Below are 57,671 nucleotides of genomic sequence, written 5' to 3' on the forward strand. Positions count from 1 at the left end.
GTGTTTGTTGTCTCTGAATTTGAATCAATATTTGAGGCCAAGTTCCTATCAAAAACAGAAAAAAATAACCTTCTAAATACTATTGGTTTAACTAGCCATGAAGATGTTGTTTACTCCATTGTGCACAGTTTACGCATCTTGGTTCATGATGCTGTGAAGTGGGAGTCGGATTTAACTGACGTCATGGTTGAGCCAGGTTTACCTCCCTATAATGAGCTAGTTGCCACAGAGCTTCTAAAAACAGCTATCGATACCGCGAATTTAGAAGCGGAAACCTACTATCCAATGTTTGTTGCACTCCATCAAATTCCTGAAATTCTTAGTGCTGAAGTCAATGATCATACAGAGAGAGCGATACTGTATGTAAGATCTGAAGAGCTCTCGTTGGCTCAAGAGCAGCTATCAATGAGTGTCAAATTGATGGAGCCTCTCGTTAAAGCACAAACCGTTATGGTTGATTGCTTAGCAACGGGTGAATATCACTATTTACGAGAAAACTTAGGACCGGCTAGTGGAATGCACTCACTGGCTATTCGGCAACATATGTTCAGGGATCTATTTTGTAGCTTTTGGAAAGAGCTTGAGCTGTGGATCACAAAAGGCGGAGGTTCTTTAGAGAGTAAGTTGAATGAGATATGTCTAGCTCGCCACAGTGACAGTAGCAATGGTGAAAGTTATGCACTAATCAATACCGCTATTCAATTACATCAATCATTTCAAAAATGGCGACATGAGCACTTGAATATGCCAAGAAATTGCCTGGGTAGCGGGGGAACCAAATCTATGATTGGTATCCCTGACGGGCTTGATATGGTGAAGAAAATGCGAGATGCATCGAATACATTCCCTTCATTGAAGCTGTTTTATGAAGCGATGAATTTAAAGCTTACCAGTCAGGAGCAAGATGCTCTATTAACGGCACATCACCTTGCTGATATGTCACTTGATAGTCAGTTAATTGAACTAACTGGACATGTTACTCGTGAAGTGTTTCCTGAAGTTCAGAAAAAAGATGTCTGTCCATTCAGGTCTAGCCACCCTGTGAGAAAACCATGAATAAAACAATTCCCAAATTAGAAGCTATGGATGATTTTTGTACTCTAGATTACAAACTTCAGTTATGTCGTTCAGCCGCTAAAGGTGCTTGGACTGGTGCTCGATATATCGAAAGCCTCAAAGATGGCAGACAAGTTTGGTATGACGGAGAGGTCATAGATGTGACTCGCCACCCTTCGTTTCAGGGGCTGCTTATGGCTCTAGCTGAGCTTTATGATAAGCAGAGGCTTGAGAACAATAGTGCTGATATGTTGACTGAACTAGATGATGGAAGTTTGCAGGTAAGTGCCTCTTACATAGTACCTTCTACTCGTGAAGAGCTTGATAAAAAGTGGCGTAATAGCCATAAGTGGATGCAATTAAGTTATGGACAGCTGCCACGAGTTCCCGACTTTATGGCCAATGTAGTGGTGGGGTTGTATGACTTTCGTCATGAGTTAGGAAAGGTTGATCCTCAGTTTGAGAAAAATGCAGAGGATTATTACCACTATTGTAGAGAACATGACATCTGTTTGACCCATGCGTTGGGAGATCCACAAATTGACCGTTCAGCTAGTCCTGTTGAAAATCCAGATCATGCTTTGAGAGTGGTTAAAAGGACGAAAGAGGGAATTGTCGTTCATGGAGCTAAGCAACTCGCAACTTTGGCACCTTACTGTCATGAAGCTTTGATCTATCTCTCTCCTGCTTTTTATATGCGCGAGTCGCCTGAATTCGTTGCTTGGTTTAGTGTTCCAATGAATGCTCCAGGTTTGAAGTTTTTATGTCGAGAATCACACGTTGGCACAAGTAATGGGTTTAGACACGCTTTCTCGCAATCATATGATGAACAAGATTCGATGCTGTTCTTTGACCATGTCTTTATTCCGATGAATAGAGTCTTTTTACTGGAAAATACCGAAGTGGCAGCCAAAGGCTTTCATGAATTAAATAAGTGGTCTTTATATGTTGGTCAAATCCGTTTCTATCACAGGCTACGAACATTTCTTGGTGTGACATCTTTGGTTGCTAAATCCATCGGTGTAGATGGATTTCGTGAAATTATGAATCGGGTCGGTGAGCTCACCTCCTATGTGGAGTTAGTACGTAGTTGTCTGGTTGGAATCGACTCTGAAACAAGAATCTCCAGCGCTGGAAATATAGCACCAGGCTCAACGCTAGCGTTAGACTCCTTCGCCTCTCAAATCGCTCCTAGAATCAATGAAATACTAAGGGATATAGGAGGCTCGGGCATCATTATGCAGCCAAGTGCCAAGGATTTAGCTAATCCTGAACTACGTCCCTATCTTGAAAAGTACATGAAAGGTAAGGGGGTTGATGTGGACTTTAAGACAGATCTATTTAGGTTGGCATTTGAGCTTATCGGTGATCGATTCGGTGCTCGTCAAGAGCTTTATGAAATATGGAATCGTGGCGATATCGTGAGAACGAGAATGGCTCTGTGTAAAAGTTATCCTGATTTGAATAACTGTGAAGAGGAGATAAAAGATCTTATTAAGGAGCTGAAATAAATATGCCCTGCAAGGTGTAGAGATATTTCGGGTCAGTTTAATGTACCAAATATTGGGTCGGGATAGGACTACGGGAATTTTAAATGGCTAGTAGAGAAGACTTGATTAAACAACTTGATGCAAGTGATGACGTTGATACTACATCAAATAAGTTTATCACATTAAAGTCGTTATCTATTACTGCCTTAATCGTTGTAAGTATTATCTTTTCGATAAGTAAGCTGGCTGTCGAGGGGGATAAAAGTGAAGAGTATCCCATTACGCCTCAGGGAGCTGTTGAGGGGGAGAGTATCATTGATGCTCAGGTTTCATCACCAGTTACAGAGACCGTTGTGCTGCAGGCTTCCGGCTATATTATGGCCAAAAAAATGATGACGGTCTCTTCAAATGTATCAGGACGATTAAATAGCATCATGATTGAGGAGGGGATGCGAGTTAAACAGGGAGAACTATTGGCCACCTTTGATGATTCTATCCCTCAGACAGAGCTTAAAATGCTTGAATCTCAATACAGTTATGGGCTTGCTAGATTGAAAGAGAGTGAAGCTGAATATACGGGACATCAAGTCAGCTTACGCAGAATACAGCGTCTATTTGATAGCGGTAATGGCAGTGTTGCTGAGCTTGATGAGATGAAGACCAAAGCAAACATATTAGAAGCCAGAGTTGCTGTTGCAAGTCGTGAGTTGGAAATTGCTAAAGAAAACATTAACACCCAGTTGAGAAGGCTTTTGGAATATAAGGTGTATTCACCAATGCAGGGCGTTGTTGTGGATGTGATGGCTCAAGCTGGTGAAGTTATTTCATCATTAACAACGTTTGGCACCGATGAGCAATCAGGAATTTGTACCATTGTTGACATGAACTCCTTGCATGTAGAAGTCGAAGTGAGTGAGCAATATATCAGCCGCGTAGCAGTGGGGCAGAGAGCGTTGGCGAAATTAAATGCTTATCCAGATTTGCCTGTAGATATAGAGGTAGCGTTAATCGTTCCAACTGCGAATAAAGATAAATCCACGGTAAAGGTTTGGTTAAATATCATTAAAAATGACCCTCGAATATTGCCTGAGATGGGGGTGGAAGTCTCTTTTTTCCCTCCGGATGAAGAGGAAGAACAAGGTCACCTTACCAGTAAGTTGAGTGATGTTGCGGCATAAATGGTATCGCAATGAAATCGTCATCTAGGGGTGAGTATTATCTAGAGAGGTAAGCAATATAATGAGTGCAATTACAATCAATGGTTTGAGTAAATCCTATAAACTCAAAAAGCAAGAGATCCCAGTACTGCACGATATTGAACTCAATATTGAGCAAGGGGAGTTTGTTGCTTTGATGGGCCCCTCTGGTTCTGGTAAGTCAACATTACTAAATGTGATTGGTGGTATTGATAAATCTGATTCGGGGGAGGTATTAGTCGCGGGAAAACGGCTTGATGAGTGCTCTGATAGTGAACTGACAAAGTGGCGTGGTGATAATGTCGGGATCGTTTTTCAATCATATAATCTCATTCCTGTTCTCTCTGCAGAAGAGAATGTTCGGTTACCCCTTTATAAGACTAAGCTGAGTCGAAAAGAGCAAAAAAAACGTGTTGCAGCTGCTTTGGAGTTAGTTGGTCTCGCCGATCGCGCCAAGCATAAACCAACGCAGTTATCTGGAGGGCAGCAACAACGAATAGCGATAGCTCGAGCACTTGTCTCTAATGCCAGTATATTGATCTGTGATGAGCCCACGGGTGACTTAGACCGTGAGATGGCCGACAAGGTTTTAGGGCTTTTAAAAACACTCAATACGAGTATTGGTAAATCAATCATCATGGTCACTCATGATCCAAAAGCTGCGAGTTATGCTGACAGAATATTGTATATGGATAAGGGATACATTGAGGATACAGTATGATGATTATCAGACTCGTTATTGCTCAGTTACTCAATACTAAGATAAGGACTTTACTCACTTTTTTCTCTATCCTAGTCACCTTTTTACTGTTTGGGCTGCTATTTTCTATCAGTTCATATTTCAATGGAACGGTAAATATAGCGGGTGCGCAAAGAGTCATCAGTACCCATAAAACATCTCTAATTCAAATGTTACCTGTCGACTACGGAAATAAGATTGCGGCTCTTGATGGAGTAAGGTCTGTTACTCACGCCACTTGGTTTGGAGGGCAATATATCTCTCCAAAGAACTTCTTTCCTAAATTCGCGGTTGTGCCGCAGGATTTTCTTACTATTTATCCAGAGATGTTACTTGAACCTGATGCCCTCAATCTTTGGCTTTCAACTCGGATTGGAGTGGTTGCTGGACGCACTATTGCTGATAAATATGGTTGGAAGATTGGCCAGAAAATCAATATAGAGGCCGATATTTGGCCCAAAAAAAATGGCGGCAGTACATGGGAATTTGAGCTGGTGGGTATCTATGATGGGAAAGATGCGTCTGTCGATACGAGTCGTTTTTTACTCCGCTATGACTATTTTGATGCCGCTCGGTCCCACAGTAAAGGTCAAGTTGGTTACTATATTATTGAGTCGGAGGATGCTAGCCAGAATGATAAAGTTTCAAGTAGTGTTGATCGCTTATTCAGTAACTCAGTGGCAGAAACTAAAACCTCTAGTGAGGCGGAATATACTAAAGCCACAATGAAACAGATTGGGGATATCGGGGGAGCAATAAAAGTTGTCCTTTTTGCGGTGATTTTTACCATTATACTCGTCACAAATAATGCTATTACACAATCTGTTCGAGAGCGAACTCAAGTTATTGCCGTGCTCAAAACCTTAGGCTATACGGATTTTAATATATTTTGTCTTGTGTTAGTCGAGACGTTGATTTTGGTATTTTTAGGAGCTTTGGCAGGCCTACTCTTAGCACAAGGAGTGCTGAGCTCAATAGAGAAACCGTTGGAATCTCTTTTCAACAGTACAATCGTACTGCCTAGTGAGGTATGGCTCTATTCAATTGTGACTGCACTCATTATCGTTGTGGTATCGGGGTTGCCTCCAGCACGAATCGCGCTTAAGCAGAAAATAGCAAAGGCCATTATAGGAGATACGGTTTAATGAGCTCACAAACAATCAAGGTTATTTGGATAAATATAATCAGTTTGCCGACTCGCTTGCGCTCTTCAATCGTTGCAATTGTTGGCTCGGCTGGAGTTGTGGCTGTTCTTGTGACGGTACTTGCTATGGCTCAAGGATTTGAAGATGCGCTAAAAGCACCTAATCAATCAAATCTATTTGTTATTTTAAAAGGAGGTGCGACGACGGAACTGGTGAGCAACATCACTAGCCGAAGTGCACTAAAACTTCGGCAGCATTCAGGTATAGAAAAGGCAAATACTGTTTCACAATTTAGCTCTCAACTGCTCGTTGCCATTAGTGTTCCTATGATAGGGAGAGATGCTGATGCAAATGTCTCCTTACGTGGTGTGGATCAGTCAGCCTATAAGTTACATCACATACATTTACTTAAAGGTACGCTTCCAACAACAGGTAAACGAGAAGTTATCGTTGGTCAGCGAGCTGCTGAGCAGTTTGAAGGTCTACAAGTGGGTAGTCTTATTGGCTCAGGTACAAACTCCTGGAAGGTGGTTGGTATTTTTGATAGCCAAGGAAGTATCCATGAGACTGAGATAATTGCCGATGTTACTATGGTGCAAAACGCATTTCAAAGAGGTAACACATACTCCTCTGTACATGGGAAGCTTTCAGTAAGTGCAGGTGCATCTATAGAGCAGATCCAAACACTGGTTGAAAATGACCCTGAATTAGATTTAGTCCTGTTTAAGGCTGATGATTATTATGCTAATCAATCAGAGAGTTTGTCAGTGTTTATCAAGTCAATTGGCTATTCAACAGCGTTCATTATGGCTATTGGAGCCATATTTGCCTCTTTGAATACTATGTATGGCTCAGTTTCATCAAGAAAGCGGGAGTTCGGGATCTTGCGTGCTCTTGGGTACAGTAAATTGTCCATCGCTATATCTGTGTTTTTTGAATCTGCCTTGCTGTCACTGTTGGGTGGGCTATTAGGTTGTGTGGTGGTGTATCTGATACTCAATAATTATGCTGTCTCGACATTCAATATGCTCAGCTTCTCTCAAGTTGCTTTTAGTTTTTCGGTGACAAAGGAGACGATGTTTGAAGGTCTTAAGTGGGCATTAATTATTGGAAGTTTGGGGGGATGCTTACCCGCATTACAGGTCTCCAAGTTGACGGTTGCAGAAACAATGCGAAAGCATCATTGATAAATATGGATATATGCATGGATAGTTACAGAGATTTTCATCAGTATTTAAAACAGGAGTTGCAAGCCGTCAGTTCGGAAGAGAAAGCGGCTTCTATGCGCCGCTATTTCCCCAATGGATTAGTGTGTATAGGGGCTATTTCTGAAGATATTAACCAGATATCTGCTGAGTTTATTAGGGAGCATGATGCCATGCTACCAGAAGGGTACTTATCCCTTGCTGAGTATATTTTGGAAAGGGCAGAGTTTCATGAAGAGATCCTTATTTCATATAGGCTTATAGAGAAACTAGTTAAAAGGCATTTTGATGATAACTTGTTAGTTCGCTTTCAATATTGGTTAGAAAACTATGCAAATAATTGGGCGTTAGTAGACGATTTATGTATTAAAGCCATTTATAACTATCTCTATGCTAGACCCCATTTGATTGAGAAAACTCAACTCTGGGCGAGATCAGAGGTTTCGTGGTGTCGGCGTGCGAGTAACGTGGTTTGGGTTAAATTTATTTATCGAAAAATGGGGAAACAAGTGTACAGGCTTAACCCTGAACTTGTATTTTCAAATTGCGATCTTCATATCCATGACCCTGATGAATTTGTTCAAAAAAGTGTAGGGTGGCTGTTAAAAGTGACTACACCACATCATCATGATGCTGTTGTAAATTATATAAAAACGAATATTGCTAGCATGCAAAAGTCAACAGTTAGATATGCGTTAGAGAAAGTTCCTAAAGAGACTAGAGACGAGATAATGAGGCTGTAATAGCGATGCTTTTAGAGCCGTTTTACACCTAGATAGGACGCGATTATGTCAGATACTGTCAGCTTGCTAACAAAGTTTAATTTTTTACAAAATTTTGCATCTTTGATTAGTGCCTGGATCAACCCTGCTATTATTCATAACTTAGAAAAGTATCATATTCTTAAAAAGGTGCACTATTTAACGGCAATAGAAAATATTGAAGGGGATTATTTGGAGTTTGGCGTTTTTACTGGTAGCTCTTTTTGCCACTCGATTCGTGTTCATCAGATGCAAAAAAAGTATTGTGGTGAGCACACCGCAATGAAGTTTTATGGGTTTGATTCATTTTCTGGATTTGGAAGTATGGAAAGTGATGAAAACCACCCCTTTTATAGTCAAGTTGATTTCAACTCAAATATTGAATATGTAGAAAAGCGGATACGACGCGTAGCTAAAAATACAGAATATAAACTTGTTGAGGGTTACTTTCAAGATTCACTTACATCAGGTCCTAAGAGTTATGGTATTGATAAGTCTAAAATTATATTTATTGATAGTGATACTTTCAGCAGTGCTGCTCAAGCATTTGAATTTTGCTCTACAACCATTCAACAGGGAACTTACATTATTTTAGATGACCATTTTTCCTACTGTGGAGATATAAATAGGGGAGTTGCTGGGGCATTCAAAGAGTTTATTGAGAAGAGAGAAATTGAAGTTCGACTTGTCTTTCATTATGGAATGGGGGGGAGTGTTTATGTTGTATCAAATATGTGAGTGAAGGAGGTGTGTTAGGAAGCTCTTTTAGCACAACTTTTATTTTTGAGCACTGTACCTTTTTATATTTTCCTCTTTTTGAACTTAAAAACCTAACCATTAGGTTAGTGTTTTTTTAAATCTTTGCACGCTAAAATCCAAATTATATTCTGCAAATTTATAACTTGGCAGATAAAGTATCTGTATTTTCAGGATGCTAATCGTGTTTTATATATTTCGTCACAATTAGAGTCGTTATATTTACTTGAAGAACGGGAAGTGATGCCTGCATTGTAATTCAGTGAGTGTTAGGCGCTATTGACTCTACTCGTGTGCCAATCAAATTGTCAACATTTGGACGTTATCAATGATGAGTACCGCAATTACGATGCAAGGGGTAAATACCCATAACCTCAAAGATATCGATATCTCAATTCCTAAGAATAAAATGGTCGTGGTAACGGGGGTTTCTGGTTCTGGAAAATCCTCATTAATAATAGATACCTTATTTGAATACTCTAAGTCACTATATATTGGTGCTCTTTCCAGTAAGAGCTTTGATATGGGGGAGGGAAGCTATCAAGTAGAGAGAGTGAGTGGAACACAACCTCCTGTAGCGTTGAAACAATCGGTAAAGAGACTTGCAAATCCTCGCTCTACAATAGGAACTGTGACAGGTATAGATGGCTTGATTCGATTGTTGTTTGCTCATGCTGGTAAGCCCTCGTGTCCTGCTTGTTTTCAAGAACTAAACAGTGAGCTATTTTGTGATGACTGCGGGCTGTATGGAGAGACATTATCTGCAAAACAATTTAGCCCAAATAGAAAAGAGGGAAAGTGTTTACAGTGTAATGGGTTAGGTAAATTAGCTTCTTTTAGTGTTGATCTTATCATTCCTGATAAAACGAAATCACTCAACTGGATTTGGGATAATGCAGAGCCCAACACGTTTAGTCTCCCTAATTTACGTAAAGCCTTTGAAGCCATGTGTGCGGATGAAGGGATAGATATCGATTGCCCTTACTCTAGTTTGAGTGATGAGGCTAAACAAAGAGCTTTATACGGTACTGATAAGGGGTACACAATAAAAGTTGGAAAGGTAACTAATGATATTGTATTTACTGGGATTATTGGTTATCAAGAATACTCTTATAAAAAAACAACGTCGGTAACACGGCAAAAAGCTTTTGAACGATATATTGGTGAGCAGCATTGCCCTGGTTGTGACGGTGCGAGGTTAAGGCCTGAGTCACTTGCGGTGAAAGTTGTGGGCAAGAACTTCAATGACTGCCAATGTATGGCCATCGGTGATATGACCTATTGGCTATCTAGTATGATTCAAGATGGTACTTTACCAGTTGGGGTGCATGAACTGGCGAATGCCATTATCAATCAAGGCCATAATATCGTAAATGTGGGGCTTGGGTATCTGTGCTTAAATCGTGAGTCAGCTTCTCTTTCTGGAGGAGAGTTGCAACGAATTTTACTGGCTCAACATGTTGCGAGTGATTTAAGTGGGGTTATGTACGTACTTGATGAACCAACCATTGGATTGCATGAGGAGGATACGCTCAAGTTACTCGACTCTATGCGGCAACTACGAGACCTTGGTAATTCATTAGTTGTAATTGAACATGATGAGACGATTATTCGTGCAGCAGACTGGATCATTGAAATTGGTCCAGGAGCCGGTTCCAAAGGTGGTGAGGTTATATTTCAAGGCTCATATGAGGAGTTAATTGACTGCCAAGCTTCAGCTACAGCCAAGTTTTTTAGATCTCGAGACAAACTTTCAAGCCATATCCCTCCGATGAAAGAGTGGTTTACTATTAACGATCTTCATCGAAATAATCTAAAAATAGATACAGTTTCTTTTCCTGTTAACGCATTAACTTGTGTCACTGGTGTGTCAGGATCGGGTAAAAGCTCGCTGGTTAGTTCCATCTATGATGAAGCGCAAAGATTGATTGGCGCACGGGCTAAACGAAAAGAGCTTCAATCTAACCTTCAGGGAGTGGAGGTGTTTAACGATATTATCTATGTTGAACAAAAGCCTATTGGGCGATCAAGTAGAAGCACAATTGCGACTTACCTAGGTATTAGTGATGATATTAGAGATATGTTTGCTGAATCGAATGATGCGATAGCTGCAGGCTATGAGCGCAAACACTTTAGTTCCAATGTCGCTGGTGGTCGATGTGAAGCGTGTAAGGGACAAGGTTACATTGAACTGGACATGTCTATCTTTAAAAATGAAGAGGTATTGTGTGAAGAGTGTGACGGTAAAAAGTTTCAACCTCAAATATTAGATATCAAAGTTCATAATAAGAATATATACGATGTTTTGAATATGACCGTCGATGAACTGGTTCTCCATTTTAGTGTTGATGCATACCCATCTATCCATCGAGCCTTAAGTTGTCTTGCTGAGTTCGGTCTAGGTTACCTAGTACTTGGTAGTGCAACAACTACTCTTTCTGGTGGTGAAGCTCAACGTTTGAACTTGGCGACAAAGTTGCTAAAAACAAAATTACAGAGTTCTCTGTTTATCTTTGATGAACCAACTAGAGGGCTGCATTTTTCTGATATTCGATATCTCTTAGCACTATTTGATCGACTTCTTTCTGACGGGCATACCGTTTTATTGATTGAGCACAACCTTGATGTGATATGTCAGTCTCACTGGATTGTTGATGTGGGGCCAGAAGGTGGGGATAAAGGGGGAGAAATAGTGTTTGAGGGGGGGATAGATACCATGCTTTGTTCTTCTGATTCACTTACCGCTATTCACGTGAAAAGGCATGTTGCTGATTATTATCAGTAGTAACACAGGGAGTGAAACTATGATCAATCAAGATGCGATAGAAACAATTAACGGCGAAAATAGCAAGAATGTAACGTCACGTGAATCAACTTGGTTTGCTGCCATGGGGGTGCTGGCAATTTTTCCTGCAATAACGAGTTTGATTTGGGCATTAATACTTAACTCAACAGGGATCGATGGTCATGACTTTAGTGCCACTGTATTGTTTTCAGCAAGTGCGGTTTCAATCATTAGTATTGTTGCTAACTCGTACATCAAGTCAGCTCTCTACGTCTATTTAATCTCGATTGTTTCAGCGATTGTTTTTGCATTTACTCTGGAGGTATATTTTGTCAAGTGGGCACTAATTCCCTTGTTTGTTGCAGCACTATACACGGTTCCAATATTTAATTACATAAAACTCAGAGTGCCAAGTAGCTTTAATGGGCGAGCCAAGGTAAGACCTTTTCTTGCTGCATTGTGGGTTATTGCTGCTGTAATGACTGTATCGCAAGTGACAAGGTTAAGTGTGTTCATTGTTGATCAAGAGCAAACACATTTCTCACTTATTCCAGGGGTTGAGTGGTTTGAAAGGCATAACTGTTTAACCGGTTATGTATATGCTGCACGTTTGGCAAGCGCCAGTAGTGAAAATATATATGACACCAAGATTGTTGAAACAGACCCATTTACAACACCACTACCTGAGTACGCGACAGATATGGCTCCGTTTACACTGGATGGATATCTATACACGCCTGCATTTCTATTGTTACCTAAAGTGTTAACGACTATCTCTAATGATTTCAGCTTTCTTAGGGTGTTGTGGTTTAGCTTTTCTGTATTGATAACAGCGCTATCTCTGTCAATGCTCATCTCATGGCTGCAAGGACCTATAGCAGATCAGTTGATTAAACTCATGCCGATATTTGTAGGGGCTATGCCAGTAGCGCTTACCTTTCAGTTAGGAGGCTCACAAATTGTGGCGTTCTTTGGGTTATTAATTGCATTGGTTGCCCTGGAGAGAAGGCAAATAGTATTAGGTAGTTTTCTCTTTTCGTTTGTTCTGCTAATGAAGCTATGGCCTGTGTTATTGATGCTACCTCTGCTTTTCCAGAGGCGATACAAAGAGATCGCATATATTTGTGGTTTTGCTGTGTTGATGTGCCTAATGGTGTTTTTGGTTTTTGATGCAAAACCTTGGCTGATGTATTTTAATTATATTCTGCCTAAAATCAGTGACGGCAGTGCATTTGTTATGATGGATGAAAGTATTGTAAATTTAGCTTCAAACTTTTCATTAATTGGTATTCCATTTAAGTTAGTGCCTTTTGGTATTGATGCTGGTTGGCAAGAAGCTAAAATAATCTCACTTTTGTACTCGGTTCTTTTACTGGCAATTACGGTATTTGTAAGTATGAGAATGAGAGAGGGAGATAAGGCTCAACATATCTGCTTATGGTTAGCCTTGATTGTTCTAGGCACATTGAGAAGTCCACTTGCTCCTATGCATATACTGATTGGTTTTTTACTGCTCATGGTGGTGACATCCTATTTAATTCGCTCTAGATGGCAAGTTGGTTTGTTTGCAATTGTGTGGATCATGATGACAGTGCTAATTCCACCTGAAGGTGTTGAAGCTGCGATGTTATTATCGATATTTCGTCAAATGATTATCTTTTCATTTATTTTTTGGGTTATTTTTAGATTTTGTCGAAAAGATAAATATGGTTAAGGCTTCGAGTCAATCGGAGCTTCAATAGGATTAAGTATGAAGCAAGTCTCTTCGGTTTTATTCGTTTGTATGGGCAATATCTGCCGCTCTCCTACTGCTGAAGCTGTATTGAGAATGAAAGCTAAGCAGAGCGGTTTAGAACTGGAGATAGATTCAGCTGGAACCTTAGCTTATCATCAAGGTGAGTCTCCGGATCCACGATCGGTAGCAGCAGGGGAAAGGCGAGGTTTCAGTTTTAAAGGGATGAAAGCAAGGCAGGTGATTGATGAGGATTTTGCTCACTTCGATCTTATTTTAGCCGCGGATGTCCAAAATATTCGGGAGCTACAAAGCCGCTGCCCAGAGCAGTATTTAGATAAGATTAAGTTAATGCTCTCCCATTGTGAAGAAGGGGAGGAGCCATCAGCTCAGGTGCTGGAAGTGCCAGATCCCTATTACGGTAAAGGAGATGGTTTTGAGCGGGTATTGGATCTGCTTGAGTCGAGTTGTGAGCAATTAATTAGGCAGATCAAGTGTTAGAGATAAAAAGTTCAGCCTAACTTGAGCTAGGCTGAGCTTTCAGTTGTATATATCGAAGCGGCTACTTGTATCGCTTACCAGATCGTTTAAGCTTCTCAGCTTCCTCTTTGGCTTGCTTTTCAGCTTCTTTCTTCGCCATTAAGATAGCCACTTCCTCTTTCTCAATTTCAGCCATCTCTGGAGTTTCTAAGCTAAGTTGGCCTATTTTACCAGAGCGAAACTCGTGAAGTACCAGTTCTGATACCTTATGCAGATCGATTCGTCCGCCAGGTCGTAGCGCGCCTCTTTTACGGCCAATGGCTTCGAGTAGCTCGATATCAGTATCGGGCAGCTCTTTAAGCTTGTAACGCTCGGCAATCGCCTCTGGATAGGCTTGTAGGAAGTACTCTGCCGCAAACATGGCCACGTCCTCATACTCCATGGCTGTATCTTTAATCGCACCTGTAATGGCTAAGCGATAGCTGCTTTTCTCATTATCGACTTTTGGCCACAAGATCCCTGGGGTATCGGAGAGAACAATACCGTTTCTTAGGTTGATTCGTTGCTGCACTTTAGTGACGGCGGGCTCATTCCCTGTTTTGGCAATCGTTCTGCCTGCCAGTGTATTGATGATGGTAGACTTACCTACGTTAGGTATTCCCATAATCATGGTACGAATATCTTTCTCTATCTTGTCGCGACTTGGTACAAATTTGCGACACAGATCGGGAATTTTTTTCACTTGGGCCGCTTGCAGTGTGGTGATGGCCATCGCCTTAACACCTTGTTCGCGCTCTAAGTACTCTATCCAGCGTTGAGTGGTTTCAGGATCGGCGAGATCTGACTTATTCAGTAGTTTGATACAGGGCTTATCGCCACGTAAGCTTGAAACGACAGGGTTTTCGCTACTATAAGGGATTCTGGCATCTAACACCTCGATCACGAGATCAACCTGAGGCATCACCTCTTCAATCTCTTTACGTGCCTTATGCATATGTCCTGGGTACCACTGAATTGCCATGTAAACGCCCTGTCTCTCAAAACTTAATTGCGTGGATTTTACCTTGTTAAGGTGAATTTTAACAAACAAAAAGCGCCTTTCGGCGCTTTTATCTAATTGTATTGATCAAGAGGTGGTTAAATTACCCCCAACTCTCTTAATCGCTCCATTAAGTAGCTATCAGCGGTATATTTGTCTGAGAGCACCACCTCTGGATTCGGATGCAGAAACAGAGGAAGAGAGATACGTGACTTGCTCTTATCTGCACCTTCTGGGTTTATCACCCTGTGGCTTGTTGATGGGTAATAACCACCAGATGCTTCCTGTAGCATATCGCCGATATTGATAATAATGTTGCCAAAATCACTTGGAACATCTAACCAAGAACCATCCTTTACCTGTACTTGTAATCCCGGCTCATTGGCCGCAGGCAGTACTGTGATTAAGTTGATATCTTCATGGGCAGCAGCGCGGATCGCTCCCATCTCTTCATCGCCTGACATGGGGGGATAATACAGAACCCTAAGTAAGGTTTTCTGACTGTTCTCTATCATCTGTGGCAGAGATATGGAGAATTTAGCTTTAACTTCAGCTGGGGCATAAGATTCAATCCAGCCTAGTAGCTCTTGAGCTAATTCATTGGCTTTATTGTAATAGGCGAGGATATTCTCTCTTAAACTATTTGGAATACGGCCCCACGGATAGACGTGATAGTATTCTTTAATATCTTTTACGCTATGGCCTTTGGCTGTTTCAGAGATCTCTGCTGGGAAGAAACCATCTTGTGTCTCAGGTTTAAAGAGGTATTCACGTTTCTCCTCAGTATTGAAGAATGCTTGCCATTCTATATAGATAGCTTCGACTAGGGCTTTGTCGATAGGGTGGTTACTGAGTACACCAAAGCCGGTTTCTCTTAAAGACTTTACAAACTCTTCGGCGCTATTAGGTGCTAGATAATCTATGGTTTCTAGTTTCATTTTTGCTCACTTTTTATTTAACCTTGGTTAGTTTAGCGAGGCCAAAGCGCAGGAGCAAACCTGTGTGAGATAAATCACCTTGTGATTGTTTGTCTGTGAGGTAGATGTCACGCTAAATGATAGATTTAGCATAACTAACAGTTAGATAGGTAAGAACAGGCAGTATAAATTTATTTTAAGTTCAGCGCATAAAAAAGGCGAGCTAGTTGCTCGCCTTTCTTGAACACTCTTTCGCGACAAGATTAGTCTAATTTGTTATCAGCAATCTTATAGTGAGGATCTTCAATTAAGTTAACCTCAACTAAGTCTCCCGCTTTATGTAGTAACTCTTTACAGTCATTACTTAGGTGACGTAGGTGTAATCTTTTGCCACTGGAGCCATAGCGCTCTGCTAACGTATCAATGGCATCGAGTGCTGAGTGATCGCAAACACGAGAGTTTTGGAAGTCGACAATCACATCTGCAGGATCGGTGTTTGACTGGAACAGATCTAAAAACTCTGCCACTGAGCCGAAGAACAGTGGACCGTTTAGCTTATAAACTTTCCAACCGTTTGCATCTTCACTGATCTCAACATTGATATGTTTAGCATGTTCCCACGCGAATACTAATGCGGATACGATAACACCAACAAATACTGCAAAAGCAAGATCGGTAAATACGGTCACAATAGTCACGAGTATGATAACGAATGCGTCATGCTTAGGGACTTTTCTCATCACCTTAAAGCTCGCCCATTCAAACGTACCAAGGACAACCATAAACATCACACCAACTAATGCTGCTAATGGGATCATCTCAATAAGCGCTGAACCAAATAGAATAAAGGCCAGTAGGGCAAGTGCAGCAGTAATACCTGATAGGCGTCCACGTCCACCAGAGTTAATGTTGATCATCGATTGACCAATCATGGCACAACCACCCATGGCACCAAAGAAGCCACTGGTGATATTACCTACACCCTGTCCGATACACTCTTTATTACCTTTACCACGGCTATTTGTCATCTCATCGATAACCGTTAAGGTCAACAGAGATTCAATTAAGCCTACAGCCGCAAGTATGAGCGAGTAGGGCAGTATGATGTACAGGGTTTCCAGCGTGAATGAGACTGCCGGAATAGAGAAAGTGGGTAAGCTACCAGCGATAGTCGCATTCTCATCACCGCTCATGGACTTTAGAAAATCCAGCACAGTCCGGGTGTCGAGATTTAAGAAGTAGACCAAAAGGGTCACGGTAACGATTGCGGCAAGTGACGATGGGATCGCTGAGGTTAGCTTAGGCAAGAATTGAATGATGAACATGGTCAATACCACAAGCCCAAGCATTAATCCTAGTTGTTCCATAGGAAGCCAGCTCAAAACACCATTAGCATCAGGAGCTTTAAATTGTCCTAGCTGTGCTAGGAAAATGACAATGGCCAAACCGTTAACAAAACCTATCATTACTGGGTAGGGAACGATACGGATAAATTTGCCTAATTTAAGCAAGCCGAATGTCACCTGAATAAGTCCCGCAAGTACCACCGCTGCAAACAGGTACTGAACACCGTGTTCTGCAACTAGCGCAACCATGACAACAGCCATTGCCCCTGTAGCACCAGAGATCATGCCTGGTCGTCCGCCAATCAGTGCGGTAATTAGCCCCATTATAAATGCGGCGTATAAACCCACCATAGGTTCAACACCTGCGACAAAAGCAAATGCGACAGCTTCAGGAACGAGTGCGAGTGCAACCGTTAAGCCTGAAAGCAGATCAGCTTTGCTACTGGCAGTTTTGTGACGAATTAGATCAAACATTTAGCCTCTGTTATAAGTATGTAGTATTTAGATTGATAGCGGTCGCGAATACTAACAAATTATCCGCGTTATACCAATCGGTATGAAATAAAAAGCCATGCTGTAATGCATGGCTTCTTGATTATACAGATTGACTCTTAGTTATGGTTTTACCATTTCCGAGTTTGCTGTATTTGCAGTTCTTGCTGCCCTGACTGGCTGCGAGTTATCGTTTGAGTCATATTGACGACCCATTGGCGTCGCAATATTTTCTCTCACTTCAACTACAGGCTTAGTCATATCAGACGTCACCATAGTACCAAAACGGCTACTTGAAGTAGGTTTAACCTTAGCTGTATCTAGGGTTACAGGCTCAACACTTGCAACAGTCTCAACAGTTGTTGCAACTTCAACCTTAACTGGCGTCTCAGGTCTAGCTGGCGTTGCTGATGCTGTCGAGGCTTCAGCTTTCACCGGTGCTTCAGGCTTAGTCGGCGCAGATGTGGCTGCAGCTTTCACTGGCGCTTCAGGCTTAGTCGGCGCAGATGTGGCTGCAGCTTTCACTGGCGCTTCAGGCTTAGTCGGCGCAGATGTGGCTGCAGCTTTCACTGGCGCTTCAGGCTTAGTCGGCGCAGATGTGGCTGCAGCTTTTACTGGCGCTTCAGACTTAGTCGGCGCAGATGTGGCTTCAGCTTTCACAGGCGCTTCAGGCTTAGTCGGCGCAGATGTGGCTGCAGCTTTCACTGGCGTTTCAGGCTTAGTCGGCGCAGATGTGGCTTCAGCTTTCACTGGCGTTTCAGGCTTAGTCGGCGCAGATGTGGCTTCAGCTTTCACTGGCGCTTCAGACTTAGCTGGCGCAGCGGTGGCTTCAGTTTTCACTGACACTTCAGGTTTAGCCGTATCAAGAGTTTCTGCAACTACCTGAGTGTCAGCTTGGACAGCTGGCTCAGATACTTCAGCGTTAGCCGCTTCAGTAGCTTTAGACTCATTGGCTTGGTTTTCAACTTCAATTTCATTTGGAATGAAAGCAGGAGCTGCACCAGATGAAGTTTCTGTTGTCTCTTCATCTCTGCGGCGGCGTTGACCAGCGGCTCTAAGATGACGTGGGCTACGACGGCTACGACGTTGACCATCACGAGAATCAGACGCTTCTTTGCCCTCTGTAGCCTCTACATTCTCAGCTGACTGAGGTGCAGAGTTTTCAGTTGAGTTGGCTGTATCGCTTGAGTCATCACTCTTTGCTGTACTTGGCTCAACTGCTTGTTTTGATTCAACACTGGTTTCAACAGGCTTGCTTTCGACCGCTTTAGCATCAGTTACAACTTGGACTTCAGCTTGAACAGTATCTGATTTAACTGCATCAGATGCTTCTACCTGCTCTGCTGTTTGTGAAGCAACAGAATCATCCGCTTGAGGTTTAGGCTTAGCTTTTCTAGGCTGACGCTTTGGACGGCTCTGCTTCTCCTCATTGGCTTTAGGCTGTGCCTGCTCTTGTGGGGCTGTCACAGAATCAACAACTGTTTCCGTTTGCTCGTTTTCAACGCGTACTTTACGGCGCATATTACGACGTTGACGACGCTCTCTAGCCACCTCTTGCTTAGGTTGTTCTGCAGTCGTGTCGTTTTCGCTGTTTTGATTACGATTAGACTTGCTATTGCGAGGTTGACGTTTAGCTTGCTCGTCTCTGTCTTTGCTTGCACGATTCTCTTTATTCGAATCAGCATTCTTATTACGGCTGTTACGAGGGTTACGCTCTCTCTTTTCGCCTGACTGCTCTTTATCATCACGTGGACGGCGGTCATTGCGACGAGTATTGCGTCGTGCATTCTTATTTTGATTGTTGCGTCCAGACTGCTGTGGCTTTTTAGGCTCCTCTTTCTTCTCTTCAGATTTGAAAAGAGCACCAATAGCAGAGAGGAATTTGGAGATAAGTCCAGGCTCGTTGCTATCCTTAACAGCTGGCTTAGCTGCAACACTTGGTGTTGCTTCAATTGACTTCTTAGGCGCAGAGAAACCTTTTAATGCAGGCTGAGGTGGCGCTGCACGTTCAAGTTTACGTGGCTCATAAAGCTTAGCTTCAGGCTTATCTAATAACTTATAGCTAGATTCACTGATCTGATCATCTTTACGATGACGTGATACGCGGTAATCTGGCGTAGTCATGTTTGGATCTGGGATCACATACACTTCGACATCGTGGCGCTGCTCAGTTATGCGGATCGCTTTACGCTTTTCGTTTAGCAGGAAGGCGGCAACATCAACAGGTACAACTGCTTCAATTTGTGATGTGTTTTCCTTAATCGCTTCCTCTTCCATAAGACGCAGAATTGAAAGTGCTAAAGATTCAGTGCCACGAATAGTGCCTTGGCCATGACAGCGTGGACATAGGTGCGCAGCAGACTCTTCAAGGGAAGGGCGTAGACGTTGACGTGACATCTCCATTAAGCCAAAGCGTGAGATACGGCCTAATTGAACGCGAGCTCTGTCGTGGTGAACGGCGTCACGCATTCTGTTTTCGACTTCACGTTGATGACGTACAGGGGTCATATCGATGAAGTCGATAACCACCAAGCCACCTAAATCACGAAGACGAAGTTGACGGGCTATCTCATCAGCGGCTTCAAGGTTAGTATTGAGAGCTGTCTCTTCAATATCACCGCCTTTAGTTGCACGGGCAGAGTTGATATCGATTGAGGTGAGTGCTTCAGTTGGATCGATAACAATTGAACCGCCAGATGGAAGACGAACTTCACGTTGGAAAGCCGATTCAATTTGAGTCTCAATCTGGTAATGAGTGAACAGAGGAACTTCTGCTTCATACTGCTTGATACGATCAACAAAATCAGGGCGTACAAGTGATACGTGCTGCTTAGCATCTTCAAAAATACGTGGATGATCGATTAGAACTTCACCGACATCACGACGTAAATAGTCACGAATAGCACGAACAATAACATTGCTCTCTTGGTGAATTAAGAAGGGGGCTGGACGACTATCAGCAGCTTCTTTAATTGCAGCCCAGTGGTGGACTAGCACCTTAAGATCCCATTTAAGCTCAGCAGAATCTTTGCCTACACCAGCAGTACGAACAATTAAGCCCATACCTTGAGGTACTTCTAGTTCAGACAGTGCTGCTTTTAGCTCTGTACGCTCATCACCTTCAATACGACGAGAGATCCCGCCTGCACGAGGGTTATTAGGCATAAGAACGAGATAAGAACCAGCAAGACTGATAAAGGTTGTCAGTGCAGCACCTTTATTACCACGCTCTTCCTTATCAATTTGAATAACAACCTCTTGGCCCTCTTTTACCACCTCTTTAATATTGGGGCGGCCTTGGAAAGAATAACCTTTAGGGAAGTACTCTCTTGCGATCTCTTTTAGGGGTAAAAAGCCGTGACGCTCTGCGCCGTAATCGACAAACGCGGCTTCAAGTGAAGGTTCTACTCGGGTAATTTTACCTTTGTAAATATTCGCTTTTTTCTGTTCATGACCAGGACTTTCAATATCTAGATCATACAGTTGTTGCCCATCAACAAGGGCAACGCGCAACTCTTCAGATTGAGTTGCATTAATTAACATCCGTTTCATTATGACGTCATTCTTCTAAAATAAGGTCATCAAACGACTTTATCGCTGCATTACGGGCCTAGCATTCGTAACTGAGCCTCACGGCTAGTGTCTAGGCAAGGTGCGCATTTCTGTAAGACGCATTCGCTGCGTGTCGCATCCATTTATGGCTTATTTTTTAATCTTTACAAAAACAAGGAATTCGTTGTAAAACGTCAACCAACCCCATAAATTATTCAGTACTTTCCGGTAATGCCAAATTCGAATTAAGTTCGTTTGATGATTAGTTAAAAATAATCTTCGAATTTTGGGTGCGATTCTTAGAGAAACCAGTTTGTAATATGGGCTTATTATTCTGTTTAGTCGTTAAAACTTGTTTTAGGTCTATTTTCAATGTGAACGACTTGCAAATCAATGGTTTGCTACAGATATAAAAGCTTTTTAGTCTCTATTTCATACGCATGCGATGAGGGATTTGTGAACACTTTTTTCACTAGTTATCCCCAATCGCCGATGAAATATAGCAATAATCAATAAATTCAGCAAATGGAAAGGCACAAAATTCTTATAACTTGTTGTACAATACGCGCCTTGATGTACATATAGGCGCACCATGAATAGCGAATCTCCCAAAATAAAAGTCCAACTGGTAACCATTGATGAAGATCATGTTGGTCAACGCATAGATAATTTCCTACTGACTAAGTTGAAAGGTGTGCCTAAAAGCATGATCTACCGGATTGTGCGTAAGGGCGAAGTCAGGGTAAATAAAAAGCGAATTAAACCTGAATATAAGTTACAGGATGGGGATATTGTCAGGGTGCCTCCTGTACGTGTATCTGAAAAAGATGAGAGACCAGGTCCTTCGGCTAATTTGAGTAAAGTATCTCAATTAGAGGAGCGTATTCTGTTTGAAGATAAGCACCTTATTGTGCTGAATAAACCCGCTGGTCTGGCTGTTCATGGCGGTAGTGGCGTCGACTTCGGGATTATTGAAGCGATGCGCTCACTGCGTCCAACTCAGAAATTTCTAGAGTTAGCTCATCGTCTTGATAAAGATACTTCCGGTGTACTGCTTATAGCAAAGAAGCGAAGTGCACTAAGACATCTTCATGATCAACTTAGGTTTAAGAAGATGCAAAAAGATTATCAGGCACTGGTTAAGGGGACTTGGCAAGCAAGAGATAAGGCGATTAAAGCGCCTTTATTAAAACTGACTTTAAAGTCCGGTGAGCGAATTGTGCGTGTTAATCAAGAGGGGAAGGAGTGCGAAACTCGTTTTAAAATTTTGCAGCGTTATCAAGGCAGCACTTTAGTGCAAGCAAGTCCTGTAACAGGTCGTACTCACCAGATCCGCGTTCATTGCCAATATACTGGTCACCCCATCGCTTGTGATGAAAAATACAGTGAGCAGAAATATGATGACAGTATGCGTGCTTTAGGGCTCAACCGACTTTTTCTTCATGCGGCTCAACTGCGTTTTACTCATCCAGGCAACGAAGAGGTGATGATAGTGAAAGCTCCGTTAGATCCTGTTTTGACCCAGACACTAGATAAGTTGATAAAAGTATGAAGCAGTATGAGCTCGTCATATTTGATTGGGATGGCACTTTAATGGACTCTGTAGGCAAAATTGTTGCCTGCATGCAGCAAACGGCCAAGGTACTTGAATTTCCCACTCCATCAGAATCTGCTGTACGCAATATTATCGGATTGTCGATGCAGGAGGCGTTAAATACCTTGTATCCTGATGGTAGTGATAGTGTTTATCGTCAGATGATTCAGGTGTATCGTCAGCAGTATCTTGAACTTGATACCACCCCAAGCCCACTCTTTGATGGGGCTGAATTACTTTTACAGCAGCTAAATCAGGTAGGTTATCAGTTGGCCGTTGCTACGGGAAAAGCCAGAGCTGGTTTAGATCGCGTACTCAATGAAACTGGGTTAGGTCAGCAGTTTATCGCCAGCCGCTGCGCCGATGAAGCTGTGAGTAAACCGCATCCTGAGATGATTCTTCAACTATTAAATGAGCTTAATGTGGAGCCCGCCAAGGCGCTAATGATAGGGGACTCGGTACACGATATTAATATGGCTAATAACGCTGGAATCGATGCTGTGGCTGTTAACTATGGTGCCCATGGAGAGAGTCAGTTGCTGACATCAAAGCCAAAGGGCATTATCAGTTCGCCACTTGAACTACTCGGCTTTTTGGGTCACTAATTGTAGATGTGTGACTCATAAAGAAAAAGGCTAGCGCATGCTAGCCTTTTTCATTCTCTATCAAGAGGGGATGGTTTTATTGTGAAGGTGTTTGCCTGATAAAACCTGTTGCCATTGAGACTAACCCTAGTCTTTCATTTCGTTTGTTTCTGTACATATCTTTATCGGCTTTACTGATAATGGCCGATAGCTCCATTGTTGCGTCATTAACTAAACAGTGGCCAATACTTGCTGATAACGGCAGACTTTGCCCTTCGATGTCGATATCGATAAAGAGTTGACTATTAAGCCTGTCACAGAGATCTTCGAGTTTAAGCTGATAATGTTCATAAGTATTCCCATGGGGGAAACTTGCCAACACAATAAACTCGTCACCACCGATCCGTGCGACTATCTCACTATCAATTGCTGTGTCTTTTATCTTTGATGCGACATACCTTAGTACCTTGTCTCCTTGATGGTGACCATAGCGGTCGTTGATCTGCTGAAAACCATCAAGATCTATATAAAGTACGGCGAGCTGTAATTTTGCTTGTTCCTGCTCTCTTAATTTACCTTCCATCACTTCAAACAGTGCCCTTCGGTTTAACATTCCTGTTAGTGGATCATGGTTGGCTAATTGCTGTATTTTTTCGTTTGCTGCATGCATATCGGTTATGTTGTGAGCAGAGACAATTACACCAACAATATTTCCCTTCTCATTGAAGTAGGGGTTATGAAGAATGTTCATATATTGAGGTGTTGTATGGGGGGGATGGATCCAAACTCGTGTCTGTACGGTTTCCCCCTTTAAGGTTCGGTCTAGTAAAGGCTTTAATACATCGTTGAAAACCTCTTTTCCATGAACCTGTTCGACGCTCTTGCCGACAATCTCTCGGGATGATTTGTTAAATAAGCTTTCATAGCCTTTAGAGACAACATGGTAGGTGTATGAGTCATCGACAAAAGACATTAAGTGTTCTGTGACTGCAATCATCTGCTTATGCAGAGCAAGTTCACGAGAGATAAGTAGACGTTTATATTCAACCCCAATTCTTTGAGCCAATAGTCTGAAAAACTCTTTTGATTTCATTGTCTCTGTTTGTGGGAGGGGATCCATGACTAAAATATGGCCTATGGGGTTACCACCATCATCTAGAATTAACTCTGCTTGGTAACTGTTGGCGCCCAGATCTTTAATCAACTGGAAGTTTGGAAATTTTGTTTGCAGATCTTTGGCAAACAGTAGGTGAGTGTCTGGGTATTTCTGTCGGTAAATGAGCTCACAAGGTGACCCCTCCAAATCGAACTCAAATCCAGGCACAGTGTGTTTTAGATCGCAAAAAGCCACCACTTCAGCCTTGCCTGCCACATCTGATGGCCTGCCAAAGGCAGCCCAACGGCATTGAGTTACAAGTGCAAGTGCTTTTAGCGCACGTTGAAAAAAACGTTCGTCAGTACAGGGGGCTGCAAGTAGTGCTAGAGCTTCTTCAATATCTGTCATCGACCATTCCCAAAATAGCAGTGTTCAGACATCCGTGTCCAAAGAGATTTAATAGGTATTTTTGATTGGAAGTGGGGCGTTATAATGTCGAGTCTTTCGCCCCTTGTAATATATTGTAGTTACAAATTGGGGAAACGCAGTTTTTGTGACTGAATTTAGTGTTTTTATTTGCGAATAGTGAGTTTTTAGTCTACTAAATTCTTTGAAAGCACTTGGTAGCCTTGCTTTGAGAGCATATCGATAAGGGTGATTAAAGGTAAACCGACAAGTGTGTTGGGATCTTTTCCCTCTAATTGTGTAAAGAGTGCAATGCCAAGACCTTCACATTTAAAACTTCCTGCACAGAAATACGGCTGCTCTGTTTGAAGGTAATACTCAATTTGTGCTTGTGTCAGCTCCCTAAAATGTACTTTAAAGGTTTCTATACGGGTGTCACTTAACCCTGTACTGATATTGTGTAGTGACAGACCTGTATAAAAAGTGATGATCTGGTTGGAAGCTTGAGTGAGTTGTTCCACTGCTTTTTCATGAGTTAAAGGTTTACCTACAATACGTCCATCAATGACTGCAACTTGATCTGAACCGATCATTAATCCTTGGGAATGACCCGAAGCACCTTTTATGGCTTTGCTTTGAGCAAGGCGCATAACCAGAGCATCGGGGGCTTCGCCCTCTTTAGGTGTTTCATCAATATCGGGCGAACAGGTATCGAAGGGGATGTTCAGCTTAGTGAGCAGTTGTTGCCTAAAAGGGGAGGTTGATGCAAGGATTAGCCGAGATGACATAATAAAACTCCAAATAGATTATTGCAGCAAAAGAGCAATGCATAGTTAGTTATGCCGTTTCTCTTTAGCTGATTTATGAGGAAGTTTACTGTTTTTTGATGATGGAAATCCCACACTTTTTATTTATCTAAGATAAAAAAGTTCGTTCGCTTCTATTTTAAGCGTGCGTGACTTGAGTAAATCTTCGAGCTTGGGTAAAATTTCTAATCCATTAATTTATGTTTTTAGAGCTCAAAAATGTGGTAAATGACTCTTCTTATAGCAAGAAGACGAATTTTCCTTTGACTCTAAGGATTTCAAACTATAATATGCGCGCCTTATGCAAACAGTAAAGATACCGGTTTCAATTGATCCAATACGCGCTGCTGCGAGTCAGCTTTCTTATGAAGGTTCGATTCCTGGTAAGCAGTTAAAGCGATTAAATGAGTTAAGTGCCGGCGACTGTTCCGATGTGGCAGTGTCGTTTGAATGTGGCGTAGATATACAGGGGATAGTCTACCTTAAAGGGAAGGCTGTGACGGAGCTCACTCTGAATTGTCAACGTTGCATGACACTATATACCACAAAGGTTACGGTCGACTTCAATTTCACTCCCTGTGGGAATGAAGCTGAAATCGATGAGCTCCCGGATGCGTATGACCCTATTGAGTGTAATGAAATAGGCGAAGTTCGTCTGCATCAATTGATTGAAGATGAATTGATAATCGCTATGCCCCTTATACCGATGCACGCTGACGAAAGTTGTGGCAAAGGCGATAAAGACATAGTTGTAGGCGAGATTGAACCTTCTCAAGAGGAGCGTCCAAATCCGTTTGCAGTGTTAGAAAAACTGAAGAGCAAGTAACCTAGGAGACAGGTAAAATGGCTGTACAACAGAATAAAAAATCTCGTTCAAAGCGTGGAATGCGCCGTTCACACGATTCATTGAGCACTGCTCAATTGTCTGTGGATGCAACGAGTGGTGAACTTCACCGTCGTCACAACGTGACTGCGGATGGTTTTTACCGCGGCGTAAAGGTTATTAACAAGTAATTGTTGATACTTTTATGACAGATCTGACGCTTGCGTTAGATGTGATGGGGGGCGATTATGGCCCCCGCGTCACAGTGCCTGCAACTTTGCAGGCACTTCATTTATATCCCTCTCTACATGTTGTCCTTGTTGGCAACCAGCCTGAAATAGAACATTTTCTTCCTAAGGCTGAATCCAGTATTCGTCAAAGAATTGAGATCCTTCATACGACTGAAGTCGTCAGTATGTCAGATCGCCCTGTCCATGCACTTAGAAATAGAAAGCAAAGCTCAATGCGCTTGGCTATTGAACTGGTGCGTGACGGTAAAGCTCAAGCTTGCTTAAGTGCAGGAAATACTGGTGCACTGATGGCGATAGCTAAAGTGCTACTTAAGACATTACCCGGTATTGATAGACCAGCTTTGGTAAGTTGTTTACCTGCGGTTAATCAAAAGCCTGTGTACTTACTTGATCTTGGCGCTAATGTCTCTTGTTGCAGCGAAACACTATTCCAGTTTGCAGTAATGGGATCTGTGCTCAGTGAAGCTGTCGATAAGAATGAGCAACCTAAAGTTGCACTTTTAAACGTTGGCATCGAAGAGATTAAAGGTAACGATCAAGTTCAACAGGCAGGACAACTATTACAACAAAGTCCGCAAATTAACTATGTGGGCTTTATTGAAGGTAATGATCTTTACTCTGGCAATGTTGATGTCATTGTTTGTGATGGTTTTGTTGGTAATATCACATTGAAAACCTCTGAAGGAATCGCAAAATTGTTGGTCAATCAGTTGGAAAAAGGACTGACCAAAGGTTTTTTTGTGCGATTAATGGCCAAACTAATCGCTCCCCGCATAAATTCTGTTCTTAAACAGATGAACCCCGACCACTACAATGGTGCAAGTTTGATAGGATTGCGCGGAATTGTAGTAAAAAGTCATGGCAGTGCCGATGAATCTGCTTATTTGCAAGCGATAACCCTTGCAGTGACAGAGGCGCAACGTAGACTCCCAAAGATGATTGAAGAACGTCTTGAGTCGATTCTTTTAGATATTAATAACTGATACCTCCTTAATATGCATACAAAAATTCTTGGAACTGGTAGTTATTTACCAGCACAAGTGCGTAGCAATCAGGATCTGGAACAGATGGTTGAAACCAGTGACCAGTGGATTGTTGAACGCACAGGTATCTCTGAGCGCCGTATTGCCGCTTCCGATGAGTCAGTATCGACCATGGGATTTGAAGCTGCGAAGAAAGCCCTTGAGATGGCAGGCATCGAGGCAAGCGAACTCGATATGATCGTGTGCGGAACGACGAGTGCAAGTAATGCATTTCCGGCTGCCGCGTGCGAGATTCAAGCTATGCTGGGGGTCCACACGATCCCAGCTTTTGATATCGCAGCAGCTTGCTCAGGTTTTGTTTATGCACTCTCGATTGCAGACCAGTATGTCAAATCTGGTATGGCTAAAAAGGTGCTAGTGATAGGCGCAGACGTGTTATCACGCCTTTGTGAGCCAGAAGATCGCGGTACTATTATTCTATTTGGTGATGGTGCGGGTGCGGCTGTAATTGGTGCTTCTGATGAGCCAGGTATTCTATCTACTCATATTTATGCCGACGGTAGACAAGGCGATCTACTGAAATGTTCATTCCCTCCAAGAGCTGGTGAATCATCTGCTGCGGTTGGTTATATGACCATGAAAGGTAATGATGTATTTAAGGTTGCGGTAACACAGCTCTCCCATGTTGTGACCGAGACTCTGCGGATTAATCAAATTGATAAGTCTGAGATTGATTGGTTAGTGCCACATCAAGCCAACTTCCGCATTATTAAAGCAACAGCTAAAAAGCTAGGCATGAGTTTAGATAAAGTGGTGCTGACCCTTGCTAAACATGGTAATACTTCTGCTGCTTCTGTTCCAATAGCCCTTGATGAGGCTGTTCGTGATGGTCGAATAAAGCGCGGTCAACTCCTAATGTTAGAAGCATTTGGAGCTGGTTTTGCGTGGGGCAGTGCATTAGTTCGTTTTTAATTACTGTTTAAAACGGTAATGATATTTTCATCTTGAATGTGATAGGTAGAGTTTATGGATAATTCAGCTTTTATCTTCCCTGGCCAAGGCTCCCAAGCAATTGGAATGTTGGCTGAACTTGCAACTGAGCACGAGATTATTGCTCAGACTTTTTCTCAAGCAAGTGATGTTTTAGGTTACGATCTTTGGGAACTTGTACAACAAGGTCCGGTCGAAACCCTCAATGAGACAGATAAAACACAACCTGCATTATTGACTGCAAGTGTCGCGATTTGGCGTGCATTTGAGGCTAGCGGTAAAGCCTTACCGAGTGTACTTGCGGGCCACAGTCTAGGTGAGTATTCAGCGTTAGTATGTGCTGGAGTCATCGACTTTACCGATGCAGTTAAATTAGTACAGCTTCGTGGACAGTTGATGCAGCAAGCGGTTCCTGCTGGCAGCGGTGCAATGTTTGCCATCATAGGCTTAGATAATGATGCCATTGCTAAAGCGTGTGAAGAGGCTTCGCAAGGCGAAGTGGTTAGCCCTGTTAATTATAACAGTCCAGGCCAAGTGGTTATTGCGGGCAGTAAAGGTGCGGTCGAACGTGCTGGTGCACTTTGTAAAGAGGCCGGCGCTAAAATGGCTGTTGCATTGCCTGTTAGTGTTCCTTCTCATTGTGAACTTATGCGCCCAGCAGCTGAAAAGCTTGCTGTTGCCCTTGAGTCAATTGAGTTTAAAACGCCAAAAATCCAAGTGATTAATAACGTGGATGTTGCGTCACCAAGTTCAGGGGAAGAGATAAAAGATGCGCTTGTCAGACAGCTTTATTGTCCTGTGTTGTGGTCTGATACGGTAACAGCAATTTCAAAAGCGGGTGTGACTAACTTGTTTGAGATTGGTCCAGGGAAAGTACTGACAGGCCTTGCAAAACGTATTGATCGTTCGTTGACGGCAAAAGCGGTTAACGACACAACATCACTCGCAGCATTGACCGAATAGGAGAGTTAGATGAGTGTAAGTATAGATTTAGCTGGAAAAGTGGCGTTAGTAACAGGGGCTAGCCGTGGTATTGGCCGTGCGGTTGCTGAAACACTGGTTGCAGCTGGTGCAAGAGTTGTTGGCACAGCGACAAGTGAGCGTGGTGCTGCCGCAATTCAAGAATACCTCGGTGATAATGGTCTAGGTCTTGTTTTAAATGTAACAGATGGTCAATCTGTTACCGATCTTTTTGCTGCTATCAAAGAGAAAGAGGGCGATGTTAACATTTTAGTAAATAATGCCGGAATTACTCGAGATAATTTATTGATGAGAATGAAAGACGATGAATGGGGTGATATCATAGATACGAACCTGACATCGATATTTCGTACATCAAAAGCGGTTATGCGCCCTATGATGAAAAAACGTCATGGACGCATCATTAATATCGGTTCTGTTGTAGGCTCTATGGGGAATCCTGGCCAAACAAACTATTGTGCAGCTAAAGCTGGGTTGATAGGATTTACAAAATCTCTTGCAAAGGAGGTTGCATCTCGTCAAATAACAGTGAATGCTATTGCTCCTGGATTTATTCAGACGGACATGACCGATGAGCTGACTGAAGAGCAGCAACAAGGTATCATGTCTCAGGTGCCGATGGAGAGACTTGGGCAAGCACAAGAGATCGCTAATGCTGTGCTGTTTTTGGCTTCAGACTCTGCTGCGTACATCACTGGAGAGACTCTCCATGTGAATGGCGGCATGTATATGGTTTAAGGGTGATAGGCTGACAGCACTTTATTTTATTGATGTTCAGCGTCAATATGGGCCACTTTCGTGGTTAGACCACGAAAGTTAAGCTTGCATTGTGTGTCAAATTGAATAAACTACTCGCAATCTTACGCAAGTGCGTAATTTGAATAGGAAAGAAAACTAATGAGCAACATCGAAGAACGTGTAAAGAAAATCATTATTGAGCAACTAGGTGTTAAAGAAGAAGACGTTAAGTCTGCAGCATCTTTCGTTGACGACTTGGGTGCAGATTCTCTGGACACGGTTGAGTTGGTTATGGCTCTAGAAGAAGAGTTTGATACCGAGATCCCTGATGAAGAAGCTGAAAAGATCACTACTGTTCAAGCAGCGGTTGATTACGTTTCAAAGAATCAGTAATCCTGAATTCTTGAAAACAGGCAGCATTTATGCTGCCTGTTTTTGTTTCTGGCAATTGGAAATTGCGTGTTCCCTCTACTAGTAGTATTTTAATTTCTAACTGCTCAGAACCTGTTTCAGTACCCTTAGGTACATTTAGAAACAAATTATATCCCTATTATGTTTAACTCAGTATAAAAGGTGAAAACGTGTCTAAACGTCGTGTAGTTGTTACAGGCCTTGGCCTGGTCACCCCTGTTGGTAATACCGTAGATTCAAGTTGGGAAGCGTTACTTGCTGGTCAAAGTGGTATCGCTCCTATCACCAAGTTTGATGCCAGTGAATTTACGACTCGTTTTAGCGGCTCCGTCAAAGATTTTGATGTTGAGCAGTACATGTCTAAAAAAGATGCTCGTAAGATGGATCTCTTCATTCAGTACGGTATGGCTGCTGGCATACAAGCGATGACGGATTCAGGTTTGGATATGGCTAAGCTAGATCCTTCCAGAGTCGGAACTGCTGTTGGTGCTGGTATGGGCGGAATGCCTCTGATTGAACAGGGTCATTCAGCGCTGTTGAAAGGTGGTCCAAGAAAGATCTCTCCCTTTTTTGTACCAAGTACCATTATCAACATGATCTCGGGCCACCTCTCTATTAAGTACGGTATGACAGGTCCTAACTTTGCGGTGACGACGGCGTGTACTACTGGTGTGCATAATATAGGTTTTGCAGCCCGAACTATCGCCTATGGTGATGCGGATGTGATGATAGCTGGTGGCGCTGAAGATGTTACTTGTCCTCTGGCTGTTGGCGGTTTTGGCTCAGCCAAAGCGCTGTCGACCCGTAATGACGAGCCACAAGCTGCGAGTCGCCCATGGGATAAAGATCGAGATGGCTTTGTCATCGGCGATGGCGCTGGTGTCATGGTGATGGAGGAGTATGAACATGCCAAAGCTCGTGGGGCTACCATCTATGGTGAACTGGTCGGCTTTGGTATGAGTGGAGACGCATTCCACATGACGTCACCACCAGCAGATGGCGCCGGCGCTGCTGCTGCAATGGTTAATGCCATTAAAGATGCAAAGCTTGAAAAAGAGCAGGTAGGTTATATTAATGCCCATGGCACTTCGACCCCAGCTGGCGATAAAGCCGAAGTTGCTGCTGTTAAATCTGTGTTTGGCGACCATGCCTATAAGCTACTTGTTAGCTCAACTAAGTCGATGACTGGTCATCTACTCGGCGCTGCAGGCTCTGTGGAAGCGATTATTACTCTGTTGGCTTTAAGGGATCAAGTGATCCCACCAACATTGAACTTAGATAATCCCGATGAAGGCTGTGATTTAGACTTTGTTCCCCATACTGCACGCCAACATGAGTTTGAATATGCACTGTGTAACTCATTTGGGTTTGGTGGTACTAACGGCTCTCTTCTGTTTAAGAAGCTCTAAAGTTAATTTTAACTAGTCTATTGTTACATCGGAATAAAGCGCCTGTATGGCGCTTTTTTTGTGCCAAATTTTATACTGATTGGTATTAGATTAACGCCAAATGTCGTTTGGGTTAAGCTTAGTTAATATTGAAAATTATCGCTTGGAAGCTTTATGAGTTAGGAAGATACTGACGCTCTCAAAATGTAGCCTTAGGACAGAGCTCGCATGTTAAACCTAATCGTTGTTCCACTAATGCCATTGGTTGGCGCCTTGACTGCAAATCTTAATGAATTAATCCGCGGAGAGTCTGCAAAACTGCATCCAAATATGTCAATTGGGATGAAGACGTTTACTTTGGCAGCGGCAAGTTTTGCTGTTGTTTGGTTTGCTCTGTTGATCACTGCCATATATACAAGCAGTAATAACAGCACATTAGCTGGTATAGAGGTCTTGATACTCTTCTTAGCGGGTTTAGGCTTGACTGCAGTTGCAAAAGGTTCTCGTTTTATCAGTGATAAGGCACAGTTGTGGATCTATCGTCTGGCTCTTCCTTTTATTTTGCTGGCAAGCACTTTAGTTGTTCACTTTGGTTAATCAAAGTGAGTTAAATACTTAAGTTATACTCCACATTCGATTTATGACGTACAATTAGAGTTATTCTAAACGAATTTGAGATAGTTATGGCCGGGATAGAACGTCAGGTTACTTTAAGGTTTCTTGCAGAGCCAGCTGATGTAAACTTTGGTGGCAAAGTTCACGGTGGCGCTGTGATGAAATGGATCGATCTTGCGGCATACGCCTGTGCTGCCGCTTGGAGTGGCAAGTATTGCATTACCGCTTATGCTGGCGGAATACGCTTTGTAAAGCCAATTCATGTGGGCAATATCGTTGAAACGAGCGCTAAGGTTATCTACACAGGTCGAACTTCAATGCACCTTGGGATTGATGTTCGTGCGGGAGACCCTAAGCACCCTGAGCGGCATCTGACGACCCACTGTATTGTTATCATGGTTGCTGTCGATGATGATGGAAATCCATCTGAAGTGCCTGAATGGTGCCCTGTGGACGAGAAAGATATTGAGCTTAGGGACTCAGCAATACGCCTAATGGAGATGCGTAAGAAGATAGGTGCTGAGATGGAAGCCCACGTTCAATAGTTTGTCTATGTTGTACCCTGTTAAAAGACGCATTTATGCGTCTTTTTTTGTGCCTGAAACTTTTTTATTTAATGAACACTCTCTTCAGATAAACCAGATACTATTGTTTTGGTGATTTAGGTATGATGCTTTTAATAAGGCGTTAATTAAAAAGGAAGTATGATGGCAAAAGTTGCATTTATTGGCCTAGGTGTGATGGGGTATCCCATGGCGGGGCATTTAGTTAGGCATGGTCATCAAGTGACGGTTTATAATCGAACCCAAACACGTGCTGATGCTTGGAAAGCAGAGTTTGGCGGTAGCGTCGAGTTAACACCTTGTGAGGCTGCGAAAGGACAAGAGTTTGTCTTTGTTTGCGTGGGAAATGATGATGATCTGCGTCAAGTGACACTAGGGGAAACAGGAGTGCTTAACGGTATGAGTGCTGGCAGCGTTTTAGTTGATCACACTACAGCCTCTGCTGATGTCGCTAGAGAGATAGGAGCATTGGCCTCTGCAAAAGAGATAGGCTTTCTCGATGCCCCCGTATCTGGTGGACAAGCTGGTGCAGAAAATGGTGTGTTAACGGTAATGACGGGTGGCAATGAATCCCATTTTGGACAGGCTAAGCCGATTATTGAAGCTTATGCGCGCTGTGTTGAGCTACTTGGCGAAGTTGGCGCGGGTCAGCTAACTAAGATGGTTAACCAGATCTGTATTGCTGGCGTGGTGCAAGGCTTATCAGAAGGGCTTCATTTTGCTCGAAGTGCAGGTCTTGATGGTGAAAAAGTGGTTGAAGTGATAAGTAAGGGAGCAGCACAGTCCTGGCAGATGGAGAATCGTTATCAAACCATGTGGCAGGGAGAGTATAACTTAGGCTTTGCTGTGGATTGGATGAGAAAAGATCTCAATATTGCCCTTAATGAAGCCCGTAAAAATGGTTCACACTTGCCTTTGACTGCATTGGTTGATCAGTTTTACTCAGAAGTGCAAGCAATTGGAGGCAATCGTTGGGACACCTCAAGTTTGCTGGCAAAGCTTGAGAAAAATAGAAAATAGAAAGCTAAAGACAAAAAGAAGGACTGCATCTGCAGTCCTTTTCAGTTTGAACTTCATCTAGTTTGAAAATCAGTTAGGCTGGGTCAATCACAATATGTTCCAACTCAACAGCTGCGACAGCGTGCAGCGCATCCATAGTCGCACCGACTAATGAGATCTTTCCTTGAGCCGATTCGATAAGGACTGCACGATTAATCTCTGTAAACTCTCGATTGTGTCTGGTCATCGTTGAGAGTGCCATCTGCATTGGTAGCATCGAGGGGTTAAATGCTGCATTTTCTGCATAACGTCCACAGTAGGTCGCACCATCTTTAGTTTCAAGAACAACGGCTGCATAGCTGTTGGAATATGGCGCATAACTTAAACTTGCATGATCCAATGCTTCGATGATCATGGGATCTGAGCTATCGAGGCTAAGTTCATGTTGCTGTTTAGATAACAGAGGCTCGGTAATATTAAGATTGCTTGGACCAAAAGCGTAGGGGAGGTAATGTGCAAGAGGCTGAGCTTTCTGCTCAGGTAGATGAATTACCACCTTCTGTCCCTCTACCATCTCATTCATAAATTGGCGGCAGTGCCCACAAGGAGAGAAGTTTACCACCACATCTAAGATCTGAGTTTCACCACTGAGCCAAGCATGACTAATAGCGCTTTGCTCTGCGTGCACTGAATGAAACAGCGCTTCTCCCGAAAGCTCAAGGTTGGCACCCATATAGATATCACCACTCTTACCCTTGGCGATGGCACCTACATAGAACTCACTAATGGGAGGCTTAGCAAGGGCGGCTGCAATAGGAAGCAGAGCCAGCAGAAGCTCACTCTCCTCTAGCTGACTTTTTGTTGTTAGCATGCCTAGCTGTTGAGCATCGATATGTCCGGCAAAATCGGCATTGAGCAGGGGGATCAATGCATCTGATAACGGTTTTGGTAACTGAGCTATGCATTTTATAAATCTATCTTGCATATTCTAGATCCTGTCATTGTTAAGCTAATGAAGTACAGTTTAGTAATGGGTTTACAAACTTAATGGGATCTTTCTCCCATTTAGTTTCATAAGTTACTAAGATAATGACATAAAGCAGTCAAAAGTTTTTGTTTATCTTCACTTTGTGACGTTTCGTTAACTAGGTTTTCCAGTTTGAACATATAGTCAGGGTCGTTGAGCCTGCTTTGACAAAACTCTCGCCACTTCATGGATTCTGAATCATCGAAAAACTCAGGATAGTTGCGCCCACGATACCTGAACAACATCTCTTTAAGTCGACTGTCATCGAAGTGTAGTTCAAGGGCGGCAAGATTTTGTGGCAAGGTATGGCGGATCATCTCCATCTTGGCTTTATCTGCTGAGCTAAAGAAGCCACCACTGTATAATTGTAGATCGGGATCGTTTGAGTCAGACTCATATTCAACATCAAATACTGAGACAAGTTTCTCTCTCAATTCAGGGTGTTGCTTAAGTCGTTTATACTGCTCTCTTGCAAACGCTTTATCGATATCAAGGCGGGCCGCATTTTCATCGGTTAATATTTTGGTTGATGCAATAAAAGGACATTTATTGATATGTACCTGTTTGACGCTGATAGGCAGTTCATCGGGTGCCAGATCGGCGCGTCTGGTGTACATACGCTCTCTTATCTGTTCAACATCGAGTTCAATAAGCGGGGAGATATCCATGGCCAAATTGACACAGATGATGGCATTTTTATTACTTGAGTGGTGCGCGACTGGTGCGATGATGCTAGCGCAACCATGTAGAGAGCTGATTTTCGAACTGACATGGATCAGGGGCTGCATATTAAGGACATCAATTAACTTCGAAACCTCCTGCTTTTTCCTTAAGTTAAAGAAGTAATCAAATAGCTTAGGTTGCTTCTCTTTAATGAGCTTAGCCATATCGATAGTGGCGTAGACATCGGACATCGCATCATGGGCTTTTTCATGACTTAGCCCATTAGCCTGAGTGAGATGTTCAAGCTTAAAGCTTGGCGAGCCATCCTCTTTTAGTGGCCACTCAATCCCTTCCGGTCTGAATGCATAACAAGCGCGAACAAGATCGATAATATCCCAGCGTGAGTTTCCTTGTTGCCATTCACGGGCGTAGGGATCATAAAAATTACGGTAAAACCCGTAACGGGACACCTCATCATCGAATCGAATGGAGTTATAACCCGCTACACAAGTATTTGGCTGGGAAAAAAGCGCATGAACTTTACCCATAAACTCAGCCTCTGGAACCCCTTTCAAATTGGCAAGTTGCGGGGTGATACCCGTGATCAAAATTGCTTCAGGGGAGGGGAGATAATCATTGGCAACTTTACAGTAAAATGTCTCAGGCTCACCGATAATATTGAGATCAAAGTCGGTGCGGATCCCGGCAAATTGTGAAGGCCTGTCTTTAGCCGGGTTAGCACCGAATGTTTCATAATCGTGCCAGAAGATAGTGGAAGTCGCGCTTGAAGACATAAGTAACAGCTTTTAGAGGTTATTTGTCAGCAATCATAGCATTGTATTTAGTTGTTTGTCCTTAGCGGTAAAGTTGAAAAAAGCTGTTGACTCAAGAGACCTAGTTTAGTCGAAGAATATGTAAGCAATTTTGGGGTTCTGAGTATCAGATACAATCTAGCATCGTAGATGAAATTACAGTTACTTTTAATAAGTTAGAAAACTGGTGCTGTGAAAAGAAGCAAGGTACAATTTCGCCTCAACGATTGAAGGTGGTGTACTATGTTTGAGCCTTTCTTAACTCAACCAGAGATAATCAAAGTCGATAAACAATGTAAGCTTAGAGTGAGCTTACATGAGACGACGGCTGATTTTAGCTTGCTCCAAGTGATGGATGGTCATATTGGCGAGTTTATTGTTGTCTCTGTAGCGCCTACTGAGCTCTCTATTATGGTGCGTTTGCACCCGTTTCTCTGTGTTAATGTCGAGTCCTCCTCATCTGAGCCAGTAGGGGCTGAATCTGTGTCTCGCTCTGTCGGACAAGGTTGGAGGTTGTTTTCAAGTTTAGGCGTATCACCGAGCATGTGTGCCCAAGAGTTGAAACGTGGAGTCAGTATTACACTCTCTTTTGATCAGTTTGTTCATTTCTCCCTTGAGGGGGGATCTCAATGGGAGATGGTACCTCTTGAAAAAGATAATCGTCTATTTCACGGGCCAAAGGCGTTATTAGAAGCGAGAGCTTTAGTGGCTAGGGGAGTTAATTATGAGCTTTCAAGTGAGCAGCTACTGCTCAATATCAGTGAATTAGAGAAGGTCAGAGGTAAGCTTATCAAGTTTGGCGAAAGCGTCTCTGTTCTCGGTCAAGCAAGATTGAGTGATGAAGTGCAAGATCTGAGTGCGCAGTTGATGAAGAAAAAGCAGTGGTTATCTCGTCAATATCATCACTCTGTGGAGCGATTAAATTGGCAAACTTCAGCTAACCATGGCCAAAAACATGATCTGCAATCGCGACAGTTAGAGTATTATAGGCTTCTATCAACGACAGCAACGAACGAAATGGTTCAACAGCTCATTAAAGATGAAGAGTAGTTAACCCGATGGAAGAGAAAATGAACTACCTGTGCCCCATATGTAAACAACCCCTTTTGTTACAAGAAAAAACTTGGTCTTGTCTAAGTAACCATAGGTTTGATTGTGCGAAAGAGGGCTATGTGAACTTGTTACCGGTACAGAACAAAGGTTCTAAAGATCCTGGTGACAACAAAGAGATGATGTTTGCTCGCAGAGAGTTTCTCAATAAAGGGCACTATCAAGGCCTAAGCGATAGAATAAATACGCTTGCTAAAACCTATGCTAAAGCTGCAAAAAATGGTTTAGATATAGGTTGTGGAGAGGGCTATTACAGCCATCGTTTACAGGAGTGTCTGTCAACGAGTAATGAGTTCAAGCTTAAAGGGCTAGATATCTCTAAATCGGCGCTAAAGTATGCCTCTAAACGTTACAAGGCGATCGATTTTTGCGTTGCCAGTGCATTTGAGATGCCTTTTGCTGATAACTGTTTCGATCTTATGTTACGTGTGTATGCCCCCTCGTTGGATGAGGAGTTAAGGCGAGTGGTTAAGACTGATGGCATACTTATCACTGCATCGGCAGGAGAGCAGCATCACTTTGCGTTAAAGCAGTTGATATATGCTGAGCCTAAACCTCATATGAGTGAAAGCAGTCAGATCCAAGGGTTCGAGTTACTGCATAGGGAAAATTTAGAGTCCTTAATGGTTTTAGAGGATGAGAGCGATATCACTCACTTCCTCAATATGACGCCATACAGTTGGAAACTGACCGATGAGCAGAAATCTCAATTGGTGCAAGAGGGGCTTAAATGTGAATTAGACTTTAAAATAGAGGTCTTTAAGGCAATTTAAACTTTTTTGTCTATTTATTGAACTGGCGCTGTTGAGTTTTTACTCCATTATTTTATGGCGGAAAATCCTAATACCAAGCGTCAGATAACTCTATAAAAAGATGATTTTACCTTGATTTGATTGTTGACATACCCCCAGAATGATTTATAGTGGATGCAGCTCGAAGGTTGCATTTATTTCATGTTCCAATACGATTTGTTCGTCCTGTTAACATAAGTAATGCCGGCATTTTCAAGCTCTACTGCCGTTTAGGCTATATTTTATTTAAGTTACAGGATTTATATCATGTCTCAAGTTACTGGCGTTGTTAAGTGGTTCAACTCTGACAAAGGTTTTGGATTTATCGAGCAAGAGTCTGGTCCAGATGTTTTTGTTCACTTCCGTGCAATCAACTCTGACGGTTTCAAAACTCTTGACGAAGGTCAGAAAGTTCAATTCACTGTGACTCAAGGTCAGAAAGGTCCACAAGCTGAGAACGTTACTGTCGTTTAAGCTTATGCCTTTGATTAGCTTCTAGCTAATCCAAAAGAATTTCTAAGAGCTGCGATTTATCGCAGCTCTTTTTTATTGCCTGAAAAATACCTAGACCTCGACTTCTTATGAGCCATTGCAATACCTCGCATTCTTACACTCATTGGTATTATAGAGCGTGGTTGCTTACCTCCACTTTCTTGTCATGTATTGAGGGCATAAAAAAGCACCACATAAAGTGATGCTTTATCAATGCAAATGTAGTTTACGAGAACAGTTTATCTTCCAAGCTTCTGCCCTTAAGTATTGCTCTATATCGCCAGTTGTTTTGTGAAAAGAGTTGGAACAGTTGAACTTCAAGTTCAATAACATCATTAGCAGAGTAATGGATTAAAAACTCATCCTCCTGCTTCTGTGTCACTGAGTTAACTCCGTTTATGGCAGAAATCTCACTGATAAGCTGAGTTTTATCACAAGACTGCATCGATACTGTGATGTACTCATCGGTTAAGTTTTCCTGTATCGAAACAGACTGACCCAACTGACCTTGGTCAAGGTAGAGCACCTGATCGCACAGCTTCTCTAACTCATCTAAGTTGTGAGAACTTATCACGAAGGTGATATCTGTTGAGAGGGTTTTGACCAGATCGCGAATTACCTTTGCGTTTGCAGGATCTAAGCCCGCTGTAGGCTCGTCAAGCAAAACTAACTGAGGAGAGCCTATTAAGGCTTGAGCTATGGATGCACGTTTTCCCATGCCATGACTTAAGGATTGCGGTTTTTGCTCACTGACATCGCTGAGCCCAACCAGAGAGAGCACTCTCAGTCCTTCATCTTTTGCAGCTTTGGCTGTTAATCCCTGCAGTGTACCAAAAAGCGTAAATTGGGTGATTAAATTGAGGTTAGGATCTAAGGTCGCATCTTGGGGTAGAGAGGATACTTTTCCAAGTAGGGCTTTACTGCTTGGCTTCTCTCCTAGAATCGTGACGCTGCCTGAGCTGGGTAACAGGTAACCACATAACAAACTAAATAAGGTCGTTTTACCTGCACCGTTAGGTCCAACAAGTGCGATAGGAGAGCCTGAGCTTAGCTCAATAGAGACGCTATTAAGGGCGAGTTTACTGCCATAGGATTTACTGAGTTGCTCACATTTAATCAGGCTCATAGCGAACTCCTATTCATATAACTTCGTCCTAAAAATAGCAGGACTGCCGCTTGAATCAGTGGAATTGGAGCATAAACAAAGCTACCAAACCCTTGAGTGTTGATCATCATACTGAGTTGTGCTCCAGGCAATACCCACTGTATAAGTTCGGCAAGGGAGGGAAGCTGGCTATTGATGATAGCGATAATAATCGCACTGATAGCCCAAAACAGAATGGCATATATGGTTGCTTGCCTTGCTGTATTTGCATATAGAGAGAGAATGGCCATCATGGCGGTGTAGGGAAGCAAGATGATAAACAGATTAATGAAAACTAATGCGCCAGAGCTAAGTGCCGGTAGCAACAGTGACATATCTCTCGATGCTGCCAATATTACCGTGGCCAGTATTGTCAGTATGAGCAGAAGAGACTGGATCAACATATGGCCAGTAAAGCGCCCAAAGAAGATACTGTCACGTCCAGTTCTTAATGAGAGAAATCTAAAGGTGCCTCTGCTTTTGTCTGATGCGAACTGATCCGCTGAGACAAAGATACTAAATAGTGGAAAGAGATAGAGCGCAGCTATCCAAAATACTGCCATCTCAGCGACTTCCCACTTAAAGAGTTCATTGATTGAGTTTTCGCCAAACACGGCGCTAATAAGCTGTCTGAACTCCTCTGTTAGGAGAAAGCTTGATGCGCTACGAATTGGATAGAGAAGGATCAGTAACCACACTAGTGAAAATGCGAACAGTGAGATTAACCCTCTAGGGTTAAACAGGAGCTTCTTGAGCTCAAATTTTGCCAGTATGAGGCTGTTTTTCACCATACCGGGGCTTGTTTGTGATTCCAATGTGATCCCTTATTTTCATTATAATGAACGCCAGAGCGAGTCAAGCTAGATGACCCTAACACCTAAACTAGCGGGTTAATAGTTGCATATCGTAACTTAATATGACGATAACTCACCAGCTTCCACTGGATTGTTAATCGAGAAGATCTTGTAGTGCCTCTTTGAGCGTCTTAACCTCTAACTCAAGTTGAGACACCCTAAGGGTTAATTCATCCATCTCATCTTGACGCTTACTTGGTGCCTCTCTTTGTGATCTGCTGTGCTCAGATATAGGCACAGACTCCCCCTTAACTTGATCTGAAATTAACTCTTCGAAACGGGAGTCACGTCTGCCAGGCTCTTTTGGTAATTGATGTACCAAAGAAGGCTCTCTTTGTGCAAGGGCTAATAGTGCATTTTCTACTTCATTAAGGTCGGCAAACTGATGCAGGCGCCCACTGCGACTCTTTAGTTCACCCGGAGTTTGCGGACCTCGTAAAAGTAATAAGCAAATAAGCGCAAATTGTGCTGGTGAGAATTGAAGGTCGCTAAACTCCGTATTACAGAACCTGTGTTTGTATTTAGTCACACGAGAGCCAAAACCTGTTTGGTCAGTGACAAGCCGCTTTTTCATTAAAGAGTCGATGGCTGATTGTGTTTCTGACTCTGTCATTGACATTACAGGATCACGACTTGATTTTTGATTGCAGGCAAGTGTGAGAGAGTTAAGGGACAAGGGGTATTGATCTGGTGTGGTGACCTCTTTCTCAAGAAGACAACCTATGATCCTAGCTTCGTGAAGCGATAAATTCATGTTTTGAAATCCATAAAAAAAGCATGACTTTGTTATAACAGAGTCATGCTTCTAATCAAAGGAGGGAGTGTGAAGATATCAGTTTACTGCTTGATAACTAGCCTGTTCCCTTAAAATAGGACTAATCTTGATCGACTAGGCGTATTCCATCAGGTGAGATAGTGATCTGTTTTGCCTTATATAAGCCGCCAATGCTCTTTTTAAACGCCTTTTTGCTCATCGATAGCTTGGCATAAATGGTGTCGGCATCGGTTTTATCATTTAAGGGCAGATAGCCGCCAGCTTGTTTAAGCTTAAACATGATGGTGGTTGAGTGCTTATCAAGCTCCTCTTTAACCCCTTTTTGCAAAATAAGATCTATCTTGTCATCACCACGAACTTGCTTGATAAAGCCTTTAACTCGCTGACCAAAGCTGAGGGAGCGAAACACCTCATTTTTGAAAATAACGCCCCAGTGGCTGTGATTGATAATGGCTTTATAGCCAAGATCTGTTGTGCCACCGATAATCAAGTTAACCTCTTCACCGGTATCGTAGGGAGGCGGTGTTTTATCGAGAAACTTATCGATTTTTGATGAGGCAACAATGCGCTCATCGGCGCTATTGGTATAGATATAGACTAAATAGGAGCGACCCTCTTCAATCTCTCTATGTTGCTCGCCGAAAGGCAGTAATAGATCTTTCTCTAAGCCCCAATCTAAGAAAGCACCATAGGGCCCCGTTGCAACGGCTTTTAAATAGGCAAACTCACCCACTTGAGCGATAGGCTTACGTGTGGTCGCAATAAGCTTATCTTCTGAATCCAGATAGATAAATACCTCAACTAGGTCGCCAAGGTTACACTCTTTTGGCATAAACTTAGTCGGCAATAAAATTTGGCCAAGTTCCTGCCCATCTAAATAAACACCAAACTCAACGGTTTTAACGACTTCAAGTCTGCTGGTTTTGCCTATCTGTATCATGTGATTCTCAATTGCTGACAATGTATCTTCGATTGCGGATTATAGTGGAAAAAGGAGTAATAATCTTGCGATGATTTGCCTCTAATTTAGGTATTTGACTAAAAAGAGAGCATTAGCAGCCACTTTTAAAAAATTACATGTTAATGTTTATCTCCGATAATCGAAAACTTAACCTTGAAGATGTGATAATTAGTCTTGCATAATCATCGTTTGGGGTGTTTAATTGCGCCCCCATTTTTATTGGTTTAATGACTGTTGCCTCAACCTATTACTTAGGTTGAAATTGAGACGAAATGAGTTTAAAAAGACTCAAAGGCACCATTTTTGTCTTGGTCTAAATCGATGTGATCATTGATAAGTTGGTCACACACTTATGGCTACTATAGGTTTAATGATATGAGTAATTGGTCTATTAATGATGCCCGCACAGGGTATAACGTTAATTATTGGAGTCAGGGACTCTACGGCATCAGCGATGAAGGTGAAGCAACTGTATCACCAGATCCAACTCGACCTGAGTGCAGTATAGGGCTCAACGAACTGGCAAAAGATATGGTTAAGTCAGGGGTTAACCTGCCTGTGCTGGTACGTTTCCCACAGATATTACACCACAGGGTGAATAGTCTGTGCCAAGCATTCAACCAAGCGATACAGAAGTATCAATATCAAGCCGACTACCTGTTAGTTTACCCGATTAAAGTCAATCAGCAGCAAACGGTTGTTGAGGAGATCTTGGCCAGTCAGGTTGAGAAAGAGGTGCCTCAATTAGGATTAGAGGCGGGCAGTAAGCCTGAGCTAATGGCTGTATTGGCCATGGCCCAAAAAGCCAGTTCAGTGATCATCTGTAACGGTTATAAAGATATCGAATATATCCGTTTGGCATTGATCGGTGAAAAACTGGGTCATAAAGTCTATATCGTGCTCGAGAAGTTATCTGAGTTAAAAACGGTATTAGAGGAATCAAAAAAGCTGGGCGTGACACCACGTCTGGGTTTACGCGTACGCCTTGCGTTTCAAGGTAAAGGAAAGTGGCAAGCCAGTGGTGGTGAGAAGTCTAAATTTGGCTTGTCAGCCTCTCAGGTATTGACGGTAATTGAGTCGCTTAAGAGTGAAGAGATGCTTGATTCACTTCAGTTGCTGCATTTCCATTTAGGCTCTCAAATTGCCAATATTCGCGATATTCGCCAGGGCGTGAGTGAAGCGGGTCGTTTTTACTGTGAGCTGCAAAAGCTCGGCGCGAACGTAAAGTGTTTTGATGTCGGTGGTGGCTTAGCTGTCGATTATGATGGCACCCGTAGCCAGAGCTCAAGTTCCATGAATTACGGCTTAACGGAATATGCGAACAATATCGTTAGTGTCTTGACCGATATCTGTAATGAGTATGAGCAGCCGATGCCGAGGATTATCTCAGAATCAGGCTGCTATTTGACTGCGCATCATGCAGTGTTGATAACAGATGTGATTGGTACTGAAGCTTATAAGCCTGAAGATATCCAGCCGCCAGCTGAAGATGCACCTCAGTTGCTGCATAACATGTGGCACTCTTGGAATGAGATCAGTGGCAGAGCAGATCAACGAGCATTGATTGAGATCTACCATGACTGTCAGAGCGATCTGACTGAGGTACACTCTCTGTTTGCTTTAGGCCAGCTATCACTGACTGACAGAGCATGGGCAGAGCAGGTCAACTTAAGGGTTTGTCATGAGCTGCAAGGCGTCATGAGCAGTAAGTACCGCTTCCATCGTCCGATCATCGATGAGTTGACAGAAAAGTTAGCCGATAAGTTCTTCGTTAACTTCTCATTGTTCCAATCTCTTCCGGATGCGTGGGGTATCGATCAGGTGTTCCCGATCATGCCACTTTCTGGTCTAGATAAAGCGCCAGAGCGCCGTGCTGTGATGTTAGACATCACCTGTGACTCAGACGGTACTATTGATCAATATGTTGATGGTCAAGGCATTGAAACAACACTGCCAGTTCCAGCATGGAGCGCAGAGAGCCCCTATTTGATAGGTTTCTTCCTTGTGGGCGCATATCAAGAGATCTTAGGTGATATGCATAACCTATTTGGTGATACTAACTCTGCAGTGATCCGTCTTGATGACGATGGCCGAACTAATATTGAATCAGTATTGGCCGGTGATACCGTTGCAGATGTGCTTAGGTACGTTAACTTAGATGCTGTGTCATTTATGCGTACCTACGAGGAGCTAGTGAATAAGCATATTCAGGAAGATGAGAGAGCGAATATACTCGAAGAGCTGCAGTTAGGCTTAAAAGGGTATACCTATCTTGAAGATTTCTCATAAGCAGCCATGCACGCTTAGCTTATTTGTATCAAGTTAGATCAGGCCCTTAGGGGCCTGATATTGGGTAAGCCTACAGATGTTTTTTGAAGGGTCAGAAAAAAGAGTTGAGGTGCTAGTATCACCTACAACTCGCTCCTTACGTCTTCTCGATGAGCAGTTTTGGAGCGATGTGGTAGCCTGCGCTGACGCAGAAGTACTCTCTAAGATGGGTAATGAGTGTTGTGATGCTTACCTGCTTAGTGAGTCTTGCCTGTTCGTGTGGGATGATAAGTTTTTGATGTTGACCTGCGGAACGACAACCTTAGTGGATGCGGTGATCTTTTTCGTTGATAAGCTGGGTGAGTCTGCGATAGCCTCAGTGAGTTACCAACGTAAAAGTGAATATCTCTCCCATCTGCAAACCAGCAGTTTTGAGGAAGATCTGTCACGACTCAGAACAAAATTGTCCGGTTCGGCATACCGGGTGGGTCATCTAGATACTCATCATCACTATATTTTCACCTCTGATCCTCAAACTCAGCCACTGAAGGTCAAATCCAACAGTGAACTTTTGATGTACCATATCAAGGGCGAGGTGGCTGACTATCTTAGGAGCGATGCACAGAGCTGTGAAGGGATCCGTGAGTTGCTAGCACTGGAACATCTGTTTCCAGACTTTTGCTTTGATGACCACCTTTTTACCCCTTTTGGTTACTCGATAAATGGCTTGTGGGAGGATAAGTATATGACGATTCATATCACCCCTCAGGAGCAAAGCTCATACGTGAGCATAGAAACAAATTTGCACTTTGAACTCTATCCGTTCAATATATTCTCCGCATTGTTGAATAAATTAAACCCACAAAGCTGGGATGTGATTGGATTCAACCGTCAGGTTATAACGGATGGATTCCCCCCTTTTGTATCGGTAGCCAGTTGTGCTCTGCCGATCAATAACAATGAAACAGTACAGTTCAACCAGTATCAACAGCTAAACAGTGAGCTGTTGCAGCCTGAACTGTTGTAAGTTTAACTTTATAATATTACGGAGGTTTTATGACCACAATTGCTGACAAGCCCGATTACTCTCTTTATTCCAATGCATTTGGTTATTTAAGACAGCCATTAGATTTCAATCCTTTAAAAAGTGATGCCGACGTGGTGGTTTTAGGTTTGCCTTTTGATATGGCAACCACTGGACGCTCTGGTGGCCGTATGGGACCTGGCGCAATACGTCAGGCTTCGGTAAACCTTGCTTGGGAAGAGACACGCTGGCCTTGGAACTTCAAACTAAGTGATCATCTTAGTATTGTTGATGCGGGCGATCTGGTTTATGACTGCGGTGATTCTGCTGATTTTACCCAGAGAGTTGAAGATTTCGCGACCGCGATTTTGGCCTCAGGTAAGGCGATGCTCAGTTTCGGTGGCGACCACTTTGTTACTTTACCGCTGCTTCGTGCTCACTATAAGACTCACGGCAAGATGGCGTTACTGCACTTTGACGCCCACACGGATACTTACAGCCAAGGAAGTAAATATGATCATGGTACCATGTTCTTCCATGCGCCTAATGAAGGTATTATCGATGCTGACCACTCTATTCAGATAGGAATACGTACTGAATATAATCGAGATGATCACGCTTTTAAGGTCATTGATGCTGCGACGGCGAATGATCTTAGTGCTGATGAGATAGTGGCTCAAATTATTGAACGTATTGGCGATCTTCCTCTGTACATCACGTTCGATATTGACTGTTTAGATCCCGCTTTTGCGCCGGGTACAGGCACCCCTGTTTGTGGCGGTATTACCAGCGATAAAGCGATGAAAATCATTCGTGGTCTAGCCGGTGTCAATGTTGTGGGTATGGATGTGGTTGAGGTTGCGCCTGCTTATGATAACGCTGAAATTACAGCATTAGCTGGTGCAACGTTAGGACTTGAGATGCTGCACGTATGGGCTGAATCAAACAAACGTAATAAATAAGCTGTTGCTCCTATGGATAGAGGATAAAGATAGATGTCAAAGCTGAGTGATATCAGACGAGAGTATTCATTGGGTGATCTCCACAGAGACGCTTTGCCTGATGAACCTATGAGCTTATTCTCTAAATGGATGGAGGAGGCGAGGGACTCTGAGTTATTGAGCGATCCTACCGCTATGTCCATTGCAACTGTGGATGAGAGTGGACAACCTTTTCAACGTATTGTGTTGTTGAAGCGATTTAGTGAAGAGGGTTTTGTTTTTTTCACTAATTTAGAGAGCCGTAAGTCGCAGCAGATAGCCCATAACGCAAAAGTGAGCTTACTGTTCCCTTGGCACTCTTTAGAGCGCCAAGTGGCGATAACTGGTGAAGCAGAGGCTTTGTCGACGGCCGATGTGATGAAGTATTTTATCACTAGACCGAAAGAGAGCCAGATAGCCGCTTGGGTATCACAGCAGTCGAGTAAAATTTCAGCAAGGCAAGTGCTTGAAACTAAATATGCTGAGATGAAGGCGAAGTTTAGCAAAGGTGAAGTACCGCTGCCTAAATTTTGGGGAGGGTATCTCGTCAAGCCTTCGAGTATTGAGTTTTGGCAAGGCGGAGAGCGCAGACTTCATGATCGCTTTCTCTATGATAAAGGGCAGTCTGGCTGGGATATCTCTCGCTTAGCACCGTAAGTTTTTGGCTGTCTACTTGTGCGTTGAATGAACCCATAAGGGGATAACTATTATGTCATTTATTCACTTTGAATTAGTTTGTCAAAAACACTCTGAATAGATCAACTTCTTATATTGATTGGTATAAAAGGGACTGTGAATACAGTCCCTTTTTTATTGGGATGAAAACATACTCAATTAATACCAATCAGTATAAAGATTTGATCGCTCAGCGAGAGTTTAGCGGTCCTGAGGCAAGGTCCTTAATTGCTCCTCGGCTCTAGCATCCTGCTTCGCCCTACCTCCTATATCTGACTTCCATGGAAAGGAAGAAATGTCTTATTTTGTATGGAACAAAATAGACCATATCGTCTTGCATTAATGACATTCACCACATCTGACCTCCAGGGTCTTAAGCGTTCCATACGCTTTAAAGACATTTCCCATATCCCTATGGGTCAGTGGAGGAAATGTCTTATGTATGTCAGGAACATACAAGACCATGTGGCTTGCAACGAGTGAAGAGCATAATGAAACTAGGTTTAAGCTCCCTCTTTGTTTATAAAAAGTCGCAGCATCAGCACCGCTAAAACTCGCCTGTAAGGAGTGTTTTTGGCTGCCTACTTCTGCGTTGAATGAACTCATAAGGGAATAACCATTCTATCATCCATTCGCCTTGAATTAGTTTGCCAAAAGACACTCTGAGTAGATCAACTTCTTATACTGATTGGTATAGTTCATTCTTATTTACATTCACTGTGTTTGATTCATATACTGTGTTGACTATTTCTGAATCTATTTAGGATCTGACATGAAACGAACATTGATAGCCCTAGCTCTTGGGACTGTAAGCTTTATGACGTCGGCAGCTCCATGGACCATCGATAATCAAAGCTCTGAGATTAACTTTATTACCACAAAAAAGGTGAATGTCTCTGAGGTACATGAGTTTAAACAGTTTTCAGGCAGTTTAAATGAGAAAGGAGAGTTTTCACTCTCAGTTGAACTGGCAAGCGTATGGACCAATATAGAGATCCGCGATGCCCGCATGAGAGAGATCTTGTTCGAGGTGGAGGCATTTCCTAAGTTGGAGCTCCAGGCGAAAGTTTCACCTGGTGTATTAGCCAAGATGGCGGTTGGCTCCCGCAGTGAGATGCAACTTAATGCCGAACTCTCTTTCCATGGTAAAGAGCAAACGGTGCCGATGAGAGTGAGTGTAGTTAAGCTCAGTGAAAAAGAGGTGCTAGTGCTCAGTAGCCAGCCTGTAATTATTAATGCTGAGCAATTTGGCCTTTCTAGTGGAGTTGAGAAGCTTCGTGAAATTGCTGGGCTAACCTCTATCGGTCATTCAGTGCCAGTATCTTTTATATTGAACTTAACCCGTTAGCGTTTTTCGGTTGTAAATTGAGCCCTTAACCATTAAATGGTATTAAAAAGTTAAAAAAAGGCCAATTAAACTGGCTAATGAGCATGGCTTCAACCATGCTCTTAATGAGTAGTAGCATAGAGGTAAAGATGGTTACCGATAAAGATGGATATACGCACCTAATTCAATTTCTCACTGAGCATTTGTCACTGTTTGAAGGCAAGCATGATGAGTCATTGACCGATGATACTGTTTTAGAGCTATTTGAAGAGCAGCTCGCTGCACAGATCATTATGGTGTGTGGACAGAATCCATCTTTAAACTTTGCACAGAGAAATAAAGTGATTAGGGAGGTAGACGCTATCGTTTATGATCTTGAAGAGATATTGGCAAGTGTCGCTCACCAAAAAGTCACACCTGAGCAAATTTCATTTATCACAGAGTTTTCAGGTTTAATTAAAAACCTGTTTGATCAAGAGATTGCTAAACTACTGGTTTAGTAAGTAGCCATCTTTTTTGGGCTATTAGATTTGGGTCAACTCAATATGGCATCTAAGCTTTTTAGTAAACCAAGCGGAAACAGATCCACTCCTCGAGGTGAAAATGATGCCACGCTAATCTACTCATTTCACGATTACTATTTTTTTGAGCAAGGAGCGCGCTATGCTTGAACTGTTAAATGGTTTTGACCATGATACAGTTGCCATTAGAGCAACAGGTGTCGTGACAGGTAAAGATTATGATCAGCACCTAATGCCTGTTATTGAAGATAAGCTAAAAGATCATGCCAGCATCAAGCTGTGGTATGAGTTTGACGATAAATTTGAGGGAGTGACTGTTGGCACGCTTTGGGATGATGCAAAAATAGGTCTATTTCACCTGAACGACTTTTACCGTGTTGCAATTATTACTGACAGTCAGTTGGTTGCAGGCATGGCCAATACCTTAGCTTATATGATCCCGTGCCCTGTGAAAGTTTTTGCACGAAGTGAGGCTTCTGAAGCCACACATTGGATGAAAGAGTCCTAATCGGTTATCCCACTGTGAGTTCGTTCAACGCAGAACTCATTAATGACCTTGCTTTAAAAGCGCTTAATTCTTGCCTAGTAATGACAGCTTAATACTGATTGATATTAATTTTATAAAGAAAATTTAATCTGCCGACTCTGTGTCGGCATTTTTATTTGTTTGTTAGTATGGTGGCACGTAATTCAAAGAAGGAACCGAAATGGTTAAAATTATTGGCTTTTGTATTTTATTTATGACGACAGCTGCGTGGGCTGGAGATAAAGCCATTATAGGTCCTACGGCCCATATGTTCGTTACTGAAACGGGCTTAAATTTCGAAGCAAGAATCGATACTGGCGCTGGAAATACCTCCCTGCATGCTTATGATCTTGAAGTGGAAGGTGGCAGCGCTAAGAAGATGAAAGATAACGTGGGCAAAATGCTCATGTTCACCACTGAAAATGCAGCAGGTGAAAAGAAACGTCTAAAGGGAAAGATTGTTAAAACATCAACAGTAAGTAACTCTCAAGGACGTGAGACACGTTATATGGTTGAGCTCCATGTAGGTGACAAAGGTTTTGAGCGAAAGGTGAAAGTTAACCTAAGAGATCGCAGCCATATGGATTATAAGCTGTTGATAGGACGTAACTGGTTAAAAGGTAAGTATATCGTCGATGTTTCAGATAAAAAGTTAATTGGTCCTGTGGCCCCAATTAGTATTGTTGAAACTGGACTTATGTTTAAAACACGTATCGATACTGGCGCGGTTGAAAACTCGCTTCATGCTGTGGATCTTCACGTTGAGGGCGGCGTTGATGATATGGAGAAAAACCTAGGTAAAATACTTAGTTTTACCACAGAAAACGAGAAGGGAGAGGCAAAGCGCGTCCATGCTATGATTGTTGAAACCTCCCTTATTCGTAATGCTCAGGGGAGTGAAGTACGATATATGGTGGAGTTAACCATAGGTGAGAAAGGCCAGGAATATAAAGTTAAGGTCAACCTCAGAGACAGAAGCAAAATGAGTAACAAGTTACTGATTGGACGTAACTGGCTTCAAGGTCATTACTTAGTGGATGTTTCAATTTAAAGACTCATCAATCATTATTTCTTGTAAATAAAAAAGATGCTGCGGCATCTTTTTTATTTGTGTTGTTAACTTGAGTTAGGTCTTTTTAGCGAAGTGACAGATAGTGCGCATATACTGATTACTTTTAGCTTCCAGGATGATCTGACCACTAAATTGCGCTTTTAACCATCCATTAAGTCTCGACAGACTGCGTTGACTGTTATTTGAAAGCAGTTGCTCATTGAGTTGAGCAAGTTTCTCTGGGCTTACTCCTATGCCGTTATCTTCGACAATAATGGTGATCGCTTCGCTCTCCTGTGTCGCTCTTATGATGATGTTGCAATCGGAGCGCTTATCAATAAAAGCATGGCTAAGACTGTTATTAACAATAGAGTAGAGCAGGAGTAGCAGATCCCAAGAGGGAAGATTAACGATAATATGCTCATCGCACTCTAGCTCAAGGCTAATATTCTCCTCTGTTAATTTAGGCTCAAACACTGCAAGGAAATGACTGAGAAACTGAGATAGATTAATCGCTTTGATAGCTTCGTTTTTGCTCAAAAGTATCTGCTGAAAATGCCTTAATGTGTCAGTATTGTGGGTCAGCAGCGCTAGCATAGTATCGAGTTTGGTTTCCGCTTCCTGTTCATTTTGACACATCTTCGCCACGAGATGATCTTGCTCTATCATCTGCCTCTTAATAAGGGCTGAGAACATTGCTGGAAATAGTAGATAAACACTGGAGTCCATGTGTCTTTGCTGCTGAGCGCCTAAATTTTCATGCTCTATTTGGTTAATAACTTCTTTTTGTAGAGCTATTTGCTGTTGAGCTTGCTTAATCTGCACACTTAATTCTGAGATCTCATTAGTCAATTGCAGGTTATTGTCGTGCAGCTCCTGGGTGATAACTTTTTGAGAGCTGATGTCGAATGCCATATTACCCATGGAGATGGTCTCGCCTTCATCATTAACAATGGGAAATTTTGTTATCTGATAGAGGGTCTCACCATGGGAGGAGGGGAAGGCTTGTTCAAAGCTCTGGGGCTCCTGCGTGTCTAAAGTAATTTTATCGTGTTTCAGTATCAACTCTGCAATGTGGGGAGGAAAAAGCTGCAGATCTTTCTTGCCTAAAATTCCATGTCTTTCAATGCCAATAACTTCACAAAATCTGTCATTGACTAAAGTGTATGAGCCTTGAATATCTTTAACAAATATTAGGTTATGAGAAGCATTGAGTAATGAATTAAGTTGAGTCTTGCGTAATTTCAGCTCATTTTGAGCCAGTTGCTGCACGGCAAGTTGTTCCTCTAAGGCTAAGTTACTGGCATCTAAGCTGGCAAATGCGACTTCAAGTTGATGATTGCGAAACACAAATGCTTGAGCTAGTTGTCCAACTTCATCTTTGCGGTTAGCCGCTTCCAGTTCGAGTTTAGCAACTTGATTCTCCTTTAAGGCAAAAACCATACTTGATATGGGGCGAATAAAGAGTCTGTGTTGCAACAAAAAGAGTAATAGCAGGCCGAAAAGCTGCATTATAACCAGATAGAAACCAATCCTTGCTGCAATATTATTGGCCTCCTCATTAATCGAATCCAGTGGGGTGACTAAAATGATTTTCCAGTAGGTACTGGGCATCAAGAAGATAGATACTAATGACGCTTGATTACTCTGCTCGTTTGGGCTGAGCTTGAATGAGGTGATAAGCTCTGCAGTATTGAGAGTTTTACTGGCGTTTAGGTTTATCAGGGCTGCAAGCTTATCTCTTTGGTTCACCGGAGTGCTCTGTAATAGAGAGCTTAGTTGCTCCTGACTAAACGCTGGGTGTTGTTGGGCGCGCTGAATTAACTGCTCATCGACCTCAAGTAGTTTCTGGTTGATGATTGCCAAGTTTTGCTTCTCTTTAGCCAATTGGGAGAGTGGTTTAAATAGTGAGTTGGGCTCAATAAGTTGTGGAGATTGATGCTCATCGGGGAAGGCGATAACCTTATTGAGATGATCTAGAGCAAAAATATAGCTTTTATTTTCAGTTTTCTCATTGACTGCTTCATTAAAGAAGTGAGCTAAACCTGAAAGGGTGATATCTATCGTCGCAACACCAAGAAATTGATGTTCTGACCACATAGGAACCGAGGCGGTTAACATGGTCTCTTTGGTGTAGGTATCGATATAGGCTTGCGACCACAACACGGTATTTTGGGGGTAAAAACGTATGGGTTTGTACCAACTCTCTTGATGATAATCTGGGCCAATTTGACTATTGTACCCCTCGATTTGTTGTAACTCTAAGCTTTTGTTTCTGGACCAAAAAAAACTGTCTCTCTCCTTTTCTTGATTGAAAGCTGCAGGCTCTGGCCAGAGTCCGCCGCCAGAGATAAGCTGATGTTTACCGTCAGTATTAAGTAAAGCTGGTATTGAGTCCTGTAACACTTGAGTATTGTTACTGTAGAGCTGACCGAGTGAGGCGATAGAGCTAGCCAAACTCTCAATTTTCGTGGTGGTCTGCTCTAAGGTTGCAACAAAGGCTAAGCCTTGATTTTGGCTGAGTACTATCTGAGTTTCTAGATGATGGCTTTTCTCAATAGTAAAAATCAGCCAAACACTGGAGATGATGATGAGTGATGCGATGATAAATTGAATAAAGGAGAACTTGATCGGTAAACTGTCGCGCCAGCGTAGGACCTTTATGGGGGAGTGAGTTGGACTAGAGTTACCCATAGCTAGAGTTAATCCTTAAATAGCTTATTAATTATTTTTAAACAATGGGATTAAACTGTTCTTTAATCGCTTGTTTTAGCTGTTTTACATTTGATATTACGCTGCAGACAGTGATACCGCGAGTGATTTTTACCTTTTTGACACCTCTTGTTAACAAGTGACTTGGCAATTATATAGAGTTGAATAATTGAACATCTTGATAAAATAACAGTTTAGCAAATAAAACAGTAAATTCCCGCTGGTCAAAAGCTTCCATGTCACGTAAAATTTGAGTCTTTTTCTATTTTCACAAAGAAATTAGCTAGCACTAAAAGCAATGGCCTGAGGGCCGCGCATTGGAAGAGATGATGTCACAGTTAACAGAGATCGTAGAACAGGCTTTAGCCGCCATTGAAGGGACGGATGATCTAAAAGCCCTTGATGAAATTCGTGTCGATTACCTAGGTAAGAAAGGTAAAATCACTGACATGATGAAGATGATGGGCAAGCTTAGTCCTGCCGAAAAACCAGCGTTTGGACAAGCGGTTAATCAGGCAAAACAGGCTGTTCAAAAGCACCTGTCTGAGCGTGTAGAGGGGCTAAAAGCTGCCGAACTGCAGGCGACTCTTGCCGCTGAAAGCATAGATGTCACACTGCCGGGTCGTCGTATCGACAATGGTGGTTTGCACCCTGTGACACGTACCATTGAACGAATTGAAACTTTTTTCGGTGAACTTGGCTTTAGTGTCAAAGAGGGACCGGAGATCGAAGATGACTTCCATAACTTCGATGCGCTTAATATTTCAGAGCATCATCCAGCTCGTGCCGATCATGACACCTTTTATTTTAACCCTAAGGTGATGCTACGTACCCAAACTTCTGGTGTACAGATCCGTACTATGGAAAATGAAAAACCGCCATTGCGTATTATCTCTCCAGGCCGTGTGTATCGTAACGATTACGATCAAACACACACACCTATGTTCCATCAGGTTGAAGGTCTATTGGTTGCTGAAAACGTGAACTTTGCAGAGCTGAAAGGTATCTTGCACGATTTCCTACGCAACTTTTTTGAAGAAGATCTGCAGGTGCGTTTCCGTCCATCATATTTCCCGTTTACTGAGCCATCAGCTGAAGTGGATGTCATGGGGAAAAATGGTAAATGGTTAGAAGTGTTAGGTTGTGGCATGGTTCACCCTAATGTACTTCGTAGTGTTGGTATTGATCCTGAAAAATATTCTGGATTTGCTTTTGGTATGGGCGTTGAACGTCTCTCTATGTTGCGCTATGGCGTTAACGATCTACGTTCATTCTTTGAAAATGACCTACGTTTTCTCAAGCAATTTAAATAACGGAGCTGTATTAGCATGAAATTTAGTGAATCTTGGCTTCGTGAGTGGGTCAATCCAAACATTAGCCGTGACGAGTTGTCACATCAAATTACGATGGCTGGTCTAGAGGTCGATGGCGTAGATGGTGTTGCCGGTGAGTTCTCTGGCGTTATCGTTGGTGAAGTTGTCGAGTGCGGTCAACATCCTGACGCCGATAAATTACGCGTGACTAAGATTAATGTCGGTCAAGATGAGTTAATCGACATTGTCTGTGGTGCATCTAACTGTCGTCTTGGCATCAAAGTGGCTGTGGCTATGGTTGGTGCTGTACTGCCGGGTAATTTTAAGATCAAGAAAGCCAAACTGCGTGGCGAGCCATCTTTTGGCATGCTTTGCTCTTATGGTGAGTTAGGTATCGATATTGAAAGTGATGGTATTTTAGAGTTGCCATCAGATGCTCCTCTTGGTACCGATCTTCGTGAGTACCTAAGTCTTGATGATGCGGTTATCGACGTTGATTTAACGGCTAACCGTGCCGATTGTCTTGGTATGGCTGGACTTGCCCGTGAAGTGGGTGTACTTAATCGCCAAGCGGTAACTGAGCCAACATGGGAAGCGGTTGTTCCCTCGATTGATGACAGTGTTCAGGTAGATCTTCAGGCACCAGCATCATGTGCTCGCTATTTAGGCCGAGTTGTTAAGAACATCAATGTGAAGGCTCAAACCCCACTTTGGATGCAGGAAAAACTGCGTCGTAGTGGCATTCGCTCTATCGATCCTATCGTTGATATTACCAATTACGTGTTGATTGAGTTTGGTCAGCCGATGCATGCCTTTGATCTTGCAAAACTTGAGGGTGACATTCAAGTACGTATGGGAAATGGCGCTGAGAAGCTCACACTGCTCGATGGTAACGAGATCACGGTTCCAGCGGACAGTTTAGTCATCAGTGACGAAAAGAAGCCTCTAGCGCTTGCTGGGGTGTTTGGAGGTGAATTCTCTGGTGTTGGTGCTGAAACTCAAGATATTATGCTGGAATGTGCGTATTTTGCGCCACTTGCTATTTTGGGTAAGACTCGCCGTTTAGGTTTGCATACTGACTCATCGCATCGTTTTGAGCGTGGTGTTGACCCAGAGTTGCAACATAAAGTGATGGATCGTGCCACGCGTCTAGTGCTTGACATCTGTGGTGGTGAAGCGGGTCCTGTCTGTGAAGCTAAGTCAGAAGAGAACCTGCCTAAGCCAGTTGGGATCACACTGCGCCGCAGCAAGTTAGACCGTATTTTAGGCCATCATATCAGCGATGCTGAAGTGACAGAGATTCTTCAACGCCTAGGTTTCAATGTCGCGGTAAGCGAAGGCCAATGGGAAGTGGTAACAGCAACTTACCGTTTTGATATGGCTATCGAAGAGGATTTGATTGAAGAGGTGGCTCGTATCTACGGATATAACAATATCCCTAACACGGCCCCCATTGCTTCTTTGAGCATGCCTGATCATAAAGAATCAGATATCAGCTTAAAGCGAGTTCGTAGCATGTTGGTGTCTCGTGGTTTCCAAGAAGCTATCACCTACAGCTTCGTTGATCCTAAGATGCAGGCACTGGTTCATCCAGAGCAAGAAGCGATGATTTTACCAAATCCTATCTCAGTTGAGATGTCGGCAATGCGCCTATCAACACTAACTGGTCTGTTGAGTGCGGTAGGGTATAACCAAAGTCGTCAGCAGAATCGTGTTCGCCTTTTTGAATCTGGATTACGCTTTGTTCCAGACGAAAATGCTGATTCTGGCGTGCGTCAGCAGGCGATGTTAGGTGCGGTTATTTCTGGTGCTCAAAACGACGAACATTGGTCAATGGAGTCAAAAACTGTCGACTTTTTCGACCTTAAGGGTGATCTTGAGGCAATTCTCGGCTTGACAGTATCCGACGAAGAATTTACTTTTAGATCAGCAGCGCACCCAGCGTTACATCCGGGGCAATGTGCTGAAATATTAAGGAATGATAGAGTAATCGGTGTTATTGGTGCAGTACATCCTAGTTTAGAGAAGCCTTTCGGACTCAATGGTAAAACAATTGTTTTTGAACTTGAATTAGATGCTTTGTTGCATGCACGTCTTCCGCTAGCCCAGACTGTATCTAAGTTTCCTGCCAATCGTCGAGACATCGCCATCTTAGTTGATGAGGAAGTTTTCGCCGGTGATGTTGTAAAAATGATAAGAAAAGTTGGCCAAAATCAGTTGGTTGGCATAAACTTATTTGACGTATACCAGGGTAAAGGTGTTGAGCCGGGCCAAAAAAGCCTAGCGATTGCACTTACATTACAAGACAACACTCGTACACTTGAAGAGAAAGAGATAGCTGAGATGGTTGATTCAGTTGTTGACGCTCTTAAGACCGAGTTCAACGCATTGTTGAGGGATTAAAAGTATGGCACTTACCAAAGCCGAAATGGCAGAGCATCTTTTTGAAACACTTGGGATTAACAAGCGTGTGGCTAAGGAGATGGTAGAGGCATTTTTCGAAGAAATTCGTCAAGCACTCGAAAGTGGTGAGCAGGTCAAGTTATCTGGCTTTGGCAACTTTGACCTTAGAGATAAGAATCAAAGACCGGGAAGGAACCCGAAAACAGGCGAAGATATTCCAATCTCTGCGCGCCGAGTAGTAACGTTCCGACCTGGACAGAAGCTTAAAAGCCGAGTCGAAGAGGCTAACGCTAAGTAAGAACTACTAACGTTAGTTAAATGTTA

At 42.7% G+C, this 57,671-nt stretch carries 51 protein-coding genes (1 of these 51 running past the window's edge); 38 read left to right on the forward strand and 13 right to left on the reverse strand.

Annotation, left to right across the window (positions count from 1 at the left end; all coding sequences use genetic code 11):
• The 11 genes from SWOO_RS10335 to SWOO_RS10385 form a co-directional block, all read left to right on the forward strand.
• Positions 1–1,056, forward strand: the 3' portion of a protein-coding gene (locus tag SWOO_RS10335) for a hypothetical protein (protein ID WP_012324648.1). 477 nt of this gene lie to the left of the window's left edge; only the last 1,056 of its 1,533 coding nucleotides appear in the window; its start codon lies off the left edge, out of view; it ends in the stop codon at positions 1,054–1,056.
• Complete coding sequence (locus tag SWOO_RS10340; protein ID WP_012324649.1) at positions 1,053–2,567, forward strand: 4-hydroxyphenylacetate 3-hydroxylase N-terminal domain-containing protein; 1,515 nt, start codon at positions 1,053–1,055, stop codon at positions 2,565–2,567. Before SWOO_RS10335 ends, SWOO_RS10340 begins: the two co-directional genes overlap by 4 nt.
• 83 nt (positions 2,568–2,650) lie before the next feature.
• A complete protein-coding gene (locus SWOO_RS10345) occupies positions 2,651–3,724 on the forward strand; it encodes an efflux RND transporter periplasmic adaptor subunit (RefSeq protein ID WP_012324650.1) in 1,074 nt (357 codons plus the stop codon).
• Between the two features lie 61 nt (positions 3,725–3,785).
• Complete coding sequence (locus SWOO_RS10350; protein ID WP_012324651.1) at positions 3,786–4,463, forward strand: ABC transporter ATP-binding protein; 678 nt, start codon at positions 3,786–3,788, stop codon at positions 4,461–4,463.
• Complete coding sequence (locus SWOO_RS10355) at positions 4,460–5,626, forward strand: ABC transporter permease (protein ID WP_012324652.1); 1,167 nt, start codon at positions 4,460–4,462, stop codon at positions 5,624–5,626. The genes SWOO_RS10350 and SWOO_RS10355 overlap by 4 nt, the downstream gene beginning before the upstream one ends.
• A complete protein-coding gene (locus SWOO_RS10360; protein ID WP_012324653.1) occupies positions 5,626–6,813 on the forward strand; it encodes an ABC transporter permease in 1,188 nt (395 codons plus the stop codon). The genes SWOO_RS10355 and SWOO_RS10360 overlap by 1 nt, the downstream gene beginning before the upstream one ends.
• Positions 6,814–6,830: 17 nt before the next feature.
• Complete coding sequence (locus SWOO_RS10365; RefSeq protein ID WP_041417586.1) at positions 6,831–7,574, forward strand: DNA alkylation repair protein; 744 nt, start codon at positions 6,831–6,833, stop codon at positions 7,572–7,574.
• A gap of 45 nt (positions 7,575–7,619) precedes the next feature.
• Positions 7,620–8,330, forward strand: coding sequence for a class I SAM-dependent methyltransferase (locus SWOO_RS10370; RefSeq protein ID WP_012324655.1), 711 nt, complete (start codon positions 7,620–7,622; stop codon positions 8,328–8,330).
• 346 nt (positions 8,331–8,676) lie between these two features.
• The gene (locus SWOO_RS10375) at positions 8,677–11,133 is read left to right on the forward strand and encodes an ATP-binding cassette domain-containing protein (protein ID WP_012324656.1); all 2,457 of its coding nucleotides are present in this window, start codon (positions 8,677–8,679) and stop codon (positions 11,131–11,133) included.
• 19 nt (positions 11,134–11,152) lie between these two features.
• Positions 11,153–12,847, forward strand: coding sequence for a glycosyltransferase family 87 protein (locus SWOO_RS10380; RefSeq protein WP_012324657.1), 1,695 nt, complete (start codon positions 11,153–11,155; stop codon positions 12,845–12,847).
• Positions 12,848–12,883: 36 nt separating this feature from the next.
• On the forward strand, positions 12,884–13,366 hold the full coding sequence (locus tag SWOO_RS10385) for a low molecular weight protein-tyrosine-phosphatase (protein WP_012324658.1): 483 nt from the start codon (positions 12,884–12,886) through the stop codon (positions 13,364–13,366).
• A 61-nt stretch (positions 13,367–13,427) separates the two neighbouring features.
• Here SWOO_RS10385 and ylqF read toward each other — a convergent pair whose 3' ends face one another.
• From ylqF to rne, 4 genes are all read right to left on the reverse strand, one after another.
• Complete coding sequence (ylqF, locus tag SWOO_RS10390) at positions 13,428–14,366, reverse strand: ribosome biogenesis GTPase YlqF (RefSeq protein ID WP_012324659.1); 939 nt, start codon at positions 14,364–14,366, stop codon at positions 13,428–13,430.
• Between the two features lie 116 nt (positions 14,367–14,482).
• A complete protein-coding gene (locus tag SWOO_RS10395) occupies positions 14,483–15,322 on the reverse strand; it encodes an isopenicillin N synthase family dioxygenase (RefSeq protein ID WP_012324660.1) in 840 nt (279 codons plus the stop codon).
• Between the two features lie 242 nt (positions 15,323–15,564).
• Positions 15,565–17,121 (reverse strand): SulP family inorganic anion transporter, encoded by a 1,557-nt coding sequence (locus tag SWOO_RS10400; RefSeq protein ID WP_012324661.1) that lies wholly within the window; start codon positions 17,119–17,121, stop codon positions 15,565–15,567.
• Positions 17,122–17,262: 141 nt separating this feature from the next.
• On the reverse strand, positions 17,263–20,691 hold the full coding sequence (rne, locus tag SWOO_RS10405) for a ribonuclease E (protein WP_012324662.1): 3,429 nt from the start codon (positions 20,689–20,691) through the stop codon (positions 17,263–17,265).
• A 592-nt stretch (positions 20,692–21,283) separates the two neighbouring features.
• On the opposite strand from rne, the gene rluC reads away from it, so the two are divergent.
• Together rluC and SWOO_RS10415 are read left to right on the forward strand one after the other, a co-directional pair.
• Positions 21,284–22,243 (forward strand): 23S rRNA pseudouridine(955/2504/2580) synthase RluC, encoded by a 960-nt coding sequence (rluC, locus tag SWOO_RS10410; protein WP_012324663.1) that lies wholly within the window; start codon positions 21,284–21,286, stop codon positions 22,241–22,243.
• Entirely contained in the window at positions 22,240–22,890 is a 651-nt protein-coding gene (locus SWOO_RS10415) for an HAD-IIIA family hydrolase (protein WP_012324664.1), read from the forward strand. Before rluC ends, SWOO_RS10415 begins: the two co-directional genes overlap by 4 nt.
• A gap of 76 nt (positions 22,891–22,966) precedes the next feature.
• On the opposite strand, the gene SWOO_RS10420 is transcribed toward SWOO_RS10415, so the two are convergent.
• Both SWOO_RS10420 and SWOO_RS10425 read right to left on the reverse strand, forming a co-directional pair.
• Positions 22,967–24,373, reverse strand: a complete 1,407-nt coding sequence (locus SWOO_RS10420) for a sensor domain-containing diguanylate cyclase (RefSeq protein ID WP_012324665.1) — start codon at positions 24,371–24,373, stop codon at positions 22,967–22,969.
• Positions 24,374–24,558: 185 nt separating this feature from the next.
• The gene (locus tag SWOO_RS10425; protein WP_012324666.1) at positions 24,559–25,158 is read right to left on the reverse strand and encodes a Maf family protein; all 600 of its coding nucleotides are present in this window, start codon (positions 25,156–25,158) and stop codon (positions 24,559–24,561) included.
• Positions 25,159–25,477: 319 nt separating this feature from the next.
• Here SWOO_RS10425 and yceD point away from each other — a divergent pair, with 319 nt between their 5' ends.
• The 11 genes from yceD to SWOO_RS10480 all read left to right on the forward strand — a co-directional run bounded on the left by yceD (position 25,478) and on the right by SWOO_RS10480 (position 33,939).
• Entirely contained in the window at positions 25,478–26,002 is a 525-nt protein-coding gene (gene yceD / locus SWOO_RS10430) for a 23S rRNA accumulation protein YceD (RefSeq protein WP_012324667.1), read from the forward strand.
• 17 nt (positions 26,003–26,019) lie between these two features.
• Positions 26,020–26,190 (forward strand): 50S ribosomal protein L32, encoded by a 171-nt coding sequence (gene rpmF, locus SWOO_RS10435; RefSeq protein ID WP_012324668.1) that lies wholly within the window; start codon positions 26,020–26,022, stop codon positions 26,188–26,190.
• A gap of 14 nt (positions 26,191–26,204) precedes the next feature.
• On the forward strand, positions 26,205–27,233 hold the full coding sequence (gene plsX, locus SWOO_RS10440) for a phosphate acyltransferase PlsX (protein WP_012324669.1): 1,029 nt from the start codon (positions 26,205–26,207) through the stop codon (positions 27,231–27,233).
• Positions 27,234–27,245: 12 nt separating this feature from the next.
• On the forward strand, positions 27,246–28,205 hold the full coding sequence (locus SWOO_RS10445; protein ID WP_012324670.1) for a beta-ketoacyl-ACP synthase III: 960 nt from the start codon (positions 27,246–27,248) through the stop codon (positions 28,203–28,205).
• A 54-nt stretch (positions 28,206–28,259) separates the two neighbouring features.
• Positions 28,260–29,186: an ACP S-malonyltransferase gene (gene fabD / locus SWOO_RS10450; RefSeq protein WP_012324671.1), complete on the forward strand. Its 927-nt coding sequence runs from the start codon at positions 28,260–28,262 to the stop codon at positions 29,184–29,186.
• Between the two features lie 9 nt (positions 29,187–29,195).
• Complete coding sequence (gene fabG, locus SWOO_RS10455; protein WP_012324672.1) at positions 29,196–29,942, forward strand: 3-oxoacyl-ACP reductase FabG; 747 nt, start codon at positions 29,196–29,198, stop codon at positions 29,940–29,942.
• A 159-nt stretch (positions 29,943–30,101) separates the two neighbouring features.
• A complete protein-coding gene (acpP, locus tag SWOO_RS10460) occupies positions 30,102–30,335 on the forward strand; it encodes an acyl carrier protein (protein ID WP_012324673.1) in 234 nt (77 codons plus the stop codon).
• Positions 30,336–30,523: 188 nt separating this feature from the next.
• Positions 30,524–31,762 (forward strand): beta-ketoacyl-ACP synthase II, encoded by a 1,239-nt coding sequence (fabF, locus tag SWOO_RS10465; RefSeq protein WP_012324674.1) that lies wholly within the window; start codon positions 30,524–30,526, stop codon positions 31,760–31,762.
• A gap of 207 nt (positions 31,763–31,969) precedes the next feature.
• Complete coding sequence (locus tag SWOO_RS10470; protein ID WP_012324675.1) at positions 31,970–32,338, forward strand: hypothetical protein; 369 nt, start codon at positions 31,970–31,972, stop codon at positions 32,336–32,338.
• A gap of 86 nt (positions 32,339–32,424) precedes the next feature.
• Complete coding sequence (locus tag SWOO_RS10475; RefSeq protein ID WP_012324676.1) at positions 32,425–32,901, forward strand: acyl-CoA thioesterase; 477 nt, start codon at positions 32,425–32,427, stop codon at positions 32,899–32,901.
• A 162-nt stretch (positions 32,902–33,063) separates the two neighbouring features.
• Positions 33,064–33,939 (forward strand): NAD(P)-dependent oxidoreductase, encoded by an 876-nt coding sequence (locus SWOO_RS10480; protein ID WP_012324677.1) that lies wholly within the window; start codon positions 33,064–33,066, stop codon positions 33,937–33,939.
• Between the two features lie 73 nt (positions 33,940–34,012).
• On the opposite strand, the gene cdd is transcribed toward SWOO_RS10480, so the two are convergent.
• Together cdd and sbcB are read right to left on the reverse strand one after the other, a co-directional pair.
• Positions 34,013–34,903 carry a cytidine deaminase gene (gene cdd / locus SWOO_RS10485; RefSeq protein WP_012324678.1) on the reverse strand — a complete coding sequence of 297 codons (891 nt, stop codon included), beginning with the start codon at positions 34,901–34,903 and terminating at the stop codon, positions 34,013–34,015.
• Positions 34,904–34,989: 86 nt separating this feature from the next.
• Entirely contained in the window at positions 34,990–36,402 is a 1,413-nt protein-coding gene (gene sbcB / locus SWOO_RS10490) for an exodeoxyribonuclease I (protein WP_012324679.1), read from the reverse strand.
• A gap of 261 nt (positions 36,403–36,663) precedes the next feature.
• On the opposite strand from sbcB, the gene SWOO_RS10495 reads away from it, so the two are divergent.
• From SWOO_RS10495 to SWOO_RS10505, 3 genes are all read left to right on the forward strand, one after another.
• Complete coding sequence (locus tag SWOO_RS10495; RefSeq protein ID WP_012324680.1) at positions 36,664–37,470, forward strand: hypothetical protein; 807 nt, start codon at positions 36,664–36,666, stop codon at positions 37,468–37,470.
• 20 nt (positions 37,471–37,490) lie between these two features.
• Positions 37,491–38,303, forward strand: a complete 813-nt coding sequence (gene rlmA / locus SWOO_RS10500) for a 23S rRNA (guanine(745)-N(1))-methyltransferase (RefSeq protein WP_041417588.1) — start codon at positions 37,491–37,493, stop codon at positions 38,301–38,303.
• A 285-nt stretch (positions 38,304–38,588) separates the two neighbouring features.
• Positions 38,589–38,795, forward strand: coding sequence for a cold-shock protein (locus tag SWOO_RS10505; RefSeq protein ID WP_012155714.1), 207 nt, complete (start codon positions 38,589–38,591; stop codon positions 38,793–38,795).
• Between the two features lie 244 nt (positions 38,796–39,039).
• Here the strand turns inward: SWOO_RS10505 and SWOO_RS10510 are convergent, their stop codons facing one another.
• The 4 genes from SWOO_RS10510 to SWOO_RS10525 all read right to left on the reverse strand — a co-directional run bounded on the left by SWOO_RS10510 (position 39,040) and on the right by SWOO_RS10525 (position 42,526).
• Positions 39,040–39,939: an ABC transporter ATP-binding protein gene (locus SWOO_RS10510; protein ID WP_012324682.1), complete on the reverse strand. Its 900-nt coding sequence runs from the start codon at positions 39,937–39,939 to the stop codon at positions 39,040–39,042.
• Positions 39,936–40,748, reverse strand: a complete 813-nt coding sequence (locus tag SWOO_RS10515) for an ABC transporter permease subunit (RefSeq protein WP_012324683.1) — start codon at positions 40,746–40,748, stop codon at positions 39,936–39,938. Before SWOO_RS10515 ends, SWOO_RS10510 begins: the two co-directional genes overlap by 4 nt.
• A 157-nt stretch (positions 40,749–40,905) precedes the next feature.
• On the reverse strand, positions 40,906–41,565 hold the full coding sequence (locus SWOO_RS10520) for a YceH family protein (protein ID WP_012324684.1): 660 nt from the start codon (positions 41,563–41,565) through the stop codon (positions 40,906–40,908).
• A gap of 121 nt (positions 41,566–41,686) precedes the next feature.
• A complete protein-coding gene (locus SWOO_RS10525; protein WP_012324685.1) occupies positions 41,687–42,526 on the reverse strand; it encodes a CvfB family protein in 840 nt (279 codons plus the stop codon).
• A gap of 396 nt (positions 42,527–42,922) precedes the next feature.
• Here SWOO_RS10525 and speA point away from each other — a divergent pair, with 396 nt between their 5' ends.
• The 8 genes from speA to SWOO_RS10565 all read left to right on the forward strand — a co-directional run bounded on the left by speA (position 42,923) and on the right by SWOO_RS10565 (position 50,919).
• Positions 42,923–44,836: a biosynthetic arginine decarboxylase gene (speA, locus tag SWOO_RS10530; RefSeq protein WP_012324686.1), complete on the forward strand. Its 1,914-nt coding sequence runs from the start codon at positions 42,923–42,925 to the stop codon at positions 44,834–44,836.
• Positions 44,837–44,912: 76 nt separating this feature from the next.
• Complete coding sequence (locus SWOO_RS10535) at positions 44,913–45,842, forward strand: adenosylmethionine decarboxylase (protein ID WP_012324687.1); 930 nt, start codon at positions 44,913–44,915, stop codon at positions 45,840–45,842.
• A gap of 29 nt (positions 45,843–45,871) precedes the next feature.
• A complete protein-coding gene (speB, locus tag SWOO_RS10540; RefSeq protein ID WP_012324688.1) occupies positions 45,872–46,801 on the forward strand; it encodes an agmatinase in 930 nt (309 codons plus the stop codon).
• 33 nt (positions 46,802–46,834) lie between these two features.
• Positions 46,835–47,476, forward strand: coding sequence for a pyridoxamine 5'-phosphate oxidase (gene pdxH / locus SWOO_RS10545; protein ID WP_012324689.1), 642 nt, complete (start codon positions 46,835–46,837; stop codon positions 47,474–47,476).
• A 790-nt stretch (positions 47,477–48,266) separates the two neighbouring features.
• Positions 48,267–48,842: a YceI family protein gene (locus SWOO_RS10550; protein WP_012324690.1), complete on the forward strand. Its 576-nt coding sequence runs from the start codon at positions 48,267–48,269 to the stop codon at positions 48,840–48,842.
• A gap of 128 nt (positions 48,843–48,970) precedes the next feature.
• On the forward strand, positions 48,971–49,321 hold the full coding sequence (locus SWOO_RS10555) for a DUF3802 family protein (RefSeq protein ID WP_012324691.1): 351 nt from the start codon (positions 48,971–48,973) through the stop codon (positions 49,319–49,321).
• A gap of 163 nt (positions 49,322–49,484) precedes the next feature.
• Positions 49,485–49,850, forward strand: coding sequence for a SpoIIAA family protein (locus tag SWOO_RS10560; protein WP_012324692.1), 366 nt, complete (start codon positions 49,485–49,487; stop codon positions 49,848–49,850).
• 199 nt (positions 49,851–50,049) lie between these two features.
• The gene (locus SWOO_RS10565; protein WP_012324693.1) at positions 50,050–50,919 is read left to right on the forward strand and encodes a putative ATP-dependent zinc protease; all 870 of its coding nucleotides are present in this window, start codon (positions 50,050–50,052) and stop codon (positions 50,917–50,919) included.
• Between the two features lie 75 nt (positions 50,920–50,994).
• On the opposite strand, the gene SWOO_RS10570 is transcribed toward SWOO_RS10565, so the two are convergent.
• Entirely contained in the window at positions 50,995–53,613 is a 2,619-nt protein-coding gene (locus tag SWOO_RS10570; protein ID WP_012324694.1) for a PDC sensor domain-containing protein, read from the reverse strand.
• A 347-nt stretch (positions 53,614–53,960) separates the two neighbouring features.
• Between SWOO_RS10570 and pheS the strand changes: the two genes are divergently transcribed.
• Genes pheS through ihfA form a run of 3 tightly spaced genes read left to right on the forward strand, consistent with a single transcriptional unit; the run spans position 53,961 to position 57,645 of the window.
• The gene (gene pheS, locus SWOO_RS10575; RefSeq protein WP_012324695.1) at positions 53,961–54,944 is read left to right on the forward strand and encodes a phenylalanine--tRNA ligase subunit alpha; all 984 of its coding nucleotides are present in this window, start codon (positions 53,961–53,963) and stop codon (positions 54,942–54,944) included.
• Between the two features lie 15 nt (positions 54,945–54,959).
• Positions 54,960–57,347 carry a phenylalanine--tRNA ligase subunit beta gene (gene pheT / locus SWOO_RS10580; RefSeq protein WP_012324696.1) on the forward strand — a complete coding sequence of 796 codons (2,388 nt, stop codon included), beginning with the start codon at positions 54,960–54,962 and terminating at the stop codon, positions 57,345–57,347.
• A 4-nt stretch (positions 57,348–57,351) separates the two neighbouring features.
• On the forward strand, positions 57,352–57,645 hold the full coding sequence (gene ihfA, locus SWOO_RS10585) for an integration host factor subunit alpha (protein ID WP_012324697.1): 294 nt from the start codon (positions 57,352–57,354) through the stop codon (positions 57,643–57,645).
• Positions 57,646–57,671: the final 26 nt, after the last annotated feature.

This window comes from Shewanella woodyi ATCC 51908, from assembly GCF_000019525.1.
Lineage (GTDB): Bacteria > Pseudomonadota > Gammaproteobacteria > Enterobacterales > Shewanellaceae > Shewanella > Shewanella woodyi.

Excerpts from the sequence above, each read along its gene's own strand:
- SWOO_RS10420 (WP_012324665.1), bottom strand. The coding sequence starts at position 24,373 with ATGACAGATATTGAAGAAGCTCTAGCACTACTTGCAGCCCCCTGTACT.
- SWOO_RS10445 (WP_012324670.1), top strand. The coding sequence starts at position 27,246 with ATGCATACAAAAATTCTTGGAACTGGTAGTTATTTACCAGCACAAGTG.
- pdxH (WP_012324689.1), top strand. The coding sequence starts at position 46,835 with ATGTCAAAGCTGAGTGATATCAGACGAGAGTATTCATTGGGTGATCTC.
- SWOO_RS10340 (WP_012324649.1), top strand. The coding sequence starts at position 1,053 with ATGAATAAAACAATTCCCAAATTAGAAGCTATGGATGATTTTTGTACT.
- SWOO_RS10480 (WP_012324677.1), top strand. The coding sequence starts at position 33,064 with ATGGCAAAAGTTGCATTTATTGGCCTAGGTGTGATGGGGTATCCCATG.
- speA (WP_012324686.1), top strand. The coding sequence starts at position 42,923 with ATGAGTAATTGGTCTATTAATGATGCCCGCACAGGGTATAACGTTAAT.
- fabG (WP_012324672.1), top strand. The coding sequence starts at position 29,196 with ATGAGTGTAAGTATAGATTTAGCTGGAAAAGTGGCGTTAGTAACAGGG.
- SWOO_RS10365 (WP_041417586.1), top strand. The coding sequence starts at position 6,831 with ATGGATAGTTACAGAGATTTTCATCAGTATTTAAAACAGGAGTTGCAA.
- rlmA (WP_041417588.1), top strand. The coding sequence starts at position 37,491 with ATGAACTACCTGTGCCCCATATGTAAACAACCCCTTTTGTTACAAGAA.
- yceD (WP_012324667.1), top strand. The coding sequence starts at position 25,478 with ATGCAAACAGTAAAGATACCGGTTTCAATTGATCCAATACGCGCTGCT.
- fabD (WP_012324671.1), top strand. The coding sequence starts at position 28,260 with ATGGATAATTCAGCTTTTATCTTCCCTGGCCAAGGCTCCCAAGCAATT.
- pheT (WP_012324696.1), top strand. The coding sequence starts at position 54,960 with ATGAAATTTAGTGAATCTTGGCTTCGTGAGTGGGTCAATCCAAACATT.
- pheS (WP_012324695.1), top strand. The coding sequence starts at position 53,961 with ATGTCACAGTTAACAGAGATCGTAGAACAGGCTTTAGCCGCCATTGAA.
- SWOO_RS10395 (WP_012324660.1), bottom strand. The coding sequence starts at position 15,322 with ATGAAACTAGAAACCATAGATTATCTAGCACCTAATAGCGCCGAAGAG.
- SWOO_RS10560 (WP_012324692.1), top strand. The coding sequence starts at position 49,485 with ATGCTTGAACTGTTAAATGGTTTTGACCATGATACAGTTGCCATTAGA.
- SWOO_RS10370 (WP_012324655.1), top strand. The coding sequence starts at position 7,620 with ATGTCAGATACTGTCAGCTTGCTAACAAAGTTTAATTTTTTACAAAAT.
- SWOO_RS10515 (WP_012324683.1), bottom strand. The coding sequence starts at position 40,748 with ATGGTGAAAAACAGCCTCATACTGGCAAAATTTGAGCTCAAGAAGCTC.
- SWOO_RS10505 (WP_012155714.1), top strand. The coding sequence starts at position 38,589 with ATGTCTCAAGTTACTGGCGTTGTTAAGTGGTTCAACTCTGACAAAGGT.
- SWOO_RS10475 (WP_012324676.1), top strand. The coding sequence starts at position 32,425 with ATGGCCGGGATAGAACGTCAGGTTACTTTAAGGTTTCTTGCAGAGCCA.
- SWOO_RS10385 (WP_012324658.1), top strand. The coding sequence starts at position 12,884 with ATGAAGCAAGTCTCTTCGGTTTTATTCGTTTGTATGGGCAATATCTGC.
- SWOO_RS10510 (WP_012324682.1), bottom strand. The coding sequence starts at position 39,939 with ATGAGCCTGATTAAATGTGAGCAACTCAGTAAATCCTATGGCAGTAAA.
- plsX (WP_012324669.1), top strand. The coding sequence starts at position 26,205 with ATGACAGATCTGACGCTTGCGTTAGATGTGATGGGGGGCGATTATGGC.
- SWOO_RS10350 (WP_012324651.1), top strand. The coding sequence starts at position 3,786 with ATGAGTGCAATTACAATCAATGGTTTGAGTAAATCCTATAAACTCAAA.
- SWOO_RS10550 (WP_012324690.1), top strand. The coding sequence starts at position 48,267 with ATGAAACGAACATTGATAGCCCTAGCTCTTGGGACTGTAAGCTTTATG.
- SWOO_RS10425 (WP_012324666.1), bottom strand. The coding sequence starts at position 25,158 with ATGTCATCTCGGCTAATCCTTGCATCAACCTCCCCTTTTAGGCAACAA.
- SWOO_RS10380 (WP_012324657.1), top strand. The coding sequence starts at position 11,153 with ATGATCAATCAAGATGCGATAGAAACAATTAACGGCGAAAATAGCAAG.
- SWOO_RS10555 (WP_012324691.1), top strand. The coding sequence starts at position 48,971 with ATGGTTACCGATAAAGATGGATATACGCACCTAATTCAATTTCTCACT.
- cdd (WP_012324678.1), bottom strand. The coding sequence starts at position 34,903 with ATGCAAGATAGATTTATAAAATGCATAGCTCAGTTACCAAAACCGTTA.
- rne (WP_012324662.1), bottom strand. The coding sequence starts at position 20,691 with ATGAAACGGATGTTAATTAATGCAACTCAATCTGAAGAGTTGCGCGTT.
- SWOO_RS10520 (WP_012324684.1), bottom strand. The coding sequence starts at position 41,565 with ATGAATTTATCGCTTCACGAAGCTAGGATCATAGGTTGTCTTCTTGAG.
- sbcB (WP_012324679.1), bottom strand. The coding sequence starts at position 36,402 with ATGTCTTCAAGCGCGACTTCCACTATCTTCTGGCACGATTATGAAACA.
- SWOO_RS10345 (WP_012324650.1), top strand. The coding sequence starts at position 2,651 with ATGGCTAGTAGAGAAGACTTGATTAAACAACTTGATGCAAGTGATGAC.
- SWOO_RS10470 (WP_012324675.1), top strand. The coding sequence starts at position 31,970 with ATGTTAAACCTAATCGTTGTTCCACTAATGCCATTGGTTGGCGCCTTG.
- SWOO_RS10400 (WP_012324661.1), bottom strand. The coding sequence starts at position 17,121 with ATGTTTGATCTAATTCGTCACAAAACTGCCAGTAGCAAAGCTGATCTG.
- SWOO_RS10565 (WP_012324693.1), top strand. The coding sequence starts at position 50,050 with ATGGTTAAAATTATTGGCTTTTGTATTTTATTTATGACGACAGCTGCG.
- speB (WP_012324688.1), top strand. The coding sequence starts at position 45,872 with ATGACCACAATTGCTGACAAGCCCGATTACTCTCTTTATTCCAATGCA.
- SWOO_RS10355 (WP_012324652.1), top strand. The coding sequence starts at position 4,460 with ATGATGATTATCAGACTCGTTATTGCTCAGTTACTCAATACTAAGATA.
- SWOO_RS10570 (WP_012324694.1), bottom strand. The coding sequence starts at position 53,613 with ATGGGTAACTCTAGTCCAACTCACTCCCCCATAAAGGTCCTACGCTGG.
- rluC (WP_012324663.1), top strand. The coding sequence starts at position 21,284 with ATGAATAGCGAATCTCCCAAAATAAAAGTCCAACTGGTAACCATTGAT.
- acpP (WP_012324673.1), top strand. The coding sequence starts at position 30,102 with ATGAGCAACATCGAAGAACGTGTAAAGAAAATCATTATTGAGCAACTA.
- SWOO_RS10535 (WP_012324687.1), top strand. The coding sequence starts at position 44,913 with ATGTTTTTTGAAGGGTCAGAAAAAAGAGTTGAGGTGCTAGTATCACCT.
- SWOO_RS10495 (WP_012324680.1), top strand. The coding sequence starts at position 36,664 with ATGTTTGAGCCTTTCTTAACTCAACCAGAGATAATCAAAGTCGATAAA.
- ihfA (WP_012324697.1), top strand. The coding sequence starts at position 57,352 with ATGGCACTTACCAAAGCCGAAATGGCAGAGCATCTTTTTGAAACACTT.
- ylqF (WP_012324659.1), bottom strand. The coding sequence starts at position 14,366 with ATGGCAATTCAGTGGTACCCAGGACATATGCATAAGGCACGTAAAGAG.
- SWOO_RS10375 (WP_012324656.1), top strand. The coding sequence starts at position 8,677 with ATGATGAGTACCGCAATTACGATGCAAGGGGTAAATACCCATAACCTC.
- SWOO_RS10360 (WP_012324653.1), top strand. The coding sequence starts at position 5,626 with ATGAGCTCACAAACAATCAAGGTTATTTGGATAAATATAATCAGTTTG.
- SWOO_RS10415 (WP_012324664.1), top strand. The coding sequence starts at position 22,240 with ATGAAGCAGTATGAGCTCGTCATATTTGATTGGGATGGCACTTTAATG.
- rpmF (WP_012324668.1), top strand. The coding sequence starts at position 26,020 with ATGGCTGTACAACAGAATAAAAAATCTCGTTCAAAGCGTGGAATGCGC.
- SWOO_RS10525 (WP_012324685.1), bottom strand. The coding sequence starts at position 42,526 with ATGATACAGATAGGCAAAACCAGCAGACTTGAAGTCGTTAAAACCGTT.